This window comes from Pseudomonas sp. (assembly GCF_046581935.1).
Classification (GTDB): Bacteria; Pseudomonadota; Gammaproteobacteria; order Pseudomonadales; family Pseudomonadaceae; genus Aquipseudomonas.
The window spans coordinates 226,651-277,104 of the sequence record NZ_JAYGFK010000016.1 but is presented as its reverse complement, the minus strand read 5'-3'; the positions used below and the strand labels follow the sequence as shown (position 1 = coordinate 277,104).

The following is a 50,454-nucleotide window of genomic DNA, read 5'->3' as shown; positions in this document are numbered from 1 at the left end:
TAGCCGCTGCGAAGCGTTCGCAGCGGCTAAAAACACTGAAATATGCGAGATACTGATCGTTTTTTGGTCAGTTGCCGTTTTAAAAATCAGCAAGGGCTGAAGTCGACCGGAAATACAGGGCTACTTCAGAGCATCCTTAGGCGTTTACCTGATCGCTTTTATAGGCGCGCTGATTTTGGGTGCCATAACTGAGGTGCATGCAGCGGGTAAAGCATTCGGCTATACCTTCGGAGACAATTTACTGCATCATCTTGCGACTTCTATTGTCGCTGTAACCATTGCGCATGTTTTGAGTTTTTGGGTGGTGGGCATTTTTACTCGGGACACTTTAGGTAGCTCAAGTGTAGAAGCTCGCAATCGGCTGTATGTACCTCATGCGTTGGGGATTCTTAATTTAATAGCGCCATTGGGTTGCATTGCTCAACTTATCTATTGGGGAGCCAACCGCAGCAATCAAAGGGCAGCCGATGAGGCCAAGAGGGCTTTGCAGTTCCAGGCTACTTTCGCTGCGTTGTTTATCGCCGGAAACACGTTGACAGATAAGATTGATGGTGTCTTCGAGTTCGCCTTAACTATGCTATTGCTTATTGCATTTTTTGGCTGGTTGATTCAAACACTTATTGCCATATTTAAGGCTAAGCGCAATGGTGAATACAGATATCGATTTAGCCTGAAGTTTTTGATTAAAAATTAATAACGCTGTAACAATAGTGTTCATTTTCAGTGGTGATTATCATGCTCCTGACGCACAGGCGTGCCGAATTGCTCATTCCGCCAGCACGGGACACACACATTCAATACTGGCAGTACGTAGAGCAGTCCACCATCTGGCCATGGTTCTATGTGGAGTTGGTGAGAGCCTGTAAAGAAGACCGCGTGGCTAGCATGCTCATGATCCCGAACGTTCCAGCGCTTGAGCAGGTGCTTGCAGAACTCAATGGCAGCAAATGGTTGAGCCAAGTGCTAGTGGTCACGCCCAGCGATATAAATGGAAGCAGACGCTGGCAGATGGAGCCTCTTATCGAGCTAAGCGTTGCCAGAAACAAAGAGCACAAGCCTCTCGGCTATGTTTTCCAAGTCGAAGGTGGAGGCGTGTACACAACCTGCGCTCAACTGAACAGCTGCGACCTAGCGTCGTCATTACCCATTTTCTCTGCCGCTAAGCACCTTCGGTGATTGGCTCTTAACCGGTTGCATCACTATTCGAGGTAGTCATCCATATGACATTTTCGACACAGCCCCAGCGATCTTGCTCCGCTTCAGGCTCTCCCTTAGAGATCCTGCTCAACGGGCGCGCGACGATTTCTGACAGCCTCTCAATCTACAAGCTTGTAGAGTGCCTGACTTTCAATGACCTGGCCCGTATGGCCAAATCCGCTGACGTGTCCCGCAAGAATCAAATAGTTGCAGCTGTTTTGGGAGAGCCCCCAAACACTGTTAGGCAGAGGTTGAAGCATCCAAACAAATTGCTTAACCCTGATCAAGGTGCCCGTGCACTGCGCTTTGCGCAGATACTGACGCAGGCACAGGATATCTTTAGGGACCGATGTACAGCATCCCGCTGGTTTTTTGAGCCTGCAATCGGTTTAGGTGGGGAAAAACCAGTTCGGGTGCTTTCGAACCCATTCGGATACGAACTAGTAGCTGATCTCATGATGCGCATCGAGCACGGCGTCTACCACTGAGCCTCAATCTGCGAACCAAGCATCGGAGGTGTGATATGCGCAAAAAGAAGACTGTAAAGTATGTGTTGATGGCCCAGTTTGAGAGGGTGGCGTTGCAAGCTTTTGAAAAGCCGAATGATCAGGAGCAGGAGCGAAGCCGCCTGACCAGTGAGGCCCTAGCCGATGTGGTCGCTGGTGACGTTATTGATCATCAAGCAGTTCGAGCATGGGTCTGCCGCCTGACCACCGACGCCCCGCTGCCGATGTCCTGCTGAATGGAAGTGGGACGTCATCGTCGATTTGCTACCAGAACTGCCTGGAAAATTAGGTTTAGGCCTTGGGGGCGTGTTGACCATAGGGAAATATAGGTACGTCTACTGTGCTGGTACCCAACAGGGGCCGGCCCCGGAGCTGTTCTGAGTGTGGCTTCGTACGGCCATTGTCCGGCCAATTCCTGTGGTTATAGCAACTAGCAGCTCCTTAGGAACTCGAATATCATCAAGTCGCTTGCTCCGAGAATTCGTTGGCACCCAGCCTCCCCTTGGAGACATTCGAAAGCCCGCCCACAACAGGCGGGCTTTTCTATTTGGTGCATCAGGCATGGCGGGCGGCGCCGTGAAGGGCACTGCCCGGTTCACTGTGGTGGCCTGGCGAACAGGAAGCGAATGAGGCGGCGTGGCGGGGGTAGGCAAAGTCAGCCGAGACCGTAGAAGGTCGCGAGTAACCACGCCACCAAGGGCCGAACAGGTTATGCCGTCATAGGCAACCGCTTGTTGTGGCCGCCGAATACTCGGCGCCGGAGACTTGAGGGTGCTCGGTTTGAGGAGGTATGGCGCGCTATTGCATCGATCATCGCAGGTGTCTTCGCTGTACCTGTGTTCGATTCAGGGTGGTATTCTTGACAAATGTTTGCGGCGAGAGTGTAAAGCGCTTCTTTACACGGTTTCAGGCAGGTTTACTTTTTCAAGCCTATTCGAATGATATCCCTCTTCTTTCTTTACATTTTTATTGGTGGCCATTGTGACATATCCGCAAAATATTGATTTTGTTGAGAAAAATATTGCCAGGTCGCTCTTAATGGCTTCCTTGTGTGAACTACCGTTCTGATCAGCTGAGTTAGCTTTCTATCATGCGTATGCGGCTGATGCTGCTGGGTGGCGGTAATGCGCTGGGACAGGCGTTAATCCGCCTCGGTGCCGAGGAGGATATTGGTTTCCTCGCGCCGAAACCGCCGGAGTCGGGCTGGGATCCTGCCAGCCTGACCCAGTTGCTCGATGACACCCGTCCTGATGCCTTGGTCAACCTTGCCTACTACTTCGACTGGTTTCAGGCCGAGGTGGTGAGCGAGGCGCACTTTGCTGCCCAGGAGCGTGCTGTCGAACGTCTGGCTGAGCTCTGCCAGTATCACCAGATCCGTTTGTTGCAACCTTCCAGTTATCGCGTTTTCGACGGTGTGCGTGCCACGGCCTACAGCGAGAAAGAAGAGCCGCAGCCGCTCGGTTCACGCGGCCAAGCGCTGTGGCGCTTTGAGCAGCGCGTGCGGGCTATCTGTCCGCGCCACGTGTTGCTGCGCTTTGGTTGGTTGCTGGATGACAGCGCTAATGGCCGCCTTGGGCGTTTTCTAACGCGCGCGGCGCATGATGAGCCGTTGCTGTTGGCTGATGATCGGCGCGGCAGTCCAACACCTGTTGACGATGCCGCGCGGGTAATTCTTGCGGTGCTCAAGCAGCTGGATTGCCAGGCACCGCTGTGGGGGACGTATCACTACGGCGGGCACGAGGCGACCACTTCGCTGGCGTTGGGGCAGGCCGTGCTTAGTGAGGCGCGCAACTTCCGCAGCAATCTGGTCGATGAGGTAACCCCGCAAGCGCACAGCGCGCGGCCAGACGCTGCTGAAGAGCCGCAATATGCGGTGCTGTCATGCAAGAAAATTCTGCATACCTTTGGAATCAAGCCGCGAGCCTGGCGCTCGGGGCTGCCAAGTCTATTGGATCGTTACTACCGCCATGTCTGATTTGCGTCCTGTTCTAGTTACCGGTGGTGCCGGCTTTATCGGCTCGCACTTGGTTGATGCGTTGCTGGCACAGGGATACAGCGTGCGTGTGCTGGATAACCTGTCGATGGGCAAGTTAGCCAATCTGCCGCTGGATAACTCACGGTTGCAGTTTACCCAGGGCGATGTAGCGGATGCGGCCGTGGTGGCACACGCGGTTGCCGGCTGCGCTGCGGTGGCGCACCTGGCCGCGGTGGCTTCGGTGCAGGCCTCGGTGGATGATCCTGCGGGCACGCACCAGAGTAATTTCGTCGGGACCCTGAATGTCTGCGAGGCCATGCGTTTGCATGGTGTCAAACGTGTGCTGTTTGCTTCCAGTGCGGCGGTTTATGGCAACAACGGCGAAGGGCTGGCGATTGATGAGGATACGGCCAAAGCGCCGCTGACGCCCTATGCGGCGGACAAGCTGGCCAGTGAGCATTATCTGGATTTCTATCGTCGCCAGCATGGCCTTGAGCCTGCGATCTTCCGCTTCTTCAATATTTTCGGGCCGCGTCAGGATCCATCATCACCGTACTCTGGGGTGATTAGCATCTTCACGCAGCGCGCTCAGCAAGGTCTGCCTATCACCGTGTTTGGCGATGGCGAGCAGACGCGTGACTTCTTCTATATTGAGGATTTGCTCGCGCTGTTGAGCCAGGCGCTAACGGCTCCGCAGGTGGTGGAGGGGGCGGTGAACATCGGCTGGAATCAGGCGGTTAGTCTGAATCAGCTGTTGGTCGAAATTGGTGGGTTGTGTGGCGGCTTGCCTGTGGTCAGTTACCAGGCTCCGCGTGCGGGCGATATTCGCCATTCGCGGGCCAGCAACCAGCGTCTGCTGGCGAATTACCAACTGCCAAACGCAACGCCGATACGTGAGGGCTTGCGTCGACTATTGGCTCAGTCTTGAGGCACCGCTAAACGAAAAACCGGCCATCAGGCCGGTTTTTTATGAGCTCAGGCTTAGAATTTGTAGCCTATGCCGACCATGTAGACGAGCGGGTCTACGTCTACATCGACCTTGACCTTTTTGCCGCCATAACTGGTGGTGCCGGTGGTGTCGATGTCGATGTAGCGCAGCTGGGCGTTGACCATGATGTTGTCAGTCAACATGTAGTCCATGCCCACTTGCGCTGCCAGGCCCCAAGAGTCCTTCATGTCCAGGCCGCTAAAACCTTTGTCTTCTGCTCCGCTGCTCAACTTGGTGTCGAAGAACCATGTGTAGTTGATACCTGCGCCGACATAGGGCTGGAATGCCGAGCTGCCATCCAGTGGGTAATACACCACGCTCAGGGTCGGTGGCAGGTGTTTGAGCTCGCCCAGTTTGCCATTCAGGCCAGAGAAGCCGCCGGGCATACCTTTTACGCCGACGTTATGGCTGAACGGGGTGGCGGCCAATAGCTCGATGCCGATGTTGCTGGTCAGCATATAAGCGAAGTTCAGGCCCAGCTGGGTATCGCTATCCAGCGTTGCCTTGGTGCCGGCAACGTCTTGGCTAAGCGCGCCTACCCAGATATCGCTGCTGCTTTCATGCGGGTCAACGGTGATTGCACCGGCACGCACGATGATGTCGCCGGCTTGGTGTGCTTGTGCCAGTGGGGCGGCAATAGCCAGGGCCAGCAGTGAGGCAGTAAAAAGAGATGTACGCATGATGTGCTCCCATAAAGCATCGGTTCGTATTGGCTGGGTACGATGTTAGGGCGCGGGAAAAAACGTCTGTTGATCCAGCTCAATAAAGTCGTTAGCTAGCTAAATTCTCTTGCTGGACCGCTTGGCATGGGTGGTGCCTGCCTAGCTGGCGGTTGTTAGTCGATATGGGGTTGCTTGAGATGCATAATGCAGTTGATAATGGTTCTCTTTAGTACATCCTCTTAACAAGGAATGCCCCATGACCCCTCTGCCGAAGCGCCTGCTGGCAGTCGCTCTGGTTCTGGCCAGTGCGCCGCTCGCGGCAACCCCTCTGGATGCTGCACTGGATGAAAGTCAGCAACTGGCTGCCGATGCCAAGGCATCGCAGGTTCGCGTCGAACAACTCGATGATGCCAGCCGGGAAATGCTCACTGAGTACCGTAATGCCCTGCAGCAGGCTGAGGCCTTGCAGGGTTACAACGTCCAGCTGCGTGAGCTGGTGGCTGCGCAGCGCAAGGAGCTGAGCGGTTATCAGCAGCAGCTCGATGGCATTGAGCGCACTCAGGAGGCGGTAACGCCACAGATGCGTCGTATGGTCGAGGTGTTGGGCGAGTTTATCGCGGCCGATCTGCCCTTCCTGCCGGATGAGCGCAGTGATCGCCTGGCTCAATTGCAGGACTTGCTGCCGCGTGCGGATGTCAGCCTGGCCGAGAAATACCGGCGCATTCTTGAGGCCTACCAGGTGGAAAGTGATTACGGTCGCACCCTGGAAGCCTGGCGTGGCGAGTTACCGAATGAAGGTGGTTCGCGGAGTGTTGAGTTCCTGCGCCTGGGGCGTGTGATGCTGTATTACCAAACCCTGGATGGCCATGAAAGTGGCTGGTGGAACCCGCAAACGCGCAGCTGGGATGTCCTCGATGGCAGCGCCAGACGCCCGCTGCACCAAGCTATTGCGATTGCCCGTCAGGAGCAGGCCCCGGCCTTGCTTGACCTGCCTGTGAAGACCCTGGCGCTGGAGGCCAAGCAATGAATCGTCGTGTTCTAGCGTTCACTCTGGCTTTGTTGCCTGCTCTGGCCGGTGCTGCCGAGCCCTTGAGTCCTGATCAACTGTTGCAACGTATCCGCAGCGAGCGTGCTGCTGAAGTCAGCGCCATGCAGAGTCGTGAGCAGGCGTTTGTGGCCGAGCGCGGTGAGCGAGCTCAGCTACTGGCAAGCGCGCGTAGCGCTCTGGCTACGCAGAAGGCCGAGGCCGAGCGCCTGAAGGCTGAATTTGACCGTCAGGAAAGTCTGCTAGCCGAGCAGGAAAAACTCCTTAGCCAGCGTGTCGGCCACCTTGGTGAGTTATTTGGCGTGGTGCGGCAGAGCGCCGGCGATGTTGCAGGGCAGTGGCAGGACAGCCTGCTCAATGCTCAGTATCCCGAGCGTCTGGGGCGACTCAAGGCGCTGGCAGAAAGCCGCACACTGCCTTCTGCTGCTGACCTCGACAGCTACTGGATGCTGTTGCTCGAAGACCTGACCGCCAGCGGTCGCGTCGAACAACTGCAATTGCCAGTGGTCGCTGCCGATGGCACGCGTAACTCGCAAGATGTACTGCGTGTCGGTGCGTTTTCTGCTTACGGCGCAGATGCCTTTCTGCGTTATGACGCCGACGCTGGCGAGCTGCTGGTGCCGCCGCGCCAGCCTTCTGGGGCAGGTCAGGTTGAGGATTACCTGAGCAGTAATACTGCCGTTTCCAATTTGCCGGTTGACCCGAGCCGCGGCACGTTGCTGGCGCAGTTACAGCGTCAGCCTGGCTTGTGGGACCGTGTGCAGCAGGGCGGCCTGGTGGGCGGGGTGATTCTGGTCCTCGGTGCCTTCGGTTTGCTTCTGGCTGTTTGGCGCATGGTTTATCTGACGCGCGTGGGCCGTGGTGTGAATGCGCAGATGCATGATCTGAGCGCCCCGCGTGCGGATAACCCGCTGGGTCGAATCATTGGCGTGCTGGGGCCGAAACCGCAGTTGGCGGATCTGGAAACGCTAGAGCTGAAGATTGATGAGGCGATCCTGCAGGAAACTCCACCGCTGGAAAAAGGCCAGGGTTTGCTCAAGTTGCTCAGCGCTGTGGCTCCGTTGCTCGGTCTGTTGGGTACCGTGACCGGCATGATCGTCACCTTCCAGGCCATTACCCAGGGCGGTGGTGGTGATTCACGGCTGATGGCTGATGGTATCTCGCAGGCGCTGGTCACTACGGTGCTGGGGCTGGTTGTGGCGATTCCTTTGTTGTTCCTGCACACCCTGCTGGCAAGCCGTAGCAAGGGGTTGATTCAATTGCTGGAGCAACAAAGTGCTGGGTTGATTGCCCTGCATCTGTCGGGAACCCCGCGCCGTGACTAATTGGCTGGAGCTGTGGTTGCGCCTTGTCGACAGCAGCTATGCGTTGCTCGACTTTATGAGTGCGGGCGGCGTAGTGATGTGGGCGCTGGCTGGCCTGTGTGTGGTGTTCTGGACTCTGGTATTCGAGCGCTTTTGGTACATGCGCCGGGTGTTTCCGGAGTGGGTCAATGAGCGCCGTCAGGCTTGGCAGCAGGTGCTCAGTGACGACACCGGCAACTGGCAGCGCGCGGTACGCAGCGCTTGGTTGGCACAAGCGCAGCAACACCTGCTCGGGCCGTTGCGCCTGAGCAAGACCCTGGTGGCGATGTACCCGCTGCTGGGCTTGCTTGGCACCGTTAGCGGCATGGTAGCGGTGTTTGACGTGCTTGCCATCAACGGCACCGGTAACCCGCGCGGTATGGCGGCTGGTGTTTGGCAGGCGACCCTGCCGACCATGGCCGGCATGGTGTTGGCCATCACTGGATTGTTCAGCCTGGCGCGTCTTGAACGCGATGCTCGCCGGGCCCTAGAGCGGCTGGCTGACCAGCTGCGTCACGACTGAGACTGCAAAACATGAGAATGCGCCGTCACCACCAGCAAGACGAAGACACTGGCATTGACCTGACACCGATGCTCGACGTGGTTTTCATCATGCTGATCTTCTTTATCGTAACCAGCTCCTTTATCAAAGAGTCCGGCGTCGAAGTGCAGCGGCCCCAAGCGGAAACCGCCAGCCCACAAGACAAGGGCAATATCCTCATCGCCATCACCGCTGATGGGCAGGTGTGGATGGACAAGAAAGTTGTCGATGTGCGTAGCGTGCGTGCCCATGTAGAGCGCATGCGTGTTGATCAGCCGGATGGTGCAGTGGTTGTTCAGGCTGATCAGGATGCGCGTACCGGCCTGGTTGTGCAGGTGATGGACCAGGCGCGTCTGGCCGGTGTGCAGGATGTTGCGTTGGCTGCTACGGCGGGAGCGCACTGATGCGTTTGCCGCTGTCTTTTGTCGCCGCCTGTGCCATGGCGTTGGCGCTGTTTGGCTTGATGCTTTATATGGTCGCGCCGCCGAGCAGCAAGCCGACGGATGAGCCGCTGACGGTGGCTAACTTCGTCCGGCTGGACGGTGATTCTAGCGATACAGCAACGCGTACTCGTCAGCAGGCTCCGCAGCCGCCGCAAGCCGAAACCCAGCAGACGCCAACGCCACCAACGCCCATGGCGGCAACCCCTAGCGCCAATCTGCCAGCGCTGGATCTGCCGGTGCCGAGCCTGAGCACCGGGCTTGCCGTTAACAGCGCGCCGACACCTAGCTTGAGTGGTTTGGCTGCCGGCGCCTCGGCACCGAGCGCGCCGGCTCCTAGTGATGCCGGTGGTCAGCCGGGCGGCCCGGAAAGCGAAGTCATGCCGCTCAATGATGTACGCCCCGAATACCCGCGCTATGCCTTGCAGCGCAGCATTGAAGGCCACGTGAAGCTGGCCTTCACCATCAACCGCGCTGGTGCAGTGGAAAACGTACGCGTCATCGAAGCTAGCCCGCAGAACGTGTTCGAGCGTGAAGCGCGCCGCGCGGCCGTGCGTTGGCGTTTTGCACCGCGTACCGAGGGCGGTTTGGCGGTGGCTCGCGAAGCGGTAAAAACCTTGTACTTCCGCCTTGAGGGAGGTCGCTGATATGTATCGTCTACTGTTGCTGATCGCGCTGTGTGGCGCGGGTGCCGCGCAGGCGGCCGGGCAAAACGTTGATCCTGGTGTGTTTCGCGCCCTGAATACTGCGCAAGACGCGCAGAAAAAGGGCGACTACGCGGCTGCGCGCCGCGCCCTGGATGCCGCCAATGGGCAACCCGGTAGCCTGGAAGAAGCCTTGCTCTGGCGTAGTCGTGGTTACCTGGCGTGGGCCGAAGGGCAGAATGCCAAGGCCATCGAGCTACTGGAAAAGGTGCTCAAGAGCGGCAAGCTGGACGCCGAGCTACAGGCCGCTGAAGCGCTGAATATCGCTCGCCTGAACTTGGTCGAACGCCGCTATGCGCGCGTGATAACCCTGCTCGCACCGGGGCAGGCGAATGCCAATGAAGAGATGCTGCAGATGTTGGTGCAGGCCTATCAGGGGCTGGATCAGCCGGCCAAAGCGTTACCTTTAGCCGAGCGTTATGTACAGGCCAACCCGCAGGCCGGCGATAGCTGGCTGCAGTTTTTAGTCGCCATGAATGCTGACCTGAAGAAATATGCCGCCGCCGAGCGCTGGCAGCGGCAGTTACTCGCACGACAGCCTAATAATGCGCAGGGCTGGCGTCAGCTTGCGGCACTGCAGCAACTGAGCGGCAACAATGACAAGTCGTTGGCCACCTTGCGCGCGGCCTACCAGAAGGGCCTGCGTTTCAATGAAGGCGAACTGGATAACCTCGTGTTGCTAGCTGGGGCTGCAGATCAACCTTGGCAGGGTGCCAAATTGCTCGCTGGCATGCTCGATCAGGGCCTGTTACCGCGTACCAGTGCACGTGAGGAGCGCCTCGGGCTGCTCTGGTGGCAGGCGCGTGAGCGCAGTAAAGCCGCGGTTATTTTCCGTGAGCTGGCCAGCCGCTCGGGCAGTGCCAAACACTGGTTGAATCTTGCGCAGCTGGAGCTGGAGCAGGCTCGCTGGCAGGCCGGTCTGGATGCTTTGAACAAGGCCGAACGTGCCGGTGCGGAACGCAGCAAGGTGCGCGCCTGGCGTAACTGGGCGGAAAGTGAGCTGAGCTTCGCCCGGGAAAAACGCGTAGCCAGCGCTGGCTAGGTTTGTTTCAGTCAATAAAAAGCCAGACTCAAGGTCTGGCTTTTTATTGACTATTCGCCGAGAAACTTAGCTCTCTGGCATCTCATAGGCGTAAATCTTTTCGGCTTCCATCTGGTAGCCAGCCTCGGCCAGCTCGCTGCTGGTTTGCTCGACCTTGAGCGATCCCTCGATCCAGAACGGCTGGTACAAGGCATCCATCAGCACGCCCAGCTCGCTGGTGACGTGGACGATCTGGTTCGACGGCGGTGGCGGTACATGGATGCATGCGCCGAAATATGGCACCAGCAGAAACTCGGTCACCCGCCCTTCATCGGTGACATCCAGAGGCACGATATAGCCCGGTAGCTTCACCCGCTGGCCGTCCAACGCCTGCACCACTGGGGCTGCCGGCGATTGCTGGGCGGTGGCCGGCCCGGACTCTGACAACACGTTGCCCAGTTGCGACAAGTCATGGATCGGTGCCGGCTCAGTAGTTTGCGGCGGCGCATCAGCCGGAACCATTTCAGACCAGGTCAGCTCGCGTATGTCAGCAGCCGCCAACGGCAGTGCCAAGGTTAACAGCAGGGCAGCGAGCAGAGAACGGTGCATGGAAAAGCCTCATAAGCGGATCGATAAGCCATCGGCCAGTGATTGGCGGTAGGCGCGCCAGGCCGGTACACAGCCCATCAGCAGGGCGGCGCTCAGAATAGCGCCGAGTAGCGTCCACTCATAGCGGGTTGGCATGTTCAGTGGCAGGTACAGGCCGTAATTCGCCTGCACGTAGCCCTGCGCTGCGGCGATGCTTATATACAGCAGCAGTAAACCGAGCAGCACTCCCGCTAGAGCCAGGGCAAAGGCTTCTACGATCAGCAAGCTGGCGATATGCCAAGGCCGTGCGCCAACCGAGCGCAGAATCGCCATTTCCCGGCGGCGCTCGTTAAGGCTGGTGAGAATCGCTGTAAGCATGCCAATCAGCCCGGTCAGCACCACAAACAACGACACCACGAACAGGGCTTTCTCGGCCGTACCCATCAGGCTCCACAGCTCCTGCAGGGCCACGCCGGGCAAGATCGCCAGCAGTGGTTCACCGCGAAATTCGTTGATCTCGCGTTGCAGGCTGAAGGTGGCGATCTTGCTTTTCAGTCCGAGCATGACGGCGGTGATTTGCTTGGGCTGCAGGTTCATGGCTCGGGCTTGGTCGGCGCTGACACGATCCGCACCACGCGCCGGCATGCCGTTCTTCCAGTCGACATGCAGGGCTTCCATACCGGCCAGGGAAATATGCAAGGTGCGGTCAACCGGGGTGCCGGTACGTGCCAGGATACCCACGACCTTAAAGGGTTTGTCGTCGTGTTTAACCAGGCTGATGGTGGCCACGCCGTGGGCCAATACCAGTTCGCTGCCGAGCGTGTAATGCAACGCGTCGGCCACCTCGGCACCCAATACCACCTCGAACGGGTCGTCGGTAAATGCCCGGCCGCTGCTGAGCTTCAAGGCTTGATTGCGCGCATAGCGGTAGTGCTCGAAATACGCTGGGCTGGTGCCCATCACTCGGTAGCCGCGGTGTGAGTCGCCGAGGGAAATTGGAATGGCCCATTTCACTTGCGGGTGCTCGGCGAAGTGCTCGAAGCTGTCCCAGCGGATGTTGTTAGTGGCATTGCCGATGCGGAACACCGAGTACAGCAGCAGATTGACGCTGCCCGAACGTGCGCCGACGATCAAATCGGTACCGCTGATGGTGTTGGCAAAGCTGGCGCGGGCTTCGGTGCGCACCCGCTCCACGGCCAGCAGCAAGCATACGGACAGGGCTATGGCGAACACCGTCAGCCAGGCGGTAAAGCGACGGTTGCCCAGGCTGGCCAGGGCGAGACGCAGTAGATACATCGTTAAATCTCCGCCAGACGAGTGGCGCGGTTGAGTTCCGCCAGCGATAGGCTGCGGTCGAACAACCGCGCCAGGCTCTGATCGTGGCTGACAAACAGCAGGCTGGAGCCGGCCTCACGGCATTCGACGAACAGCAGTTCGAGGAATGCTTCGCGGGCGTCGGCATCTAGGGCCGAGGTGGGTTCGTCGGCGATCACCAGTTCGGGCTGGCCGATCAGGGCGCGGGCGGCGGCGACGCGCTGTTGCTGACCAATCGACAGGTCGCCGGCGCGCCGTTCAAGTAATTCCGGGTGGTGTAAACCTAAGTGGGCGAGCAGGGCGCTGGTCGCCTTGGCAACGCTGCCATGGCGCTGCACTGCGCGGCTGGCGCGCAGTTTAGAGAAGTGGCAGGGCAGTTCGACGTTTTCCCGTACCGAGAGAAACGGCAGCAAGTTGAACTGCTGGAAAATATAACCGGTATGGTCGACACGAAAGCGGTCGCGGGTGCCGGCGGACAGCTTGCTTAGGTCTTGCTCAAGGAGCTGAATGCTGCCGCGATTGGGCTTCTGCACGCCGCCGAGCAGGCCTAGCAGGGTGGTCTTGCCGCTCCCGCTAGGGCCTTTGAGGAACAAGCTTTCGCCACGTTGCAGGGTGAATTCGGCGATATCCAGCAGCTCGGGCTGGCCGGGCCAGGCAAAGCCTAGGTTAGACAGTTGGATCAGGGCTGTGCTCATGGGTAACTCGTTTGGCGCGTAGCGTGGATCTGGGCGCGTAGCTGACGTGTTTTCCACCACGCCACACCATTGCGCTGCGCGGTGGAAGAAGCGTCATACACCCTAGATTGTGCTGCAAGGGGCGAACGTTAGAAGCTCAGAGTCGGATGGGCGGGCGTCAGTTCCAAACCCTGTTGGCCATTTGGGCCAATCAGTTGTACCTGAATTTTCTGGGTGCCAGGAAAGCGTTTGAACAGCTCGGTCAGATCAATCTGCTGCAACTCGTCCGGTTGCGCACAGTTGAGGGTGTAGTGCGCGTCGATGTCGCTGTGTTCGTGTTCGTGTTCGTTCTCATGCTCGTCTGCTTCAGCATGGCCGCCGAATAGCGGGCTTTCCAGCTCTGTCTGGCTGACGCTGCACTCGCCAGCGTTCAGGCCAAACAGCACTTGCGGCTGTTCCAGTTGGCTGTGAACGGCTGCAACCTTGGCTTTATCGGCGTCGCTCTTCGCTTCGTGTTCAAAACCCACCAGGTTCATGGCCGGGCTTTCCAGTTGTAACTCCAGCACTTTGCCGTCGAGCACAACGTTGAGTTGAGCTGCACCGTGTTCGTGGGCACCGAGGCTGCCGTGCTCGGCATGCTCATGTTCGTCATCGCTGTGCGCGAAAGCGCCGGTAGCAAGGGGCAGTAGGGCAAACGGCAGGGCAAGTAGCAGGCGGCGCATGGGTATCTCCGGGTTGGTGTAATGAGTTGTTACGTTATAACAACTTGCGTGCGGCGTGGCTAGCCTTCCTTGGCGGTTCTGTGCGGACGTGGGAGCATGGCGGCTGATCAGTTGAGGGCAGGGTGATGGTGCGAATACGTGGGCAAATTGGAGCCTGGCCGGTGGACCTGACGGTTGAACTGGATGCGCAGGATTGGGCGCAGCTGGCCCAGCACATGGCAGTTGAAGCGCCGCCAGTTGCTGCGTCGACGGTGGCGGTTGCTCCGGCGGCCAGCGATACCCTGTGGCAGACCACGCTGGAATTGTTGCGTCGCGCTGGGCAGATCGAAGGCCCGCAATTACTTGCGCAGCTGGTTGCACTGGCGGGAGGCGAGGCGGCAGGCAAGCGCTTGCTGGTGCGTTTGCGGCATTGCGAGCAGGTGCGTATGGAAACCGGCGCGGATGCGCCGATTTATCACTGGGTCGGTTAATGCCTATTGCTGGAGAGGCTTACCCATCCAGCAAGCGCTGCGGTCAGTAAATCGCTTGATACAGCTTGCGCCGATAGGCGGTGACCAGCGTGTGGTCGTTACCCAGCAGGTCGAAGACTTGCAGCAGGGTTTTATGCGGCAGACCGTCGGAGTAGCTGCGGTTGCGGATAAACAGCTTGAGCAGGGCGTCCAGCGCCGCCTCGTAGTGCTGGCGCGCCAATTGCTGGATGGCCAGTTGGTAGCTCGCTTCATCATCTTCGGCGTTTTGCGCCAAGCGGCTTTTCAGGCTGGCGACGTCGGGCAGCTCGTTGGCCTCGCGTAAAAACGTCAGCTGCGCTCGTGCACCGGCTAGCGCTTGCTTGTGTTCATCGCCTTTTACGGCATTGAGTACCGCCTCGGCTTCGGCCAATTCGCCGCGCTCGGCCAGGCAGCGCGCATAGAGAATCAGCCCGGCAGCGTGCTCGTTATTTTCCGCCAACAGCGTTTTCAACTGCTCTTCGGCGTCGGCAAAGCGGCCTTCGTTGAATAACGTTTGGGCGGCCTCCATTGGGTCTGCCGCCAGCGGTGCTGGCTCGGTCACGTGGGGCTTGAGCAGTTCGCGGATCGCCGATTCAGGCTGCGCGCCGGCAAAGCCGTCCACCGGCTGGCCGTCTTTGAACAGCACCACAGTCGGCAGGCTGCGGATACCGAAGCGGGCCACTATGTCCTGCTCAATATCGCAATTGACCTTGGCTAGCAGCAGCTCGCCACGGTATTCCTCGGTGATCTTCGCCAGCAGTGGCATCAGCGCTTTGCACGGCGCGCACCACTCGGCCCAGAAGTCCACCAGTACGGGTTTGTGGAACGAGTTTTCGATTACCAACTGTTCAAAGCTGGCGCTGCCTGCGATATCAAAAATGTAAGGGGAATCGCTCATGGTCGGTCTCGGCTGGGCGCAAGTGGTGATGGTTTGGAATGCGGTGGACTATAAATGTGGGCGCGGGGTGGTGGCTACAAGGGGGCTGATGCGCGAGCGGCATGGTACAGACTGACATGGCGAAATTCGGCCGGCTCGGCCAGGTCTGGCCAGGTGCTGGCCTCAAGTATGCCGAGGCGCTGATACAGCGGGTGCTGGAAGTCGCGTACGCGTGAATCAGCCACCAAGGCTTGGCGACCACGGCTGAGAAACTGATCGAGCAGCGGCAGGTTGGCGCGGTCGTAGAGCACGTCGGCGACGATGATCAGGTCGAAACGATCAGCCTCTTGAAAGAAATCTGTTGAGTAGCTCAGCAGCACATCATTTAGCGCTGCGTTGGCCCGGCAGGCTGCGATGGCCAACGGGTCGAGGTCGCAGGCCACGACTTCCAGCGCGCCGGCCTTAGCGGCGGCGATCGCCGCCACGCCAGAACCTGCACCGAAATCCAGTACGCGCTTGCCGCGCACCCACTCCGGGTGCTCGGCAAGCCAGCGAGCCAGCACTAAACCGCTGGCCCAGCAGAAGCACCAGTAGGGCGGATCTTCGAGGATGCGCCGAGTTTCTTCTGGGCTGAAGGCGCGATCCATATTGCCCGCATCGATCAGCCACAGCTTGATTGCGGTGCCTGGCAGGGTTTCCGCGCTCAGTTGGGCGTCGCCGAGCAATTCACTCAGCGCAGCTTGTAAGGCGGCGGGTGGTTTCATGGCGCCGCTACCAAGCTTAGTTCACCAAGCGACTGGGTTTCGCTGCTGACAATTGGCCGAGCAGGTAAGCGCAGAATTAACTGACCAGCCTGGTTGGCGCGGCCATGTAGTTCTACGTGGGCGTGCTTATTGAAGGTTTCTGGGTTGAACGGCAGGTGAAACGCTAGCGGGCTGCCGGTGCCACGCAGTTTGATGCTGGCGAGCAAGGCGTGCGGCGTGCCGCTCTGGTCTACAGCCAGCAGGGCCAGTTCGACCTCGGCGGCATTCGGTACATTCAACAGGTTGCCACTCAGCTCGCGCTGGTGCGCGGGTAGCGGCGCTGCTTGTACCGGCGCTGGTGGTTGCACGGGCTTCGCAGGGAGCGGGCTATCGTTGGCACAGGCCGTCAGCAGGGCTAGCAGGCTCAGTAGAATCAGCGGTTGCAGCGGCGGGCGGGCTTTCATCTAGGTCATCAACTTCGCGGGTTTGGGTGGGCGCTTGTATACCGCAAAGACCTCGGTTTGTCTTGCTTGTGGGATGCGCTACCATGGCCGCTTTCGTCTAAGGCTGGCTTTATTTATGCACTGTCCCTTCTGCGGTGCCAACGACACCAAGGTGATCGACTCACGGCTGGTTGCTGAGGGCGGGCAGGTACGTCGTCGGCGTGAATGCGTGGCTTGTGAGGAGCGCTTTACTACCTTTGAAACGGCCGAGCTGGTTATGCCACGGCTGATCAAGCAGGACGGTAGCCGTCAGCCGTTCGATGAGGACAAGCTGCGCGCCGGCATGCAGCGCGCGCTGGAGAAACGTCCGGTGAGTATCGAGCGCTTGGAAGCGGCCATTGCCCACATCAAGCACAAGCTGCGGGCGACTGGCGAGCGTGAGATCAAGTCGCTGGTGCTGGGCGAGCTGGTGATGACCGAGTTGCAAAAGCTCGATGAAGTGGCCTATATCCGTTTTGCTTCGGTGTACAAACGCTTTCAAGACCTCAACGAGTTCCGTGAGGAAATCGATCGTCTGTCCCGCGAACCTACCCAAGGTTGATGATGAATTCAGATCACGCCTTTATGGCTCGCGCGCTGGAGTTGGCCCGCAAAGGCTTGTACTCCACTCACCCCAATCCCCGCGTCGGCTGCGTGATCGTTCGTGATGGACGCATCGTCGGTGAGGGCTGGCATGCCCGTGCGGGTGAGCCACATGCTGAAGTGCATGCGCTGCGTCAGGCTGGCGACAAAGCCCGCGGTGCCACGGCCTACGTCACCCTGGAGCCATGTAGCCACCATGGGCGCACGCCGCCTTGTGCTGATGCGCTGGTTAACGCGGGGATTACCCGTGTCGTTGCCGCCATGCAGGACCCTAACCCGCAGGTGGGGGGTGATGGTCTATTGCGTTTGATGCATGCCGGCATCGCGGTGCAGAGTGGCGTGCTCGAGGCAGAGGCGCGGGCGCTGAATGCTGGCTTTATCAAACGTATGGAGAAGGGCCTGCCGTTTGTTCGGGTCAAATTGGCGATGAGCCTGGATGGGCGCACCGCCATGGCCAGTGGGGAAAGCCAGTGGATTACCGGGCCGGCTGCGCGTGCTGCGGTCCAGCGTTTACGCGCTCGTGCCAGTGTAGTGCTGACCGGTGCCGACACCGTGCTGGCGGATGATGCCCGCTTGACGGTACGGGTTGATGAACTGGGCCTGGGGGCCGAGCTGAGCGCCTTGGCGCAAGCGCGTCCGCCGCTGCGGGTGTTGGTAGACGGACGTTTGCGGGTGCCGCTGAGTGTGCCGTTTTTCCAGGTTGGCCCTGCGCTGGTGGCGACCTGTGCTGCGGCCTCGGCGCGTGATCGCTATCTCGATGACGGGCACGAGCTATTGGCCGTGCCGGGCAGCAACGGACATGTTGATCTGCGCAAGTTGCTGCTTGAGTTGGCGGCGCGTGGTGCCAACGAGGTGCTGGTGGAGGCTGGGCCACGTCTGGCAGGGGCGTTTGCCCGCCAAGGTCTGGTTGATGAATATCAATTGTTCGTTGCGCCCAAGCTGCTGGGCTCTAGTGCCAGGCCGTTGCTTGACCTGCCGCTGGCGCGCATGGCCGATGCGCCGGCACTGAAAATTGTCGAGATGCGTGCAGTGGGTGATGACTGGCGAATTATCGCGGTGCCGCAACCGGTCGTTTGATGGTTGGCTATTAGCGCTGGCATTCCATTAGCGATGGCACACCATTCAAACCGTCGTTTGCCGATGCAGGGTGGCGGTAATCTGTGGTAAAACGCGTCTCGGCTACGCAAGTGGCCGCAACGTTCTCAGGGCGGGGTGTAATTCCCCACCGGCGGTAATGGCTGCAAGGCCTAGCCCGCGAGCGCTTGTCAGGTTGGTGTAAACCGCCGGGCAAGGTCAGCAGACCCGGTGTGATTCCGGGGCCGACGGTTAAAGTCCGGATAAAGAGAGAGCGGGATTGCCTCAATGAGGCGTGCTTAGGTGCGCCTAGAGATCCCTATCGATCAAACGCGCCCTGTTTTTTATAAAACAGGAGTTGGTCTAGATGTCTGATTTTTATTTCGAGCCCCGTGCCTCTGGCGTTATCCGCCAGTGCTTTGCCGTGGGCGTTGCGCAGGGGGTGGTATGTTTACCGGCATAATCGAAGCCATTGGCAGTATCCGTGCATTGACCCCAAAAGGCGGCGATGTGCGGGTGTATGTGGAGACCGGCAAGCTCGACCTTGGCGACGTCAAACTCGGCGACAGTATTGCGGTGAATGGCGTATGCCTGACTGCCGTAGAGTTGCCCGGCGATGGTTTCTGGGCCGATGTCAGCCGCGAAACCCTGGCGCATACCGCCTTTATCAGCTTGAAAGCCGGTAGCAAGGTCAATCTGGAGAAGGCGCTGACACCTACCAGTCGCCTCGGTGGTCACTTGGTCAGCGGCCATGTGGATGGCGTCGGTGAAGTCATCGCTCGCGCCGATAACGCCCGCGCTGTGCAGTTCACCATTCGCGCGCCGCGCGAACTGGCCAAATACATCGCCCACAAGGGCTCGATTACCGTGGATGGCACCAGCCTGACCGTCAATTCGGTCAACGGCGCCGAGTTCGAGCTGACCATCGTGCCGCATACCCTGGCCGAAACCATCATGGTCGACTATCGCCCTGGCAGTCAGATCAACCTTGAAGTGGATCTGCTGGCGCGTTACCTGGAGCGTCTGCTGCTCGGTGACAAGGCCGCTGAACCTAAGGCTTCGGGCATGACCGAAGGCTTTCTCGCCGAACACGGCTACCTGAACAAATAAGGAATCGCCAGCATGGCTCTTAACACTATCGAAGAATTGGTCGAAGACATCCGCGCCGGCAAGATGGTCATCCTGATGGATGACGAAGACCGCGAGAACGAAGGTGATCTGATTGTTGCCTCGGAGTGCGTGACCGCCGAGCACATTAACTTTATGGCGCGCTTTGCCCGTGGCCTGATTTGCATGCCGATGACCCGCGAGCGTTGCGAAACCCTCAAGCTGCCACTGATGGCACCACGCAACGGTTCCGGTTTTGGCACCAAGTTCACCGTTTCCATCGAAGCGGCTGTTGGCGTGACTACCGGTATTTCTGCAGCTGACCGCGCCTGTACCGTACAGGCCGCTGCAGCGAAGAATGCCGTCGCTGATGACATTGTCAGTCCTGGCCATATCTTCCCGCTAATGGCCCAGCCCGGCGGCGTGCTGGCCCGTGCCGGGCATACCGAAGCAGCCTGCGACCTGGCCCGCATGGGCGGCTTTGAGCCGAGTGGGGTGATCTGCGAGATCATGAATGACGACGGCACCATGTCGCGTCGCCCTGAGCTGGAAGAGTTCGCCAAGCAACACGGCATCAAAATCGGCACCATCGCTGACCTTATTCATTACCGCTTGATGCACGAACGCACGGTTGAGCGGGTCAGCGAACAGGTGCTCGATACCGAGTTGGGTCAGTTCAATTTGGTGACCTATCGCGATGGTGTCGAGGATACGGCGCACATGGCCCTGACCTTAGGTGCGGTGTGCGCTGAAGAGCCGACCCTGGTGCGGGTGCACAACATGGACCCGCTGCGCGATTTGTTTCTGGTCAATCAGCCAGGTCGTTGGAGCATGCGTGCGGCCATGGCTGAAGTTGCTAAGGCCGGTAGTGGCGTAGTGCTGCTGTTGGGCAATCCGCTGACCGGGCCTGAACTGCTGGCGCTGTTGGACCGTCAGCAACCCGCCAGTCCGACGACCTACAGCACGGTGGGTGCTGGCTCGCAGATTCTGCGTGACCTCGGCGTGCGCAAGATGCGCCTGATGAGTTCGCCAATGAAGTTCAATGCAATATCCGGTTTCGACCTGGAAGTTGTAGAATACCTGCCCGCTGAATAACCACCGCCGCGCTACTGCGCTGGACGTGCTGCGTTGCAAACAGGCTCGGCTTGCTCATTTACCTTAGTAAACCCTGCAGCCTCGCCTGTTTCCGCTTTGTCTGTGCAGCGTTCGCTACGCGCTGTTCTGTTGGGCTATAACCTTTTTGCCCCCTGGCTCTTTAACGCTATATGAGAATTTTTTTATGACCCTGAAGACCATCGAAGGTACTTTCATCGCCCCCAAAGGCAACTTTGCACTGGTCGTCGGCCGCTTTAACAGCTTCGTTGTTGAAAGCCTGGTAAGCGGCGCAGTTGACGCTCTGGTTCGCCACGGCGTGAGCGAAAGCGACATCACCATCATTCGCGCGCCGGGTGCGTTCGAGATCCCGTTGGTGGCGCAGAAGGTTGCCCAGCGTGGCGACTTCGACGCGATCATCGCCCTTGGTGCGGTGATTCGTGGCGGTACTCCGCACTTCGAATATGTGGCGGGTGAATGCACCAAGGGCCTGGCCCAGGTCTCTATGGAGTTCGGCGTGCCGGTGGCGTTCGGCGTGCTGACAGTCGATTCCATTGAGCAAGCAATTGAACGCTCTGGGACCAAGGCTGGTAACAAAGGTGCGGAAGCCGCACTGTCCGCCCTGGAAATGGTCAGCCTGCTGGCGCAGTTGGAGGCCAAGTGAGCCAGAACGATAGCAACGGGCAGCAGCCGCAAGCGCCAAAAAAAGGCCCTAGCACCAAGACCCTCGCGCGCCGTCAGGCGCGCTCCCTGGCTATGCAGGCGCTGTACTCCTGGCATATGGCTGGCCAGTCGCTGAACGAAATCGAAGCGCAGTTCCGTGTCGATAACGACTTCACTGCGGTTGACGGTGCCTACTTCCACGAAATTCTGCATGGTGTGCCACGGCAGAAAACCGAGATCGATGGCGCGTTCGAGTCCCTGTTGGATCGTCCGCTGGCTGAGATCGACCCGGTAGAACTGTCGATTTTGCGCTTGTCGACCTTCGAACTGAAAAACCGCATCGATATTCCCTATCGCGTGGTGATCAACGAAGGTATCGAACTGGCCAAGGTGTTTGGTGCTACCGACGGGCACAAGTTCGTCAACGGTGTGCTGGACAAGCTGGCTCCACGCTTGCGAGCTGATGAAGTTCGCGCCAACAAGCGTTAAGCCTGTTTTGGGTGAGTTCGAGCTGATCAGTCACTACTTCGCTGCTGCGTCTTGTGCGCAGGCTGGCGAAGGCGTGGCCTTGGGCATCGGTGACGACTGCGCCCTGTTGGAATTGCCGGTTGCTGAGCAACTGGCAATCTCCACTGACACCCTGGTTGCTGGGGTGCATTTTCCCCACTCTCCTGATCCTTTTCTGCTCGGCCAGCGTGCGCTGGGCGTTTCGGTCAGCGATCTGGCTGCCATGGGCGCGACGCCTGTCGGCTTTACCCTCGCATTGACGCTGCCAAGCGCTGAGCCCGATTGGCTGCAGGCTTTTGCTCGCGGTCTGGACGACATGGCGCAACGCTGCGCGATTCGTTTGATTGGCGGCGACACCACGCGCGGTCCTCTGAGCCTCACGCTTACTGTCTTCGGCCGCGTGCCGGCTGGCATGGCGCTGACCCGCAAGGGCGCGCAGGTCGGTGATCTGCTCTGCGTCGGCGGTGAGTTGGGCGATGCTGCGGGTGCTTTGCCGCTGGTGCTGGGGCAACAGCCTGCCGAGTCGGCGGCGGCCGAGGTACTGCTGGCGCGTTACTGGTCGCCCGTGCCACAGCTTGAATTGGGCCAGGCGCTACGTGGCAAAGCCACGGCGGCACTGGATATCTCAGATGGTTTGCTGGCTGACTGTGGGCATATCGCGGCGGCGTCTGGCGTTGGCTTAGTCATTGAGCAGGCACAAGTGCCGCTTTCCGCTGCGTTGCTGGCAATTGCCGGTGAGCCGCTGGCGCTCCAGTGTGCATTAAGTGGTGGCGATGATTACCGGCTAGCGTTTACCTTGCCCGCGCAGTATCTGGCTGAGCTGCAACAGGCGAGTTTGCCGGTGCGGGTGATTGGCCGGGTTGTCGCGGGCCAGGGTGTTAGTCTGCTGGACGTGCAAGGCCGTCCCGTTCAACCGCCCTGTAGCGGCTATCAACATTTTGGAAGTGCCCGTGACTGATCATCCCAAGCAAGTTCCCGCCGAGTTTGTACCGCCATCGGTATGGCGTAATCCATGGCATTTTCTAGCGTTCGGGTTCGGCTCCGGCACCTTGCCGAAAGCACCTGGCACCTGGGGTTCGCTGGTGGCACTGCCGTTTATCCCGCTCTGGCAGTTGTTGCCTGACTGGGGGTACTGGCTGATGCTCGGCATTACCATGCTGTTCGGCTTCTGGCTGTGCGGCAAGGTGGCTGACGACCTGCGCGTGCATGATCATGAGGGCATCGTCTGGGACGAAATGGTCGGCATGTGGATCACTCTCTGGCTGGTGCCTGACGGTTGGGGCTGGCTACTGCTAGGCTTCTTATTGTTTCGCCTGTTCGACATCCTCAAGCCGTGGCCGATTCGTTGGATTGATCGGCATGTGCATGGCGGGGTCGGCATCATGCTTGATGACGTGCTGGCCGGGGTGTTTGCTTGGCTTGCCTTGCAGGTGGTGGTGTGGGGCTGGGCGAATGGATTGGCTGCTGCGCTGGGCTGGTAGTAAGGGAGGTGTCGGCGATGAGGTGTTACCGTTGCTGGGTTATATGGGCGGTAATGAGTATTGCCTGTGCACTGGTTCATGCGGATGAACCGACACAGGTGCGAATCGCTGCCGAGGTTTGGCCCGGGTTTACCAATGCCGATGGCAGCGGTGTGTCCTGGGACATCTTTCGCATGGTGTATGAGCCAGTAGGGGTAAAGCTGCAGGCGCTTAGTGAGCCTTATACCCGCTCGATTGGCTTAGTACAGCGCGGTGAAGCCGATGCCTGGGTCGGTTCTTATCGCAATGAAGTCAAGCTGGGTGCGGTCTACCCACGCTGGCACTATGACTTTGATCAGATCGTGGCGCTGGGCTTGAGTCGTACGCCGGTGCCGACGCTGGAAAACCTAGGCTCGTTTCGCCTGGCCTGGGTGCGTGGTTATGAGTACCAGCAATATCTACCAAACTTGCGTCAGTACCGCGAAGTAATTCGTCGCAGCGGTATCCTCGGTATGCTGGACCAAGGGCGTGCAGACTTTTATCTCGATGCAGTGGACGAGGTGGCGGATATTCTCGATACCGCCAGCGACCCGACGCAATATCGTGTGACGCCAGTGACTAAGCTAAACCTCTATCTTGGCTTTACCGATAGTGAGCGTGGTCGCGCCTTGGCTGAGCTGTTTGATCAGCGCATGGACGAACTGGTGGCGGATGGCAGTCTGCGGCCGATATTTCAACGCTGGCAGCAGCCATATCCCTTTGACTGATGACGGTGAGGTTTTGCATGCGCGTGTTTAGCTGGATGCTATTGAGTTCGCTGCTGTGCGGCAGTTATGCGCTGGCGGCACCGCAAGTGCGAGTGGTCGGGTTGTTCCCTGGTGCAGCGGTGGTCAATGTCGACGGCCAGCGCAAGCTGGTCAAGGTCGGTCAGGTCGGTCCTGCGGGTGTGGTGGTGGTCAGCGCTGATAGCCGTGGTGCGGTGTTGCGCGTCGACGGCGTGGAGCGCAACTACAGCCTTAGCCGTGAATACAGCAACGGTTTTGCCGAGGCGCAGAAGAAGCAGCTCAGCATCGCCAAAGGGCTGGGTGGGCACTATTGGGTCACCGGCTCGGTCAATGGCCAGCCGATCCCGTTTCTGGTGGATACCGGTGCCACCTCCGTGGCCTTGAATGATGAGCAGGCGCGCCGGTTGGGTATTGATTACCGGGTCAGTGGTTCTCCCCTGCAAGTCAGTACCGCCAGTGGCAACGTGCGTGGCTGGCGGGTGACGCTGGATCGAGTCAAGCTCGGTGAGCTGGAAGTGTTGGGGGTCGAGGCCGTGGTGCTTGAGGGCGGTTCGCCTGCCGAGGCCCTGCTGGGTATGAGCTTTCTTAGCCGCGTTGGCTGGAAGGTGGAGCAGGGCTTGCTGGTGCTGGAATCCAAGTACTAGGCGCCTGCTGACAATCCGCAGCGTTAAAAATAGGCCCTAGCTAACGCGAATGCCTAGGTAATCACTTATCCGTGCGTAAGCAGAGTCTTGGCCACTCGATCCTTATCATCGGTAATTCAGGCTGACCGGGCGCTAAGGCCTGCTGTTACAATGCCGGCCTTATTCTTCCTGCCATTTACCTTTAGGAGCATCCGGTGTCCGTCGTGTTTGTCGCCGCCTCCCAGTTGCCGACGCCTTTTGGCGTGTTCACCATGCATGGTTTCCTCGAAGAGGCCACAGGCAAGGAGCATGTTGCTCTAACCTTCGGTGATGTGGCCGATGGTGCTCCCGTATTAGGCCGTTTGCATTCCGAATGCCTTACCGGTGATGCGTTGTTCAGTCTGCGCTGTGATTGTGGTTTTCAGCTTGAAGCGGCGTTACGGGCAATTGCCAGCGAAGGCCGTGGCGTCCTGCTCTACCTGCGACAGGAAGGCCGTGGCATTGGTTTGCTGAACAAGATCCGCGCCTATGAGCTGCAAGATGGCGGCGCGGATACGGTGGAAGCCAATGAGCGCTTGGGCTTCGGCGCTGACCAGCGTGATTATGCGATTTGCCTGCCGATGCTTGATCACCTGGGCATCAGCCAGCTTAAGCTGATGACCAACAACCCGCGCAAGGTCAAGGCGCTGGGCGATATGGGCATCAATGTGGCGACCCGTGTGCCGTTGCAGATCGCGCACAACCCGCACAACCAAAAGTACCTCGCGACCAAGGCCGGCAAGCTCGGGCACATGCTCGGCAGCTTGCACCAAGGAGAGGTTGAGGAGAGCCTGTGACGCGCAGTGAGGTGCGCCGCAGATTGGCGCTTGAGTGGTGGCGGCAATTGGCCGTGAGCCTGGTTCCACTGTTTTTGCTCAACCTGCTGTTTGGCGCAGAGCAACAGACTGGCCTGCTGACGATGCCGCTGTTTATTGCCGGGCTGGCGTCGATGTTTGTCAGCTTGCCATTGTTCAGCGCGTACAAGCTCGCTCTGGTGGCCACTGAAAAAGCCCTCGATACCTCGGACGAGCACGATGCCTGGATTGAGCTAGCGCGAGTGCGTCGCCTGGCATTTCTCGGCGCGGCGCTGCCCGCCTGGGTTGCTGCCATTGCAGTCTTCGCCGGCCTGGAAGCGATTCCGCTGATTCTTCTGGCGATTTCCAGCACTGTGCTGATGTACCTCTACCGTATTCCTCGCCAACTCGGCTGATGCGCCGCCTCATACTCTGCTTGCTGCTAGCGCTGGCTTGGCCGGTGGCAGCGGTTGAGCGGGTGGTGACGTTGGCCCCTTCCCTAACCGAAATCATGCTGGAGCTGGACGCCGGCGATCTGTTGGTTGGCGTGCTCGATGGTGGCGAGCGTCCGGCAGCAGTGGCTCAACTGCCGTCGGTTGGTCGCTATGGCCAGCTTGAGTTGGAAAGCCTCATCGCGTTGCAGCCCGATCTGGTGCTGCTCTGGCCGGACAGCATCAGCCGTGCGCAGCGTCAGCAGTTGCAGCGCCTGAACATTGCGCTACTGATCGCCGAGCCGCGCAAATTGGCTGACCTGGCCGAACAGTTTGTCGAAATCGGCTCCCGTGTCGGGCGTGTTGAACAGGGCCGGCGTTTGCAGCAGCAGTTCAATCAGGGCCTGCAGCGCCTCAGCCAGCGCTACCGCCGTGAACAACCATTGCGTCTGTTCTATCAGGTCTGGGATGTGCCGCTGTATACCCTTGGCGGCCAGCAGATCATCAGCGATGCGTTGGCAGTGTGCGGAGCCAGCAATATCTTTGCCGACCTGAGCTTGCCCGCGCCGCAGGTCAGCGTGGAGGCGGTGTTGCAGCGCAACCCCGAGGTGATTCTGGCCGGTACGCAAGGGCAGCTGGACGCCTGGCGTATTTGGCCGGGGTTGGCGGCGGTTGAGCGTAAACAACTGTGGCTGGTGCCGGATAACGGCCTGGAGCGCCCGAGCTTTCAGATGCTGACTGCCACTGAGCGGTTATGTAAGTTACTTGCCAAGGCCCGCTGAAGAAACCCAGCAACGTAGGGCTTACAGTTTTGCTAGTGGGCTAGAAACGGTAGCCGATGCTCAATCGCACATCCTCTTCCGGTGCTGGGTACAAGCCTTTGTTGCCGGTCTGCCAACTGACGTAGGTGGCGAAACTGTCGTAGCGCTTACCGGTCAGGTTATTGATCCGTAGCTTGGCATCGAACTGGCGATATTGGTATTTCAGGGCGGCGTTGAACAATGTGTAGCCGCCTGTTCGCGGCAGGGCATGACCGTCATCGCTGGAGAGATAGCGCGCACCGGTATACACCGCTTCCACATAGGCATTCAGCCCAGTCATCAAGAGGTAGTTGAGGTGGCTGCTGGCGCTGTGACGGGAGACCCAGGGCACTTCGTTGCCCTGGTTGAGGCCGGCACGGTATTCGGCGTCAGTAAAGCTGTATTGCCCGCCGAGGCTTAGGCGTGGTGTCAGGTTGCGTTCGGCTTCAAGCAGTAGGCCTTCGCGGCGAGTCTTGTCCAGGTTGATGTTGGCACCTGCACCCGCGCCAAATAGCGAGTTATCGGCGAACGGGTCGTACATCAGTTCGTTGTCCAGATCGAGGCGGTACAGGCTTGCCTGGTAGCGCTGAGTAGCGTCGCGCCATTCGATACCACTCTCCCAAGACTCGCCCGTTTGCGGTTTGAGAAAGGTGACGCCTGGCTCGACCGAAGCGTTCTCGTTGACATTGGCCCAGCGCAGCACGTCTTCACGCTTGATAAACAGGTTTAGGTGTTGGCTAGCCTGCCACTGCAAGGCAATGCTGGTGCTGCCTTCGCGGTCGGTATGGCGTTGGGCTGTACGTTGGTTACGGTCCTCGGCTTCGCTGGCGCGGTAGCCGAGCGTCAGGCTGACGTCATGTCCTAAGGGTTGGCTGAGTTGGCTGTACCAGCCGCGCTGGGTTTGTCGAGACAGGCTGTTAAGCGAGGCAAAGGTGGCGTAGCTCGCCTGGTAATCACTGGTGATATGGTCGTGGCCGAGCAGCCACTCACTTCGCCCCAGCGCTGTCTCCCAATGTGCCGTCAGGCGTGGGCTGAAGGTTTCTACACGGGTTCCGTCGTTAAAGGGGCTGCCGGAAATCAGCCCGACGCCATCGATATCGCGCCAGCTGTAGTCCAGGTTGCCGCTCCAGTGCTCATTAATGGTCTGCTCCAGGGCGAAGCGGTGCACTTGAGTTTTGTTGTCGTTCCACTCGTCGGAGGTACTGGCTTTACGCTTGGTTCGGCGCTCGGCGATGGTCAGCGCGCCTGGATAGCGCAGTTCATCGTCGACGCTTTGGTACTCATAGAGTGCCCAGCCGGAGTCGTGGTCATAGCGCAGACGGCCGAAGGCATTGCTGTAGTTGGCGTTGTTGTGGTCGCGGTAGTTATCAGTGTTGCGGGTTTCACCGCTGGCAAAGGCGGAAAAGCCCTTGCCGATTTGCTGGAATATGTGGCCGCGATAAGCCTCCAGGTCATGGCTGCCACGGGTTGTTTCGAGATAGACCTCGTTGCTTTGTGGCGTGCGAGTGATGATGTTGATCACCCCGCCGACCGCTTGATCGCCATACAGCACCGTGCCGGCGCCCCGTAGGATTTCGATGCGTTCAATGTTTGCCAGCGGCACACTGTTGAGGTCGGGGGCATTCAAGCTCGGGTTATTGAGGCGGCGACCGTCGACCAGTACCAAGGTGTTATTCACCGCATTATCGGCAAAACCGCGCATGCTGATAGAGGCCCGGTTGCCATCACCCAGGGTGTCGCGGACTTGCAAACCGGCTTGTCCGCCCAGAACCTCGATCACGGAGCTGGCTGCGCTCTGTTCGATCTCGGCGCGGCTGATCACTCGCACGCTGGCCGGTGCTGGCGTTTGCAGTGGGGTGGCACGGGTGATCACCAGTGGTGGTAGTTCATAGCTGCTGTCCGCAGTCGCGGCGCAGGCAAGGCCCGGTGTAAGGGCCGCTGCTAGGGTAATTCTGGACAGCTTCACTTAGATAATCCTCAAAGTTGTAACACTTACGAGGAGGGCACGGGCAAGAGCGGGCTCGCAAGCGCAGCCTGAGCTTGAAGGGGGTGCCCTCCGCAACACCGGTCACATCCAGCAAGGCCGGTCCCCGGGCTCTCGACTTGCGCACCTCGCCTTCCCTGGATGAACCGGTGGCGTTGAGGTGGCGTGCAGAATGGTTCTGCGGTCGATTACCGTTGCGGAGGCAGCGCCGGGTTGGCTTGTGATAAGCGAACTGGCTGCCGTTTAGCACCGCTTCACTGTGGAAGGGCGCACCTTGGCAGAAGTAAAACGCCACGCACCTTAAGGTGCGTATAAACGAGTTACAAGTGGCGCTACTTCAGGTCTGGATGAGTGGTTCTCATACAGGCTGCGAGAGCAGGCGCTGGCGTATCGCTGCGTCGATGCCGGCGGCATCCAGGCCGCATTCGGCGAGCATTTGTGCCGGCTTGGCATGTTCCACGTAGTAGTCAGGCAGGCCCAGATGCAGCATGGGTTTGAGGATGTTCTCGCGGGCGAGGAACTCGCTGACGGCGCTACCGGCACCGCCCATGATGCTGTTTTCCTCAATGGTCACCAGCAGCTCATGACTGGCAGCCAGTTGGCGGATCAGGCTTTCATCCAGCGGTTTGACGAAGCGCATGTCAACGACAGTGGCATCCAGCGTGTCGGCGACTTTTAGCGCCTCACTCAGCTGTACGCCGAACACCAGCAAGGCGACGCCCTGGCCTTGCCGGCGGATCAGCCCTTTGCCGATTTCCAGTGGCACAAGTTCACTGTCGATTGGCGCATTCGGCCCGCTGCCGCGCGGGTAGCGCACCGCCGCCGGGCCGTCGAACAAGTGGCCAGTGGTGAGCATGCGGCGCAGCTCGTTTTCATCGCTGGGCGTCATCACCAGCATGCCGGGGATGCAGCGTAGATAAGACAGGTCGAAGCTACCGGCGTGGGTTGGGCCGTCTTCGCCGACCAAACCGGCGCGGTCGATGGCGAACAACACGTCGAGATGCTGCACGGCCACGTCATGAATCAGTTGGTCATAGGCGCGCTGGAGGAAGGTCGAGTAAATCGCCACCACCGGTTTTGCCCCGTCGCAGGCCATGCCGGCAGCCAGAGTTACGGCGTGCTGTTCAGCGATGGCTACATCGAGATAGCGCTCGGGATAACGCTCGCTGAACGCCACTAGATCGGAGCCTTCCTTCATGGCCGGGGTAATCCCGACCAGGCGTGGATCTGCTGCGGCCATGTCACACAGCCACTGGCCAAACACGCTGGAGTATTTCGGCCCGCTGGGTTGTTTCGGCGCGGCGCTGGCGAGTGGCTTGATGGGTTCCAGCTTGGTGATCGCGTGGTAGCCAATCGGGTCGGCTTCGGCCGGGGCGAAGCCCTTGCCTTTCTTAGTGACCACATGGAGGAACTGCGGGCCTTCCAGGTCGCGCATATTGCGCAGCGTGGCGAGCAGGGTTGGTAGGTCGTGACCGTCGATTGGGCCGACGTAGTTCCAGCCCAGTTCCTCGAACAATGTGCCGGGGACCAGCATTCCCTTGGCGTGTTCCTCGACCTTACGCGCGATCTCCCAGGCACCTGGCAGGCTCGAGAGGATTTTCTTGCTGCCCTCACGCATGCTGGTGTAGGTGCGGCTGGAGATAATCTTGGCCAGGTAGTTGGACAGGCCGCCAACGTTCTTGGAGATCGACATGTCATTGTCGTTGAGGATCACCAACATGTTGGCATTGACGTCGCTGGCGTGATTCAGCGCCTCGAAGGCCATGCCGGCGGTCAGTGCGCCGTCGCCGATGACTGCCACGGCCTTGCGCTTGCTGCCCTGGATGCGCGCGGCAATGGCCATGCCCAGCGCCGCGCTGATGCTGGTGCTGGAGTGGCCAACGCCAAAGGTGTCGTATTCACTTTCACTGCGGCGTGGGAAGGCGGCAATGCCGTCTTTCTGCCGTAGGCTGCCCATCATTTCGCGGCGGCCGGTGAGAATCTTGTGCGGATAGGCCTGGTGGCCAACATCCCACACCAGGCGGTCATCCGGGGTGTCGAACACGTAATGCAGGGCGATGGTCAACTCGATCACGCCGAGGCCTGCGCCAAAATGCCCGCCAGTTTGCCCAACTGTATACAGCAGGTACTGGCGCAACTCGTCGGCCAGGGTTTCCAGTTCGGCTTCGCCCAGGCGACGCAGTTCGTCCGGCGTGTTAGCACGGTCTAGGAGGGGCGTCAGCGGGCGCTCACGGGGAATCTCGTGGAAGGTCGTCGGCATCAGGCAGATCGTTATAGGTATAAAAGATGCGGCAGTTTAACCGAAGCGCCGGAAACTGCCCAAACATGGTTCTGCTCCGTGTTGTCGCAGCAATCCGGACCGTGTTGTTCGGCCCCCCGGATTGCATCCGGGCTACTTCGAGCCTGTTACCAGGTATCCACCGTGCGCTTCTTGCCTTCGCGAGGCCCTGGACGGGGTGCGGCATTGAGCCCACGCAGCAGCCAGGCGCGGGTCTCCACGGGGTCTATCACCGCATCAATCTCCAGGAAGCTGGCCATATTGATGCCTTTGCCGTTTTGATAGGCCTTGGCCACCAGCTTGTCGAACAATTGCTGACGCTCAGCGAGGTCGGCGATGGCCGCTAGCTCTTTGGCGAAGCCCAGGCGCACTGCACCCTCCAGGCCCATCGCACCAAACTCGGCACTGGGCCAGGCGATGGTAAACAGCGGCGAATGGAAGCTGCCGGCGGCCATGGCTTGCGCGCCGAGGCCGTAACCCTTGCGCAGCACCACGGTGAAAAACGGCACTGTCAGGCTGGCGGCGGCAACGAACATGCGCGACACATGGCGCACCGTGGCCTGTTTTTCTGCCTCGGGACCGACCATAAAACCGGGGGTATCGCACAGCGACAGCAGCGGGATATGGAAGGCATCGCACAGCTGCATAAAGCGTGCGGCTTTGTCGCCAGCCACTGCGTCGATGGCGCCGCCCAAGTGCGCGGGGTTGTTGGCCAGCAGGCCGAACGGTTTACCTTCAATGCGGATAAACGCAGTGATCAGCCCCGGGGCAAACTGGCGGCGCAGTTCCAGTACCGAGTCGTGGTCGGCCAGGGTGGCGATGACCTGGCGGATGTCATACACGCGCAGGCGGTTTTCCGGGATGACGTGCCGCAGCTCACGCTGATCAGCGCATTGCCAGTCGCTTAACGCGCCCTGAAAGTAGCTCAGGTATTGCTTGGCGACCTTTACGGCCTCGGTTTCATCAGCCACCAAAACATCGATGACGCCATTTGGCCCCTGCACGCTGACGGGGCCGACTTGCTCCGGTTTGAAGCTGCCCAGGCCGCCGCCTTCGATCATCGCCGGGCCGGCCATGCCAATGGTTGCGTTGTCGGTGGCGATAATCACATCGCAGCAACCGAGCAGGGCGGCGTTGCCGGCAAAGCAGCGCCCAGAAACCACGCCCACCAGCGGCACCAGGCCGGAGAGTTTGGCCATGCCGACAAAGGTGTGGCAGTCCAGCCCGGCCACGCCAACAAAGTCGGTGTCGCCCGGGCGGCCGCCACCACCTTCGGCAAACAGTACCAGCGGCAAGCGCCACTGCGCGGCGAGGCCGAGCATGCGGTCGGTCTTCTTGTGGTTCATCACGCCTTGGGTGCCAGCGAATACCGTGTAGTCGTAGGCGATGGCCATGCAGCGCGCGGCTTCGCTGCCGAAGGTGGCGGCATTGACCGTGCCGATACCGGCGACCAAGCCATCGGCCGGGCTCTGTTCAATCAACTCCTCCAGCGAGCGTCGGCGGCGTTGCGCGGCAATCGCCAGTGCGCCGTATTCGCTGAAGCTGCCGTCATCCAGAAGCTCGGCGAGGTTCTCGCGCACCGTGCGCTGGCCGGTTTTGCGCCGCTTGGCTACGGCCAGCGGGCGGCGTTCGTCGCCGGTTACTGCGTGGCGTTCAAGCACTTCGGCCAGGTCCGCACGAATATGCTCCAGATCCAGGCTTTGCTCGTTTTGAAGGGTGGCTGCATCGACCTCGGCGGGTTCAATAAACAACAGCGCTTGGCTTTCATTCAACGCGCTGCCGACCTGCACCGCCAGTTGGCGGACGATGCCGCTGTGGCTGGCGCTGACCACGAATTCCATCTTCATCGCTTCTAACACCGCGATGCTCTGGCCGACCGCGACGGCATCGCCTTCGGCCACCTCCAGGCTCACCACCACGCCGGTGCTGTGGGTTTGCAGCGCCATGCAGCCTGGCGGGGCATCCTGTGCTTGATGGGTGGTTTGGCTTGCGGCCTGAGTATCGGCAAAGAAGTGATGCGGGTGGGCCTGGGGTTGTGCCGCCAGCAGCTCGCTCAGGTGGCTTTCGACAAAGCGCGTGGTCAGTTGATAGCTCGCCACTTGCGGTAACCGCAGCAGGTTTTGCAGCAGATGCAGGTTGCTCGCCACGCCTTCCAGGCGGAACTCGCATAGCGCGCGATAGGCGCGGCGCAGGGTGCTGGGGTAATCCGCCGCATGGGCGATCAGCTTGGCCAGCAGCGAATCGTAGCTGGGGCTGACCGGATAGCCGGCGTAGCCGTAACCATCCACGCGCAGGCCCGGGCCACTGGGCGGCTGGTAGGCGCTCAGGGTGCCGGCGGCGGGGCGCGTGCTGCCATCGGCGTTCATGCTTTCCAGGTTGATGCGTAGTTGCACGGCGCAGCCATTGACGGGCGGCGGCTGCAGCAGGCCGAGGTCGGCGAGTGACTGGCCGGCGGCGAGTTTGAGCTGGGTGTGCAGCAGGTCGACGCCGGTGACCTGCTCGGTGACGGTGTGTTCGACCTGGATGCGCGGGTTGGCCTCCATAAAGTAGAAGCGCTCGGGCTGCTCGGCATCCAGCAAAAATTCGAAGGTGCCCAGGCCTTGGTATTTTGCTGCGCCGGCCAGCTTTAGCGCGCAGGCGATCATGCGCTCGCGGGTGGCGGCTGGCAGGTCCGGGCTGGGGGCGATCTCCACCAGCTTCTGCTGGCGCCGTTGCAGGCTGCAGTCGCGCTCCCACAAGTGGCTGACCGCGCCGCTGGCATCGCCCAGTACCTGGATTTCGATATGCCGGGCCTGGCTGACCAATTGCTCGATATACAGCGCGTCATTACCGAATGCGGCGCGGGCTTCCGACTGGCAGCGGGCAAAGGCCTCGTCCAGTTCGCTGGCGGCGAATACCGGGCGCATACCGCGGCCACCGCCGCCGGCCAGGGCTTTGAGCATTACCGCGCCATGTTTGGCGAAGAACCCGTGGGCATCGGCAAGGCTGATCGGTCGATTAATCCCCGCCACCAGTGGCACTGCGCAGCGTTCGGCTAATTCCCGCGCCGCTGCCTTGTCGCCAAACAGCTGCAGCACCTCGCTGCTGGGGCCAACAAAACACAAACCGGCGGCCTGGCAGCGGCGGGCGAACTCGGCGTTTTCCGCGAGAAAGCCGTAACCCGGGTGCACGGCATCGCAGCCTTGGGCTTGGGCGATGGCAATCAGCTGATCCATGTCCAGATAGGCCGCTACGCCACGTCTGCTGAGCGCGACGGCGCTGTCGGCCTGGCGCACATGCAAGGAGGCGGCGTCATCTTCGGCATACACCGCGACAGAGCGGATACCGAGTTCGCTGGCTGCGCGGGCGATACGGATGGCGATTTCGCCACGGTTGGCGATTAGCAAAGCGGCGAAGGGCGCGCTGGTAAAGGGCATGGTGGCTCCAGATTTTTATTCTGCGAGCCATCTTAGGCGCTCTGCGCGCGAGGTAAACCAAGCCTTAGCGGCTGAGGGTTGGGCTATTGATGCGGGTGATAAGAGTGGGATTGCGGCTGTCTGGCTTATGCACAAACTCTGGGAGGGGCCGGGCGGCGTTCCGCTTTAGCCGCGATTGTTTGTGATGGCTGCCACGCTCCAGCGTGGTAGCCCAGGCCAGGGCGCTCTGCGCCCGTTTGCGCTAGGTGGTGTGCAACAGCGGACGCAGAGCGTCCAAGGTTGCATTCCCACGCGGAGCGTGGGAACGATCTGTTTGCTGTTAACCGACCCTTAGAAGAACCGCACCACCTGCGCCCATACACGCGGCGAGCGCTCTACGTCGCTTTGTGCGTCGGCGTTGCCCAGCTTCCAGGCGGCTACGGTGTTGATCTGCCAGCCGTGTGCTGCCCAGCGTGCGCCAACGCCGGCTGCCGAGAGGCTGCGGTGGTTTTCGCCGTTGCTCCAGGTGTCCTTGTTCAGGCGCACTTCGCCATGGTCGGCGAAGGTGCTGAGCTGCCAGGTATCGGTCAGTGCGTAGCGCAGTTCGAGGTTGGCCAGCCAGCCCTGATCACCGGACGCTTCACCTTGCGGATAAGCACGCACGCCATAGGCACCACCGAGGCTGATCTTCTCCGAGCTGTCCAGGTTGCCGTCGGCCCATTGGCCTTGCAGTTGGCCGTACAGGCTAAAACGCTCAGTCAGGCGTTGCAGGCGCACCAAGCTCGGGTTGATCTTGTGGAACTGGCCACGCGTGCCAGCAGTGAGGTCGTCGCTACGTTTGGCTGCGGCGCCATCGATAGTCAGGCTGCCTTGGCTCCAGGCCAGGGCGAAGCTGTTAACGCCGCCGCCGAGCAAAGTGTCGCGGCTGTTGCCGTTAAGGCTGGTGGTGAGCATGCGCGAGCGCTTGTCGCTCTTGCTGTCGAACTGGTCGATGTCATCCTTGAGGCGCTTATCGTCGAATTGCACTTGCGCATACAGCGAGAAATCGCGGCTGCGCACCAGCGGCTGGATCGCATAAACACTGGTGATGCGCGCATTGCCATGGGCGTCGAGATCCTCGAAATCCTTGGCCAGCTGGTAGTCCATGTCCGAATAGGCCACGCCCACCTGAGTGGCCCAAGGGCCAATCGGCAACTGATAGGCGATGCGCCCGTATTGCTGGTCTTCATCTGAACCCATGGCGCGCAGCGACAAGCGATCGCCCAAGCCCAGGGGGCTGTTGACGTTGAGCGTGCCGCCCAGGCGGTACTCGCCAGTAAAACGGTTGCCGTAGTTGTCGGCATCCACCGAGCCGGACAGCAACGGGCCGGGTTGTACGTCTACCAGCAGGTCGGTAGCGCCGACCGACGCGCCCGGTTTAAGGGTGGATTTCACCTCCACCCCTGGCGTGTCGGAGAGCAGCAGCAGGCTGCGTTCCAGTGCAGCGCCGCGCACGGCATCACCGCTCTTGAGGTCTGAGAGGGGCGCGAGTGCCGCGCCGGTAACCCGCGACGTGTTGTTAAGCGCGACCTCGCCATAACGGCCTTCCATCACCGCGATTTGCACCACGCCGCCGTCGATCTCCTGCGCCGGCACATAAGCCCGCGCCAGCGGATAACCGCGCTCGCGGTACGCCAGGGTGATGCGGTTGGCAGCGGCCTGTAACTCACCGAGCGAAACTGTGCGGCCTTGCAGATCACTGAGCTGCGGCAACAGCTCCGCGCTGGCGATGGCGCTGTTGCCTTGCAGGGTAAAACCGCTGACTTGCAGGCTCGGCCCGCTGGCGGTCGCCTCGGTCGACGGCGCGTCAGGCAGGTTCAGTTCTAGGCGTTGCTTGCCGGGCAATTGCAGCGGGCGCTGATCGATGTTTTGTTGCGATTGGCCAGCGTCCGGCAGGGTGGCCGCCGCCACCGACAGCGACAACAGGGAAACGGCAGCACCGGCCAGTGAATAAACGAAACGCATAAATCAAATTCCTTCTGGCAGGCGGATGCCCTGGTTGATGACTTGCAGATTCATGATGTCCGCGAGCGGGTTAGTCATCAGCATTTGCGGGTTCAGAACTTCAGGTTCACTGACCGTCTCCTGCCTGGTCTGTTGTGGCGCTTGGGTTGAAAGGCTTTGGCCGTTCGAGGCGAGTACGCCGATATAGGGCGGGGTACTGGCTGTTGGCTGTTGGCTGCTGGGCGTAGTCGGAGTGATTGGCGCTGGGCTGACCAGCAAAGAGCCGTCCTGGTAGCTGATGGCGTAGTTGCTCAAGGCTGCACCGATAGCGTCGCTAGCGACGATGGCGTAGTTACCGGCCGCAGCGGTGGTGGGCTGGCCCAAGCTGCTGAGGCTGACGGCGCTGATGCTGTCGTCACCCACCAAGCCGCTGGCGCTGTAACCGCTTAACGCGATGCTCTGCCCGGCGGTCTTGCTGGCGTTGTTGGCGGTGATGGTCAGAGCGGCTTTGTTGATGGTTAGCGCACCGTCGATAAAGCTCAAGTCGTAGTTGCCATCCATGCCAGTGGCACTGTGGGTGTAGCTGCCTGCGTTGCTGCCGCTGCCACCGCTGGTGCTGACACCGCTGAGCACGCTTGCGGTTTCTCCATTGACCAGGCCGCTGGCGGTAAAGCCGGTAATGTTTTGCTGTTGGCCGTTGTAGGTCATCTGGCCGCTGTTGGCGGTGACGGTGGCTTGGGCTTTATCGATGGTCAGGCTGCCATCGGCAAAGGTCAGCTCGTAGTTGCCATCCGTACCACTGGCGCTGTGGGTGTAGTTGCCCGCGTTGGTGCCGCTGCCGCCGGTGGTGCTGACTCCGCTGAGTACGCTGGTGGTTTCCCCATTGACCAAGCCGCTGGCGGTAAAGCCGGCAATGCTTTGCTGCTGGCCGTTGTATGTCAGCTGGCCGCTGTTGGCGGTGATGGTGGCGTGAGCCTTGTCGATGGTCAGGCTGCCATCAACAAAGGTCAGGGCGTAGTTGTCGTCGCTGCCATTGGCGCTGAGGGTGTAGCTGCCTGCGTTGGTGCCGCTACCACCGTTGGTGCTGACGCCGCTGAGTACGCTAGTCGTTTCACCGTTGACCAAGCCGCTGGCGGTAAAGCCGGCAATGTTTTGCTGTTGGCCGTTGTAGATCACCTGGCTGCTGTTGGCGGTGACGGTGGCTTGGGCTTTATCGATGGTCAGGTTGCCATCGACAAAGGTCAGCAGGTAGTTGCCATCCGTGCCACTGGCGCTGAGGGTGTAGCTGCCCGCGTTGGTGCCGCTACCACCGGTGGTGCTGACGCCGCTAAGCACGCTAGTCGTTTCACCGTTGACCAGGCCGCTGGCGATAAAACCGGCAATGCTTTGCTGCTGGCCGTTGTAGGTCACCTGGCCGCTGTTGGCAGTGACGGTGGCTTGGGCCTTGGCGATGGTCAGGTTGCCATCAACAAAGGTCAGGTCGTAGTTGCCATCCGTGCCTGCGGCGCTGTGGGTGTAGCTGCCCGCGTTGGTACCGCTGCCGCCGCTGGTGCTGACGCCGCTGAGTACGCTAGTCGTTTCACCATTGACCAAGCCGCTGGCAGTAAAGCCGGCAATGCTTTGCTGTTGACCGTTATAGGTCACTTGGCCGCTGTTGGCGGTGACGGTGGCTTGGGCTTTATCGATGGTCAGGCTGCCGTCGACAAAGGTCAGGTCGTAGTTGCCATCTGTGCCACTGGCACTAAGTGTGTAGTTGCCAACGTTGGTGCCGCCTCCGCTTGTGCTGACTCCGCTGAGTACGCTAGTCGTTTCACCGTTAACCAGGCCACTGGCGGTAAAGCCGGCAATGCTTTGCTGTTGACCGTTATAGGTCACTTGGCCGCTGTTGGCGGTGACGGTGGCTTGGGCTTTATCGATGGTCAGGTTGCCATCAACAAAGGTCAGGGCGTAGTTGCCGTCCGTGCCACTGGCGCTGAGGATATAGCTGCCCGCGTTGGTGCCGTTGCCACCGCTAGTGCTCACGCCGCTAAGCACGCTAGTGGTTTCCCCATTGACCAAGCCGCTGGCAGTAAAGCCGGCAATGCTCTGCTGTTGGCCGTTGTAGACCACCTGGCCGCTGTTGGCGGTGACGGTGGCTTGGGCTTTATCGATGGTCAGGCTGCCGGCGTTGTAGCTGATAGCGTAGTTGCTGGCGGTCAGGCCGCTGAGGTTCAGACCATAACTGCCGGCATTGATGGCGCCTTGAGCGCTGCCGCTGTAAGTGAGGGTGCCACCAAGCACGTTGGCGTCCTCACCATTGACGAAGCCGTTGTAACTGACGCCATTACCGCCACTGATGAAAGCCAGGCCGTCGTAGTTCTTGCTGGCATTAAGGGCGGTAACGCTCAAGTCGGCCTTGGCGATGGTGTAGCTGCCTGCAGCAACGCTGATGTCATAACCCTGCTGGTTGGAGTACAAGCCGGTGAGACCCAGGGCGTAGGTACCCGCATTGCGCGTCGCGACGCTTGTGTAACTGGCGTTACCCAGCAGGGGGGCGCTGTTGTCCGAAAGGCTGTAGCTCGCGCCCGCTACCAAGCTGTTAGTGCCGTCGTAGACCTTGCCGGTACTGTCGACCGTGACGGTCACGGATTTAAGGAAGCTGCGCAGCAGCGGGCCGCTATAGCCGTCATAGATGCGCCAGATTGCATTCGAGCCGCTCGTGGTGGCGATATCCCAGCCTGTGAAGGTAGACGCCTGGGTCAGCTCGGCCCAGGTTTTTGCGGTGCCATTAGCGTTCCCGCTGAACGGAGCTGTAGTGGCACCACTGTTATTAATGGCGTTGCCAGCGGCATTGGTGGTGGCGTAGAAGCTGCTGTTGATGGTTCCAAGGTGTTTGTATCCGAGCAGCCCGCCGACGGAATCCGTACCCGATACGCTGCCGGTGGCATAGGTGTTAGTGATGGTGCCCCATTGGCTGTATCCGACCAGTCCGCCGACGTAGTTAGTGCCCGATACGCTGCCTGTGGCGTAGGTGTTGCTGATGGTTGCACTACTGTTATATCCGATCAGCCCACCGACATAGTTAGCGCCCGATACGCTGCCGGTGGCATAGGCGTTGCTGATGGTGCCAGATTCGTTGTCCCCGAGCAGTCCGCCGACTTGGCTCGTGCCCGATACGCTGCCGGTGTTGTAGGCGTTGCTGATGGTTCCCTCGTTGCCTCCGACCAGCCCGCCGACTTTGTAACTGCCCAATACGCTGCCGCCCACCAGCCCAATATCGCGAATGACGCTGCCGCTGCCGGTAGCGCCGAATAAGCCGACAGAGTCCGTATCGCTGCGGTTGATGACCAAGCCACTGAGGGTATGGCCTAGGCCGTCGAACGTGCCGGTAAAGCGATTGGCAAAATTACCCAGCGGGTTCCAGCCCGCACCGGCATTGGCGGTGGCGCTGGCCAGGGTGGCATAGCCTGAGCTGTTCTGGTCGAGGTTGTTGCTCAGGCTGAAGGTGTAACCACCGCTTAGCACTTGGTTGATATTGGCCAGTTGCTGCCACGAGGTGATGGTGTAAGCATCGTTTTGTGTGCCAAAGCCCCCAGCGAACAGGGTGCTTCTGACGATATCCACCTGGCGTGTGACGCCTGTGAGGTAAGGCCGGCCGCTGACGCCATAGCCTGACACGCTGCTGTCGATACCGGGGAATGACCAGATGTTTGTATCCCAGCTCGCGAAGGTAGCCGGGTCATTCAACTCGGCCCACGTCTTGCCAGTGCCAATAGCATTCCCGGTAAACGCACCTGTCGTGGCACCACTGTCATTAATGGCGCTGCCATCAGCATTGGTGGTGGCGTAGAAGCTGCTGTTGATGGTTTCTTGATAGTTGGATCCGACCAGCCCGCCGACGGAGCTAGTGCCCGATACGCTGCCGGTGGCATAGGCGTTGCTAATGGTTGCGTAGGAGTTGTATCCGACCAGCCCGCCGACGTAGTTATTGCCCGATACGCTGCCGGTGGCATAGGCGTTGCTAATGGTGCTCGAGTTGTTGTACCCGACCAGCCCTGCGACGTAGTTATTGCCCGATACGCTGCCGGTGGCATAGGCGTTGTTGATAGTGCCAGATTCGTTGAGTGCGACCAGCCCGCCGACGTAGTTAATGCCCGATACTCTGCCGGTGGCATAGGCATTGTTGATGGTTCCTTGGTAGTTCTCTCCGACCAGCCCGCCGGCGTCGTGACCACCCGATACGCTGCCGGTGGCATAGGCGGTGCTGATGGTTCCGAAGAAGTTCTGTCCGACCAGCCCGCCGACGTAGTAAGTACCCGATACGCTGCCGGTGGCATAGGCGTTGCTGATGTTTCCTGAGCTCCGTCCGACCAGCCCGCCGACGACGTTATTGCCCGATACGCTGCCGCCCACCAGACCGATATCGCGAATGACGCTGCCGCTGCCGGCATAGCCGAATAAGCCGACGTAGTTCGTACCGCTGCGGTTGATGGTGAGGTTGCTGAGGGTATGGCCAAGGCCGTCGAGTCGCCCGGTAAAACGGATAGAGCTAGTACCCACCGGCACCCAGTTGCTGATGCTGCTCAGGTCAATATTGCTGCCCACTGCATAGTTGTCGGCCAGGTTGTTATTCATGGCTTGCAGCGCAGCGGCATCGTTGACCACGGTGTAGCTGATTTCCGTGCCGTTCGAGCCCTTCTGGGTGCTGAAATTCTGCCCACTTTGCAGGTTGATCGGGGCCTTGATGTTGTAGTCTGCCGTGCCGCCATCGCTACTGGCCTGGCCGTACTTCAGGGCAACTTTGCCGTCAGCGTGCTGGGCGGTGATGGCGGCGTTGATGTTGATGTTGTTATGGGCGTTCAGCGTCAGGGTTGTGGCGGCATTCCAGGTTACTGCGGCATTGACGTTGATATCGCCGGCTTCGCTGCCGGTGGCCACGGTTTGCAAGGTAACGCTGTTGCTTGCTAGGTTGCTGGACAGGGTGTTAGCGCCGATGCCGCTGCTGCTTTGGTCGTCATTGCCAGCGCTGACGGTAAAGTCAGTCGGATCAATCAGCCAGGTGCCGGTCTTGCCGTTAGTTGCCTTGGTGGTAACTTTCGCACCATTCGCCACTTTGACGTGGGCACCGGAGGTTTCGATAAAGCCACCATTGCCGCCTTTGGGCGCGCTGGCATCCAGGGTGCCGGCCACTTGCACGGTGCCACCGTCGAAGCTGCCGAGCAGAACGATCTTGCCGTCCTTCTCGCCGAGGGTTTGCGCCTCAATCACGCCGGTGTTGTTGACCACGGTCTTGAGCAGGGCGTCGCCGGCGTTGGCGGTGAGCAACACCTGGCCGCCATCGGCTTTGATCAGTTGATGGTTTTCCACCAGGGCATCGACCACGGCCTCATCGACCTGGACGTTAAGCAGGCCATCACCGGCAAAATCCAGGGTGACCGCATTGCCAGCAGCCAGGGCGACGGTGCCCTGGTTGGCAACGATGACGCCGTTGTTGCTCACCGTGCCGCCGAGCAGGGCGATGCTGCCGCCGTCTGCTGCGTTGAGGGTGCCGTTGTTGATCACGCGGGCATTGCTGCCATCGCCCTTGAAGCTGTAGTTGCCAGCCTCGAAGTCGCTGTTGCTGATATTCAGCGTGGAGGCCACCAGGCCGCCGACATTGACCTGCGCACCCGCGCCGAACAGCACGCCGTTGGGGTTGATGAGGAATACCCGGCCATTGGCATCAAGCTGGCCCATGATCTTCGAGCCATCGGCACCCAGCACCCGGTTCAGGGCAATGGCATCACTGCCAGGCTGGTTGAAGGTCACCTTTTTGCCAGCGGCGATATCAAAGCTTTGCCAGTCGATGGCCAGCTTGTTGCTGGCCTGATCGATCACCATCTGCTGGGCGTTGGGCTGGTTGATCGCACCACTGCCCGACACCACGTTGCCACCCGTTGGCAGGTCGGCAGCGCTTGCCATGAGCGGCAGCAATAGGGCAGCAGCGAGTACCGCACCTGCGCCCTTGCCGCGCCGGCGGGCGCGTTCATCGGTAACGGTCCAGGCACCAAGGCTTGGATTCCAGACAAGGGCGTAGGTGCGGTTCATGGGTTAATCCCTTTAGTGATCAAAACCGAGCGATTGGCCCAGGTGCGTAGCACACGAGGTGACCGGCAATAAGGCGCGCAGGCGTAGGCTGACCTGGAGGCCTGACAACAAAGCGGTATTGGACGTGAGGTGTTGGCGACTGCGCATACCCTAAACAAGGTATTTTTGCTGTTTTTTTAGTAACGCGAGCCCGGGTTGTGGCTTGCAGATGTAGGGTGGGCAACGCTCTTTTTGCCCACCATGGCGACCGTGCAGCGGTGGACGGGTAAAGCGTCGCCCACCCTATGCTAGGCCGTGCTAAAGCCGGGCTGGTTCGCGGCAGGTGACGCATTGATGCGTCTCCCACTCAGGTGCTTAGCTGCGCCGCTCGACGATATAACGGGCCAGGTCGCGCAGTGGCTCGGCGGCTTGGTCGAACGGGCGCAGGGCATGCAGGGCTTGGTCGCGTAGCTCCAGGGCGTAAGCCTTGGCGGCGTCGAGGCCGAGCAGCGCCGGGTAGGTGGGTTTGTCGTGAGCCTGGTCCTTGCCCTGAGTCTTGCCTAGGGTGGCGGTGTCACTTTCTACATCTAGGATGTCGTCCTGCACCTGAAACGCCAGGCCGATGGCGCGGGCATAAGCGTGCAGGGATTTCAGCGCGTGCTCGTCGGCATGTCCGCTGGCCAGTGCGCCGAGTTGTACGCTGGCTTCGATCAGTGCACCGGTCTTGTGTCGGTGCATGGTTTCGAGGGCATCTTGATCGAGTTTTTGCCCCACCGAGCCGAGGTCGATGGCCTGGCCGCCGACCATGCCGGCCGGCCCGGCGGCGCGAGTCAGGGCATTGAGCATGGTCAAGCGCAGTTCGGCGTCGTGGGGATTGTGCGTGGCGTCGGCAAGCACTTCGAAGGCGAGGCTTTGCAATCCGTCACCGGCGAGAATCGCGCAGGCTTCGTCGAAGGCTTTGTGGGTGGTTGGTTGGCCACGGCGCAGGTCGTCATCGTCCATCGCCGGCAGGTCATCGTGAACCAGAGAGTAAGCGTGAATCAGCTCCACAGCGCAGGCGGCGGCATTGGCTCGCTCAGGTGCGCCGCCAAGGGCTTCGCAAGCGGCATAGGCGAGCAATGGACGTACCCGTTTGCCTCCATTGAACAGGCTGTAACGCATGGCGGCGTAGAGCCGCTCCAACTCCGGGCGCGGGCTCTGCAACAAGGCTTCCAGTGCGCTATCAACCCGGCGTTGGCAAGCACTCTGGTAGGCCGCGATCATGCCTGCTGATCCGCGTCGAAGGGGGCTTCCTCCAGGGTGCCGTCGCGCTCCATGAGGATTTGCACTTTCTGCTCGGCCTGGGCCAGGGCTGCTTGGCAATCGCGGGTCAGGCGCACGCCTTGTTCAAAGGCGGTCAGCGAGTCTTCCAGCGACAGCTCGCCGTTTTCCAAGCGCTCGACCAGGCTCTGCAGATCGGTCAGGGATTGCTCGAAGTCGAGCGCGGCTTTTTTACGGGCGGCCATGGCAAATTCTCGGGGTAGATCGGGTTATTGGAACCGGCGCGACACTAGCAGAGCAGCGCCGCGCGGGCAAATTAGCGCGCTATTGCGCAGGCTTGTGGGGCAGCGTAATCAGGCTACAAGCACGCGGTTAGTCTGTGCGCGATGTTGACGATCCGTCATTGCCGAGTCATTCGCTTGTCATCTGCAGATGGAAAAATCGCCAGCCTAACGAGCCCCGTAGTTGGGCTATTGGCGGTTTAGTCTGGAGGGAAACAAGTGACTAGCTCCTCAACATCTGGCGGCGTCTTGGCTGCTTCAGCAGGTGGCATTTCGAAAATTAGCGTGGTTTTTGCCGCCACATTGGTCGCGGCCACGCTGTATTTCATGGTCTGGGGGATGGAGTACACCCACAGTAACTATGCGTTCTTGTTCATCCTGGCGACGTTGTTCGGCATTTTTATGGCCTTCAATATCGGTGGTAACGACGTTGCCAACTCGTTTGGTACGAGCGTGGGTGCCGGCACCCTGAGCATTCGCCAGGCGCTGCTGGTGGCGGCGGTATTTGAGGTCAGTGGGGCTGTCATCGCGGGGGGGGAAGTGACCTCGACCATTCGCGGCGGCATCGTGGACTTGGGGGCGATGGCGGTATCGCCGCTGGATTTCGTTTACATCATGATGTCGGCGCTGATCGCGGCGGGTATTTGGCTGCTGTACGCGACCAAGAAGGGCTACCCGGTTTCCACCACCCATTCGATCATCGGCGCGATTGTCGGCAGCTCAATCGCACTGGGCATTTTGATGAACGGCACCGAGTCGGCGCTGGCGCTGGTGCAGTGGGACAAGATTGGCCAAATCGCCATCTCGTGGGTGCTCTCGCCGTTGTTGGGTGGTGTGGTGGCGTATCTGCTGTATTCGCAGATTAAAAAATACATCCTCACCTACAACGATGAGGCCGAAGCCCAGGTCGAGCGTATTCGTGAAGAAAAACGCGACCACAAGCGCCTGCATAAAGAAGCCTTTGAGCGCTTGTCGGAGATTCAGAAAATCTCCTACACGCACGCCATGACGCGTGACATGCAAGTGGTTAACGATCGCGACTTTCAGCCAGAGGACCTGGAATCGGATTACTACCGTGACCTGCACGAAATCGACAAAAAGCGTGGCCAGCTGCGTACCCACGGCGCGTTGGAAACCTGGGTGCCGATGATTGCGGCGCTGGGCGCGGTGGTGATGTCTTCGATGCTGCTGTTCAAGGGCTTGAAGAACATGCACTTGGGCCTCAGCACGCTGAACAGTTACCTGATCATGGCGATGATTGGCGCTGTGGTGTGGTTGGCGACCTTTATGTTCGCCAAATCACTTAAAAGTGAGTCACTGAGCCGCGCGACGTTCGTCATGTTCAGTTGGATGCAGGTGTTTACCGCCTGTGGCTTCGCCTTTAGCCACGGTTCCAACGACATCGCCAATGCGATTGGCCCGTTTGTCGCGATCCTTGAGGTGCTGCGCACCGGGGTGATCGGTTCTGAGGCGGCTATTCCTCCGGCGGCGATGATTACCTTTGGCATCGCGCTGATCGCGGGGCTGTGGTTTATCGGCAAGGAAGTGATTCAAACCGTTGGCCACAACCTCACCGCGTTACACCCGGCCTCGGGTTTCTCCGCCGAGCTGGCCGCCGCAGCCGTAGTGATGCTGGCGTCGGTGATGGGCTTGCCGGTATCGAGCACGCACATTCTGATCGGTGCAGTGCTGGGGATTGGCCTGGTTAACCGTCAAACCAACTGGGGCTTAATGAAGCCGATTGCGCTGGCGTGGGTCATCACCTTGCCTGCTGCTGCGGTGCTGGCGGCAATTGCCTTCCTGGCCCTAAGAAGCATTTTCTGACGCTGAGCAAACCTGAGGTTCTGTCATGACCGATAACGCCAATCTGGATTTTGCTGAGCACGCTTCGCGCTTGCACGCCGACATCCTGGACAGCTTCGATGAAGAGCTCGAAATGGAGTTTGACGATGTTCGTCTTGAGCCATTGCTTAAAGAGCTGGGCCAGCAGACGCCAGCGGATATGGACCGGCGCGTATACCTGCGTGAGTTGCTGAGGTTGCAGTCCGAGCTGGTCAAGCTGCAGGAGTGGGTGGTTGAGCAAAAGCTCAAGGTTGTGGTGCTGTTTGAGGGCCGTGATGCGGCCGGTAAAGGCGGTGCAATCAAGCGTATTACCCAGCGGCTAAATCCGCGGGTGTGCCGTGTAGCGGCCTTGCCAGCACCGAGTGAGCGCGAGCGCAGCCAATGGTATTTTCAGCGCTACACGGCACATTTGCCGGCGGCCGGTGAAATGGTCCTGTTCGACCGCAGTTGGTACAACCGCGCTGGCGTTGAACGGGTCATGGGCTTTTGCAATGACGCGGAGTACGAGGAGTTTTATCGCAGCGTGCCGGAGTTCGAGCGCATGTTGATTCGCTCGGGAATCATCTTGGTTAAATACTGGTTCTCGATCACCGACGACGAGCAATATCGGCGCTTCCTGATGCGTATCCATGACCCGCTGAAGCAGTGGAAGCTGTCGCCAATGGATCTGGAGTCGCGCCGGCGTTGGGAAGACTACACCCGCGCCAAGGAAGAAATGCTCAGCCGTACCCATACCGAGCAAGCGCCGTGGTGGATCGTTGAGGCGGATGATAAAAAGCGTGCGCGGCTCAATTGCATCCAGCATTTACTGACGCAAATTCCCTACGGGCAAACCGAGCATCCTTCGATTGTCTTGCCGGCCCGCGTGTATAACGCCGATTACCTGCGTTCACCGGTGCCGCAAGAGATGCTGGTGCCGCAAGTCTATTGAGGCCTTAGGCGTCAAGTACCTGAAAAGCCACTGCATGCAGTGGCTTTTTCTTTTTATTTGTTTAGCCCATCAGGCCATAACCACGGGCCATCAGCACCGCCAGTAAGGGAATAACCAACAGCAGCAACAGCTCCAGGCGAATCACCCCGATAACCCAGCGGGCCTGGCGTGCGCTGACCTGTGGCACTTCGCCGGCCTTGAGGCTATTGCGCCAGTTGAGAAAGACAAAGGTGGGCACCACGGAGATCAGCCCGATCAGGATAAATAGGCCGAATTTGGCGTGAAACAGGCTGTTGCCCAGGTAGTAATCCAAGCCTTTGCCATACCAGATTGCTCGCGCCAGGCCGCTAAACAGCACCACCCCGGCGCAGATGCCGTAGGCGATGTCAGTGATGATCAGGCTGCGTGCGCGGCGCAGGTCCAGTGGCAGCTTGAATTGCACGTGCTCGATACTGAGTAGGGCGAACAGTACAAAAATAGCCAGGTAATGCACGTAGGCAGCAATTGCTTGGCCCATGCGGGTGTCCTTTCTGATTGTGGCTCAGTCGTTGAATTCGACGCGGTTACGGCCGTTGCCTTTGGCCTGGTAGAGCGCCTGGTCGGCCCGTTTGAGGGTGCTGTTCGGGTCTTCCTGAGGGGCGCGCAGGGCGGCACCGATGCTGATGGTGAGGTTGAGTGGCTGATTATCGATATCCATCGGCTCTTTACTCATGGCGCTACGAATGCGCTCGGCAATCTGCAGTAACTCATGTCGCTCACGGACCAGCAGTAACACCACGAACTCTTCGCCGCCGCTGCGTGTGACCACATCCTGCGGGCGTACGGCGCTGCTGATCCGTCGCGCGGTTTCCCACAGCACCTGATCGCCGGCGGCATGGCCGTGGCTGTCGTTGACCCGCTTGAAGTAGTCGAGGTCGCAGAACAGTACGCCAAGATGCAGGCCCAGTTCATCGGCCTGCAACTGCTGGCGCGGCAGGAAGTGGTTGAGGCCCGCACGGTTCCACAATTGAGTCAACGGATCGAGCATGGCCTTGCGTTGTTCACGGCTTAAGGCCGCGCGCAGTTGTGTGGTCTGCTCACTGATATGGCGCAGCTTGAGGTAGCCCTCCACCAGCACGGCCATGTCGATAAACAGGTGCAGTTGTTGATCGGTTAATTGTCGCGGCACGCTGTCCTTCATGCACAGGGTGCCTAGTGCCTGACCTTCTTCAGAGAACAGCGGCTGTCCGGCATAGAAGCGAACATGCGGCGTATTGATGACCATCGGGTTGTCGTGAAAACGCAGGTCTTTCTGTGTGTCTTCGACCACAAAGGGGGTGGTGCCAAGAATCGTGTGAGAGCAGAAGGAGATACTGCGGCGGGTTTCCGTGATATCCAGGCCAATGCGTGACTTGAACCACTGGCGGTCATGGTCGATCAGGCTGATCAGTACGGTCTTCACCGCAAAAACCTCCCGGATCACTCGCACCAGGGTGTCCAGGTACGGGTCGGCGGGCGTATCGAGCAACTCCTGATCATCGAGAATCTGCTGGCGCAGCACTTCATCGCAGGGCATTTCAGGGATGAGCATGGGGTTCTCCTGATGAGCGCGGGGCGAACCACTGATTGGTGCGAGTTAGGCGGTAAGCATAGCCACCCAGGCACAAACTGCGCAGGCCCATAAACGCCAGGAAGGCCAGCCACAAGCCCTGGTTGCCCAGCGGTTGCAGAGCCCAGGCCAGTGGCAGGGCGAGCAGCAGGGCCAGGAGCATGGCATCGCGCATTTCACGGGCGCGCGTGGCACCGATAAACAGGCCGTCGAGCAGGTAGCTCCATACCGCAATCAACGGCAGCAGGGCGAGGTATGGCAGGTAGGTGAATGCGGTCTCGCGCACCACCTTAATGCTGGTTTGCAGCTCGATAAACCAGTGCCCACCGAGCATAAAGAACAGGACAAACGCCAGGCTGGCGAGCAGCGACCAGCCCCCCGCGACGATCAAGGTGCGGCGCAGCGCCCGGCGGTCACCGGCACCGAGGGCATGGCCGCACAGCGCTTCCAGCGCATGGGCCAAACCATCAAGGGCGTGAGCGGTTAATAACAGGCCGTTGAGTAGCAGCGCATTGGCTGCCACGGTGGCATCGCCGAGGCGTGCGCCCTGCATGGTGATCAGAAAAAACACGGCTTGCAGGGCCAGGGTGCGGATGAAAATGTCGCGGTTAACGGCCAGCAGCGGTCGCCAGCTCAGCCAGCTGCGCAGGGCTGCCCAGTCCAGCGTGCCGGCATAGGCGCGCAGGGCGCGGCGGGCCAGGTATAGGCCGAGCAGCGCGCCGCTCCATTCGGCAATCACCGAGGCCCAGGCCGCGCCGGCCACGCCCCATTGCAGGCCGAGGACAAACCATAGATCAAGCGTGACATTCAGCAGGTTGGTGGTCAGCAGGATGGCCAGTGGGCCTCGGGCGTTTTGCGTGCCGAGTAGCCAGCCGACCAAGGCGTAGGTGGTCAGCGCGGCGGGTAGACCAAGTAGACGGATATGCAGATAGCTACGCGCCAGCCCGTCGAGTTGTGCGGAAGGATTCATCAAACTGAGTGCGACGTCGCTCAGCGGAATCGCCAGGCTGATCAGCAGCACCGCGAGCAGCACACCGAGTAGCAGGCCTTGCAGCAACACCTGGCGCAGTGCGCCGCCATCACCGCGTCCGACCGCTTGGGCGCTGAAGCCGGTAGTGCCCATCCGCAGGAAGCCCACCGTCCAGGCCAGCAGGGTGTAGAGGCTACTACCAACGGCTACGGCCGCCAGTTGATGGGCATGCGGCAAATGGCCGATCACTGCGCTGTCGACCAGTGCGACCAGCGGCACTGAGATATTGCTAAGGATCATCGGCGCAGCCAGCGCCCACACCCGTTTATGGGTGGGGGCATGCTGCCAGGCGTCACGTATGGTGTTTATCAACTGCGCACTCAAACTTGATTGGAGATAGCTGCAACGAAATGCGCGGGCGCGTGTCACAGGCGGGTTATTAAACACTGATCGGCTGGCGTGCGCTGCCCAGCAATTTTGCGTGCGCATGCTTAGTGGTCGGTTAGCGCCTCGACTATAGTGTCAGGCCTCTGCACCTACCCTTGTTGGAGCCCGCAATGCCGAAGAATGGACTGCTTCTGGCACTTGTCCTGAGCCTGCTCAGCGCCTGTGATTCATCCACCCCCGAGCCCGCCAGTGTGACGGCGACGCAAACCACCTCCGTCAGTAGCGAAGCGGCCAAACCTGAGGTCGATCGCCAGGCGCTGGCGGAGCGTTATGCCGGTCGTGAACTGAGTGTGGTGGATGTCTCGGAAGTGCAGCTGGAGGGTGCTAGCACGCTGTCTGTCAGCTTCTCAGTGCCACTCGATCCGGAGCAAAAACTCGCCGAGCGCCTGCATTTAGTCGACAGCAAAAGCGGCAAGGTTGACGGTGCCTGGGAGCTGACCGACAACCTGATGGAGGTGCGCCTGCGCCATCTGGAGCCGCAGCGAAAACTGGTGCTGACAGTGGATGCCGGGCTGCTTGGGCTGAACGGCAAGCGCCTCGCCACTGAGCAGGTCAGCCGCCTGGAAACCCGTGACTTGCAGGCCAGCGTTGGATTTGCCAGCCGTGGTTCTTTGCTGCCCACACGCCTCGCCGAGGGCTTGCCGGTGATCGCCCTGAACGTCGACAAGGTGAATGTCGAGTTCTTCCGCATCAAGCCCGAATCACTGCCGGCCTTCCTCAATCGCTGGGGCAGTTCAAGCAACCTGGATAACTGGGAAGCGCGCGGCCTGCTGCCGATGGCTGACCTTGTCTACGGCGGGCGCTTCGACCTGAACCCCGCGCGCAACACCCGCGAAACTCTGTTACTGCCAATTGCCGGCCTGGAGCCATTCAAGCAGCCCGGCGTGTACCTTGCGGTGATGCGTGAGGCCGGCAGTTACAACTACTCGCAGCCGGCCACGCTGTTCACCTTGAGTGATATTGGCCTGTCTGCCCGGCGCTATCAGAACCGTATGGATGTGTTCACCCAGGCGCTGGCTGGTGGCGATGCCCTTGGTGATGTGCGCCTGGAAATCCTCAATGGCGAAGGCCAGGTGCTGGCCGAAGGCAAAACTGACGGCGCAGGCCATGCGCAATTGCCGCTGCCAGCCAAGGCCGAGGTGTTGCTGGCCCATCAGGGTGA

At 60.0% G+C, this 50,454-nt stretch carries 47 protein-coding genes and 2 riboswitches (1 of these 49 only partly in view); of the genes, 29 read left to right on the top strand and 18 right to left on the bottom strand.

The annotated features are described in order from the left end of the window. Positions 1 to 175 precede the first annotated feature (175 nt). From VCA57_RS15235 to VCA57_RS15210, 6 genes are all read left to right on the top strand, one after another. Positions 176 to 694, top strand: coding sequence for a DUF4870 domain-containing protein (locus tag VCA57_RS15235; RefSeq protein ID WP_411185907.1), 519 nt, complete (start codon positions 176 to 178; stop codon positions 692 to 694). 41 nt (positions 695 to 735) lie between these two features. Beyond that, positions 736 to 1,176, top strand: coding sequence for a hypothetical protein (locus tag VCA57_RS15230; protein WP_411185906.1), 441 nt, complete (start codon positions 736 to 738; stop codon positions 1,174 to 1,176). A gap of 44 nt (positions 1,177 to 1,220) precedes the next feature. Next, entirely contained in the window at positions 1,221 to 1,685 is a 465-nt protein-coding gene (locus tag VCA57_RS15225; protein ID WP_411185905.1) for an antitoxin Xre/MbcA/ParS toxin-binding domain-containing protein, read from the top strand. A gap of 68 nt (positions 1,686 to 1,753) precedes the next feature. Then, positions 1,754 to 1,939, top strand: coding sequence for a CopG family transcriptional regulator (locus VCA57_RS15220; protein WP_411185920.1), 186 nt, complete (start codon positions 1,754 to 1,756; stop codon positions 1,937 to 1,939). Between the two features lie 854 nt (positions 1,940 to 2,793). Then, complete coding sequence (locus VCA57_RS15215) at positions 2,794 to 3,678, top strand: sugar nucleotide-binding protein (protein ID WP_411185904.1); 885 nt, start codon at positions 2,794 to 2,796, stop codon at positions 3,676 to 3,678. Next, a complete protein-coding gene (locus VCA57_RS15210) occupies positions 3,671 to 4,606 on the top strand; it encodes an NAD-dependent epimerase/dehydratase family protein (protein ID WP_411185902.1) in 936 nt (311 codons plus the stop codon). The genes VCA57_RS15215 and VCA57_RS15210 overlap by 8 nt, the downstream gene beginning before the upstream one ends. A 53-nt stretch (positions 4,607 to 4,659) precedes the next feature. Here the strand turns inward: VCA57_RS15210 and VCA57_RS15205 are convergent, their stop codons facing one another. Next, the gene (locus VCA57_RS15205; protein ID WP_411185901.1) at positions 4,660 to 5,346 is read right to left on the bottom strand and encodes an OmpW/AlkL family protein; all 687 of its coding nucleotides are present in this window, start codon (positions 5,344 to 5,346) and stop codon (positions 4,660 to 4,662) included. Positions 5,347 to 5,584: 238 nt separating this feature from the next. Between VCA57_RS15205 and VCA57_RS15200 the strand changes: the two genes are divergently transcribed. The 6 genes from VCA57_RS15200 to VCA57_RS15175 are packed head-to-tail and all read left to right on the top strand — an operon-like array spanning position 5,585 to position 10,443. After that, on the top strand, positions 5,585 to 6,355 hold the full coding sequence (locus VCA57_RS15200) for a DUF3450 domain-containing protein (RefSeq protein ID WP_411185900.1): 771 nt from the start codon (positions 5,585 to 5,587) through the stop codon (positions 6,353 to 6,355). Next, positions 6,352 to 7,698 carry a MotA/TolQ/ExbB proton channel family protein gene (locus tag VCA57_RS15195; protein ID WP_411185899.1) on the top strand — a complete coding sequence of 449 codons (1,347 nt, stop codon included), beginning with the start codon at positions 6,352 to 6,354 and terminating at the stop codon, positions 7,696 to 7,698. Before VCA57_RS15200 ends, VCA57_RS15195 begins: the two co-directional genes overlap by 4 nt. Positions 7,699 to 7,753: 55 nt before the next feature. Then, positions 7,754 to 8,239 carry a MotA/TolQ/ExbB proton channel family protein gene (locus tag VCA57_RS15190; protein WP_411185919.1) on the top strand — a complete coding sequence of 162 codons (486 nt, stop codon included), beginning with the start codon at positions 7,754 to 7,756 and terminating at the stop codon, positions 8,237 to 8,239. An 11-nt stretch (positions 8,240 to 8,250) separates the two neighbouring features. Then, on the top strand, positions 8,251 to 8,661 hold the full coding sequence (locus tag VCA57_RS15185) for an ExbD/TolR family protein (RefSeq protein ID WP_411185897.1): 411 nt from the start codon (positions 8,251 to 8,253) through the stop codon (positions 8,659 to 8,661). After that, the gene (locus tag VCA57_RS15180; RefSeq protein WP_411185896.1) at positions 8,661 to 9,344 is read left to right on the top strand and encodes an energy transducer TonB; all 684 of its coding nucleotides are present in this window, start codon (positions 8,661 to 8,663) and stop codon (positions 9,342 to 9,344) included. Before VCA57_RS15185 ends, VCA57_RS15180 begins: the two co-directional genes overlap by 1 nt. 1 nt (position 9,345) lies before the next feature. Continuing rightward, the gene (locus VCA57_RS15175; protein WP_411185895.1) at positions 9,346 to 10,443 is read left to right on the top strand and encodes a hypothetical protein; all 1,098 of its coding nucleotides are present in this window, start codon (positions 9,346 to 9,348) and stop codon (positions 10,441 to 10,443) included. A 66-nt stretch (positions 10,444 to 10,509) separates the two neighbouring features. Here the strand turns inward: VCA57_RS15175 and VCA57_RS15170 are convergent, their stop codons facing one another. The 4 genes from VCA57_RS15170 to VCA57_RS15155 all read right to left on the bottom strand — a co-directional run bounded on the left by VCA57_RS15170 (position 10,510) and on the right by VCA57_RS15155 (position 13,720). Continuing rightward, the gene (locus tag VCA57_RS15170; RefSeq protein WP_411185894.1) at positions 10,510 to 11,031 is read right to left on the bottom strand and encodes a DUF3299 domain-containing protein; all 522 of its coding nucleotides are present in this window, start codon (positions 11,029 to 11,031) and stop codon (positions 10,510 to 10,512) included. Positions 11,032 to 11,040: 9 nt separating this feature from the next. Continuing rightward, a complete protein-coding gene (locus tag VCA57_RS15165; protein WP_411185893.1) occupies positions 11,041 to 12,306 on the bottom strand; it encodes an ABC transporter permease in 1,266 nt (421 codons plus the stop codon). A gap of 2 nt (positions 12,307 to 12,308) precedes the next feature. Beyond that, positions 12,309 to 13,019: an ABC transporter ATP-binding protein gene (locus VCA57_RS15160; protein ID WP_411185892.1), complete on the bottom strand. Its 711-nt coding sequence runs from the start codon at positions 13,017 to 13,019 to the stop codon at positions 12,309 to 12,311. 128 nt (positions 13,020 to 13,147) lie between these two features. Continuing rightward, positions 13,148 to 13,720, bottom strand: a complete 573-nt coding sequence (locus tag VCA57_RS15155) for a DUF2796 domain-containing protein (RefSeq protein ID WP_411185891.1) — start codon at positions 13,718 to 13,720, stop codon at positions 13,148 to 13,150. A gap of 125 nt (positions 13,721 to 13,845) precedes the next feature. On the opposite strand from VCA57_RS15155, the gene VCA57_RS15150 reads away from it, so the two are divergent. Further along, on the top strand, positions 13,846 to 14,190 hold the full coding sequence (locus tag VCA57_RS15150; protein ID WP_411185890.1) for a hypothetical protein: 345 nt from the start codon (positions 13,846 to 13,848) through the stop codon (positions 14,188 to 14,190). 43 nt (positions 14,191 to 14,233) lie between these two features. Here VCA57_RS15150 and trxA read toward each other — a convergent pair whose 3' ends face one another. From trxA to VCA57_RS15135, 3 genes are all read right to left on the bottom strand, one after another. Further along, positions 14,234 to 15,106, bottom strand: a complete 873-nt coding sequence (gene trxA / locus VCA57_RS15145; protein WP_411185889.1) for a thioredoxin — start codon at positions 15,104 to 15,106, stop codon at positions 14,234 to 14,236. A gap of 74 nt (positions 15,107 to 15,180) precedes the next feature. Beyond that, on the bottom strand, positions 15,181 to 15,849 hold the full coding sequence (locus tag VCA57_RS15140; RefSeq protein WP_411185888.1) for a class I SAM-dependent methyltransferase: 669 nt from the start codon (positions 15,847 to 15,849) through the stop codon (positions 15,181 to 15,183). Then, positions 15,846 to 16,292, bottom strand: a complete 447-nt coding sequence (locus tag VCA57_RS15135) for a YbaY family lipoprotein (protein ID WP_411185887.1) — start codon at positions 16,290 to 16,292, stop codon at positions 15,846 to 15,848. Before VCA57_RS15135 ends, VCA57_RS15140 begins: the two co-directional genes overlap by 4 nt. 115 nt (positions 16,293 to 16,407) lie before the next feature. Between VCA57_RS15135 and nrdR the strand changes: the two genes are divergently transcribed. The 13 genes from nrdR to VCA57_RS15070 all read left to right on the top strand — a co-directional run bounded on the left by nrdR (position 16,408) and on the right by VCA57_RS15070 (position 26,270). After that, positions 16,408 to 16,872, top strand: coding sequence for a transcriptional regulator NrdR (gene nrdR, locus VCA57_RS15130; protein WP_411185886.1), 465 nt, complete (start codon positions 16,408 to 16,410; stop codon positions 16,870 to 16,872). Beyond that, positions 16,872 to 17,990 (top strand): bifunctional diaminohydroxyphosphoribosylaminopyrimidine deaminase/5-amino-6-(5-phosphoribosylamino)uracil reductase RibD, encoded by a 1,119-nt coding sequence (gene ribD / locus VCA57_RS15125; RefSeq protein WP_411185885.1) that lies wholly within the window; start codon positions 16,872 to 16,874, stop codon positions 17,988 to 17,990. Before nrdR ends, ribD begins: the two co-directional genes overlap by 1 nt. A gap of 117 nt (positions 17,991 to 18,107) precedes the next feature. Next, positions 18,108 to 18,267, top strand: a riboswitch (FMN riboswitch). Positions 18,268 to 18,434: 167 nt separating this feature from the next. After that, positions 18,435 to 19,097 carry a riboflavin synthase gene (locus tag VCA57_RS15120; protein WP_411185884.1) on the top strand — a complete coding sequence of 221 codons (663 nt, stop codon included), beginning with the start codon at positions 18,435 to 18,437 and terminating at the stop codon, positions 19,095 to 19,097. A 12-nt stretch (positions 19,098 to 19,109) separates the two neighbouring features. Next, entirely contained in the window at positions 19,110 to 20,189 is a 1,080-nt protein-coding gene (ribBA, locus tag VCA57_RS15115) for a bifunctional 3,4-dihydroxy-2-butanone-4-phosphate synthase/GTP cyclohydrolase II (RefSeq protein WP_411185883.1), read from the top strand. A 184-nt stretch (positions 20,190 to 20,373) separates the two neighbouring features. Next, positions 20,374 to 20,850 carry a 6,7-dimethyl-8-ribityllumazine synthase gene (gene ribE, locus VCA57_RS15110; protein ID WP_411185882.1) on the top strand — a complete coding sequence of 159 codons (477 nt, stop codon included), beginning with the start codon at positions 20,374 to 20,376 and terminating at the stop codon, positions 20,848 to 20,850. After that, positions 20,847 to 21,338, top strand: a complete 492-nt coding sequence (gene nusB / locus VCA57_RS15105; protein WP_411185880.1) for a transcription antitermination factor NusB — start codon at positions 20,847 to 20,849, stop codon at positions 21,336 to 21,338. Before ribE ends, nusB begins: the two co-directional genes overlap by 4 nt. 7 nt (positions 21,339 to 21,345) lie before the next feature. Continuing rightward, on the top strand, positions 21,346 to 22,314 hold the full coding sequence (gene thiL / locus VCA57_RS15100; protein WP_411185918.1) for a thiamine-phosphate kinase: 969 nt from the start codon (positions 21,346 to 21,348) through the stop codon (positions 22,312 to 22,314). Continuing rightward, positions 22,307 to 22,837, top strand: a complete 531-nt coding sequence (locus VCA57_RS15095) for a phosphatidylglycerophosphatase A (RefSeq protein WP_411185879.1) — start codon at positions 22,307 to 22,309, stop codon at positions 22,835 to 22,837. Before thiL ends, VCA57_RS15095 begins: the two co-directional genes overlap by 8 nt. A gap of 53 nt (positions 22,838 to 22,890) precedes the next feature. After that, positions 22,891 to 23,583: a substrate-binding periplasmic protein gene (locus VCA57_RS15090; RefSeq protein WP_411185878.1), complete on the top strand. Its 693-nt coding sequence runs from the start codon at positions 22,891 to 22,893 to the stop codon at positions 23,581 to 23,583. Between the two features lie 17 nt (positions 23,584 to 23,600). Next, positions 23,601 to 24,245 (top strand): TIGR02281 family clan AA aspartic protease, encoded by a 645-nt coding sequence (locus VCA57_RS15085; protein ID WP_411185877.1) that lies wholly within the window; start codon positions 23,601 to 23,603, stop codon positions 24,243 to 24,245. Between the two features lie 194 nt (positions 24,246 to 24,439). Then, a complete protein-coding gene (ribA, locus tag VCA57_RS15080; RefSeq protein WP_411185876.1) occupies positions 24,440 to 25,060 on the top strand; it encodes a GTP cyclohydrolase II in 621 nt (206 codons plus the stop codon). Beyond that, positions 25,057 to 25,473, top strand: a complete 417-nt coding sequence (locus VCA57_RS15075) for an MFS transporter (protein ID WP_411185875.1) — start codon at positions 25,057 to 25,059, stop codon at positions 25,471 to 25,473. The genes ribA and VCA57_RS15075 overlap by 4 nt, the downstream gene beginning before the upstream one ends. Further along, positions 25,473 to 26,270, top strand: coding sequence for a cobalamin-binding protein (locus tag VCA57_RS15070; protein ID WP_411185874.1), 798 nt, complete (start codon positions 25,473 to 25,475; stop codon positions 26,268 to 26,270). Before VCA57_RS15075 ends, VCA57_RS15070 begins: the two co-directional genes overlap by 1 nt. A 40-nt stretch (positions 26,271 to 26,310) precedes the next feature. Here the strand turns inward: VCA57_RS15070 and VCA57_RS15065 are convergent, their stop codons facing one another. The 7 genes from VCA57_RS15065 to VCA57_RS15035 all read right to left on the bottom strand — a co-directional run bounded on the left by VCA57_RS15065 (position 26,311) and on the right by VCA57_RS15035 (position 43,478). Further along, the gene (locus tag VCA57_RS15065; protein WP_411185873.1) at positions 26,311 to 28,254 is read right to left on the bottom strand and encodes a TonB-dependent receptor; all 1,944 of its coding nucleotides are present in this window, start codon (positions 28,252 to 28,254) and stop codon (positions 26,311 to 26,313) included. Positions 28,255 to 28,351: 97 nt separating this feature from the next. Beyond that, positions 28,352 to 28,564: riboswitch (cobalamin riboswitch) on the bottom strand. A gap of 66 nt (positions 28,565 to 28,630) precedes the next feature. Continuing rightward, positions 28,631 to 30,532 (bottom strand): 1-deoxy-D-xylulose-5-phosphate synthase, encoded by a 1,902-nt coding sequence (dxs, locus tag VCA57_RS15060; RefSeq protein WP_411185872.1) that lies wholly within the window; start codon positions 30,530 to 30,532, stop codon positions 28,631 to 28,633. Positions 30,533 to 30,678: 146 nt separating this feature from the next. Continuing rightward, on the bottom strand, positions 30,679 to 33,966 hold the full coding sequence (locus VCA57_RS15055) for a carboxyl transferase domain-containing protein (protein ID WP_411185871.1): 3,288 nt from the start codon (positions 33,964 to 33,966) through the stop codon (positions 30,679 to 30,681). A 330-nt stretch (positions 33,967 to 34,296) separates the two neighbouring features. Continuing rightward, on the bottom strand, positions 34,297 to 35,949 hold the full coding sequence (locus tag VCA57_RS15050) for a ShlB/FhaC/HecB family hemolysin secretion/activation protein (protein WP_411185870.1): 1,653 nt from the start codon (positions 35,947 to 35,949) through the stop codon (positions 34,297 to 34,299). 3 nt (positions 35,950 to 35,952) lie between these two features. After that, positions 35,953 to 41,994 carry an MBG domain-containing protein gene (locus VCA57_RS15045; RefSeq protein WP_411185869.1) on the bottom strand — a complete coding sequence of 2,014 codons (6,042 nt, stop codon included), beginning with the start codon at positions 41,992 to 41,994 and terminating at the stop codon, positions 35,953 to 35,955. 354 nt (positions 41,995 to 42,348) lie between these two features. After that, positions 42,349 to 43,236, bottom strand: a complete 888-nt coding sequence (ispA, locus tag VCA57_RS15040) for a (2E,6E)-farnesyl diphosphate synthase (protein WP_411185868.1) — start codon at positions 43,234 to 43,236, stop codon at positions 42,349 to 42,351. After that, on the bottom strand, positions 43,233 to 43,478 hold the full coding sequence (locus tag VCA57_RS15035) for an exodeoxyribonuclease VII small subunit (RefSeq protein ID WP_411185867.1): 246 nt from the start codon (positions 43,476 to 43,478) through the stop codon (positions 43,233 to 43,235). Before VCA57_RS15035 ends, ispA begins: the two co-directional genes overlap by 4 nt. A gap of 255 nt (positions 43,479 to 43,733) precedes the next feature. Between VCA57_RS15035 and VCA57_RS15030 the strand changes: the two genes are divergently transcribed. Next, a complete protein-coding gene (locus VCA57_RS15030) occupies positions 43,734 to 45,338 on the top strand; it encodes an inorganic phosphate transporter (protein ID WP_411185865.1) in 1,605 nt (534 codons plus the stop codon). A 25-nt stretch (positions 45,339 to 45,363) separates the two neighbouring features. Beyond that, positions 45,364 to 46,287 carry a polyphosphate kinase 2 gene (ppk2, locus tag VCA57_RS15025; protein ID WP_411185864.1) on the top strand — a complete coding sequence of 308 codons (924 nt, stop codon included), beginning with the start codon at positions 45,364 to 45,366 and terminating at the stop codon, positions 46,285 to 46,287. A gap of 61 nt (positions 46,288 to 46,348) precedes the next feature. Here ppk2 and VCA57_RS15020 read toward each other — a convergent pair whose 3' ends face one another. From VCA57_RS15020 to VCA57_RS15010, 3 genes are read right to left on the bottom strand one after another with little or no spacing between them, the layout of a single operon-like run. Next, positions 46,349 to 46,804, bottom strand: a complete 456-nt coding sequence (locus tag VCA57_RS15020; protein WP_411185863.1) for a DUF2214 family protein — start codon at positions 46,802 to 46,804, stop codon at positions 46,349 to 46,351. Between the two features lie 24 nt (positions 46,805 to 46,828). After that, positions 46,829 to 47,857: a diguanylate cyclase gene (locus tag VCA57_RS15015; protein ID WP_411185861.1), complete on the bottom strand. Its 1,029-nt coding sequence runs from the start codon at positions 47,855 to 47,857 to the stop codon at positions 46,829 to 46,831. Beyond that, the gene (locus VCA57_RS15010; protein ID WP_411185860.1) at positions 47,844 to 49,217 is read right to left on the bottom strand and encodes an MATE family efflux transporter; all 1,374 of its coding nucleotides are present in this window, start codon (positions 49,215 to 49,217) and stop codon (positions 47,844 to 47,846) included. The genes VCA57_RS15015 and VCA57_RS15010 overlap by 14 nt, the downstream gene beginning before the upstream one ends. A 185-nt stretch (positions 49,218 to 49,402) precedes the next feature. On the opposite strand from VCA57_RS15010, the gene VCA57_RS15005 reads away from it, so the two are divergent. Beyond that, a protein-coding gene (locus tag VCA57_RS15005) for an alpha-2-macroglobulin family protein (protein ID WP_411185859.1) crosses the window boundary here: on the top strand, positions 49,403 to 50,454 show its 5' end (the start). 3,868 nt of this gene lie beyond the right edge of the window; only the first 1,052 of its 4,920 coding nucleotides appear in the window; it begins with the start codon at positions 49,403 to 49,405; its stop codon lies off the right edge, out of view.

What these genes read in the sequence shown, in the direction of transcription:
- VCA57_RS15230 (WP_411185906.1), top strand. Translation starts at nt 736, where the DNA reads ATGCTCCTGACGCACAGGCGTGCCGAATTGCTCATTCCGCCAGCACGG.
- VCA57_RS15225 (WP_411185905.1), top strand. Translation starts at nt 1,221, where the DNA reads ATGACATTTTCGACACAGCCCCAGCGATCTTGCTCCGCTTCAGGCTCT.
- VCA57_RS15220 (WP_411185920.1), top strand. Translation starts at nt 1,754, where the DNA reads ATGGCCCAGTTTGAGAGGGTGGCGTTGCAAGCTTTTGAAAAGCCGAAT.
- VCA57_RS15215 (WP_411185904.1), top strand. Translation starts at nt 2,794, where the DNA reads ATGCGTATGCGGCTGATGCTGCTGGGTGGCGGTAATGCGCTGGGACAG.
- VCA57_RS15210 (WP_411185902.1), top strand. Translation starts at nt 3,671, where the DNA reads ATGTCTGATTTGCGTCCTGTTCTAGTTACCGGTGGTGCCGGCTTTATC.
- VCA57_RS15205 (WP_411185901.1), bottom strand. Translation starts at nt 5,346, where the DNA reads ATGCGTACATCTCTTTTTACTGCCTCACTGCTGGCCCTGGCTATTGCC.
- VCA57_RS15200 (WP_411185900.1), top strand. Translation starts at nt 5,585, where the DNA reads ATGACCCCTCTGCCGAAGCGCCTGCTGGCAGTCGCTCTGGTTCTGGCC.
- VCA57_RS15195 (WP_411185899.1), top strand. Translation starts at nt 6,352, where the DNA reads ATGAATCGTCGTGTTCTAGCGTTCACTCTGGCTTTGTTGCCTGCTCTG.
- VCA57_RS15190 (WP_411185919.1), top strand. Translation starts at nt 7,754, where the DNA reads ATGAGTGCGGGCGGCGTAGTGATGTGGGCGCTGGCTGGCCTGTGTGTG.
- VCA57_RS15185 (WP_411185897.1), top strand. Translation starts at nt 8,251, where the DNA reads ATGAGAATGCGCCGTCACCACCAGCAAGACGAAGACACTGGCATTGAC.
- VCA57_RS15180 (WP_411185896.1), top strand. Translation starts at nt 8,661, where the DNA reads ATGCGTTTGCCGCTGTCTTTTGTCGCCGCCTGTGCCATGGCGTTGGCG.
- VCA57_RS15175 (WP_411185895.1), top strand. Translation starts at nt 9,346, where the DNA reads ATGTATCGTCTACTGTTGCTGATCGCGCTGTGTGGCGCGGGTGCCGCG.
- VCA57_RS15170 (WP_411185894.1), bottom strand. Translation starts at nt 11,031, where the DNA reads ATGCACCGTTCTCTGCTCGCTGCCCTGCTGTTAACCTTGGCACTGCCG.
- VCA57_RS15165 (WP_411185893.1), bottom strand. Translation starts at nt 12,306, where the DNA reads ATGTATCTACTGCGTCTCGCCCTGGCCAGCCTGGGCAACCGTCGCTTT.
- VCA57_RS15160 (WP_411185892.1), bottom strand. Translation starts at nt 13,019, where the DNA reads ATGAGCACAGCCCTGATCCAACTGTCTAACCTAGGCTTTGCCTGGCCC.
- VCA57_RS15155 (WP_411185891.1), bottom strand. Translation starts at nt 13,720, where the DNA reads ATGCGCCGCCTGCTACTTGCCCTGCCGTTTGCCCTACTGCCCCTTGCT.
- VCA57_RS15150 (WP_411185890.1), top strand. Translation starts at nt 13,846, where the DNA reads ATGGTGCGAATACGTGGGCAAATTGGAGCCTGGCCGGTGGACCTGACG.
- trxA (WP_411185889.1), bottom strand. Translation starts at nt 15,106, where the DNA reads ATGAGCGATTCCCCTTACATTTTTGATATCGCAGGCAGCGCCAGCTTT.
- VCA57_RS15140 (WP_411185888.1), bottom strand. Translation starts at nt 15,849, where the DNA reads ATGAAACCACCCGCCGCCTTACAAGCTGCGCTGAGTGAATTGCTCGGC.
- VCA57_RS15135 (WP_411185887.1), bottom strand. Translation starts at nt 16,292, where the DNA reads ATGAAAGCCCGCCCGCCGCTGCAACCGCTGATTCTACTGAGCCTGCTA.
- nrdR (WP_411185886.1), top strand. Translation starts at nt 16,408, where the DNA reads ATGCACTGTCCCTTCTGCGGTGCCAACGACACCAAGGTGATCGACTCA.
- ribD (WP_411185885.1), top strand. Translation starts at nt 16,872, where the DNA reads ATGATGAATTCAGATCACGCCTTTATGGCTCGCGCGCTGGAGTTGGCC.
- VCA57_RS15120 (WP_411185884.1), top strand. Translation starts at nt 18,435, where the DNA reads ATGTTTACCGGCATAATCGAAGCCATTGGCAGTATCCGTGCATTGACC.
- ribBA (WP_411185883.1), top strand. Translation starts at nt 19,110, where the DNA reads ATGGCTCTTAACACTATCGAAGAATTGGTCGAAGACATCCGCGCCGGC.
- ribE (WP_411185882.1), top strand. Translation starts at nt 20,374, where the DNA reads ATGACCCTGAAGACCATCGAAGGTACTTTCATCGCCCCCAAAGGCAAC.
- VCA57_RS15090 (WP_411185878.1), top strand. Translation starts at nt 22,891, where the DNA reads ATGAGTATTGCCTGTGCACTGGTTCATGCGGATGAACCGACACAGGTG.
- VCA57_RS15085 (WP_411185877.1), top strand. Translation starts at nt 23,601, where the DNA reads ATGCGCGTGTTTAGCTGGATGCTATTGAGTTCGCTGCTGTGCGGCAGT.
- VCA57_RS15070 (WP_411185874.1), top strand. Translation starts at nt 25,473, where the DNA reads ATGCGCCGCCTCATACTCTGCTTGCTGCTAGCGCTGGCTTGGCCGGTG.
- dxs (WP_411185872.1), bottom strand. Translation starts at nt 30,532, where the DNA reads ATGCCGACGACCTTCCACGAGATTCCCCGTGAGCGCCCGCTGACGCCC.
- VCA57_RS15055 (WP_411185871.1), bottom strand. Translation starts at nt 33,966, where the DNA reads ATGCCCTTTACCAGCGCGCCCTTCGCCGCTTTGCTAATCGCCAACCGT.
- VCA57_RS15050 (WP_411185870.1), bottom strand. Translation starts at nt 35,949, where the DNA reads ATGCGTTTCGTTTATTCACTGGCCGGTGCTGCCGTTTCCCTGTTGTCG.
- VCA57_RS15045 (WP_411185869.1), bottom strand. Translation starts at nt 41,994, where the DNA reads ATGAACCGCACCTACGCCCTTGTCTGGAATCCAAGCCTTGGTGCCTGG.
- ispA (WP_411185868.1), bottom strand. Translation starts at nt 43,236, where the DNA reads ATGATCGCGGCCTACCAGAGTGCTTGCCAACGCCGGGTTGATAGCGCA.
- VCA57_RS15035 (WP_411185867.1), bottom strand. Translation starts at nt 43,478, where the DNA reads ATGGCCGCCCGTAAAAAAGCCGCGCTCGACTTCGAGCAATCCCTGACC.
- ppk2 (WP_411185864.1), top strand. Translation starts at nt 45,364, where the DNA reads ATGACCGATAACGCCAATCTGGATTTTGCTGAGCACGCTTCGCGCTTG.
- VCA57_RS15020 (WP_411185863.1), bottom strand. Translation starts at nt 46,804, where the DNA reads ATGGGCCAAGCAATTGCTGCCTACGTGCATTACCTGGCTATTTTTGTA.
- VCA57_RS15015 (WP_411185861.1), bottom strand. Translation starts at nt 47,857, where the DNA reads ATGCTCATCCCTGAAATGCCCTGCGATGAAGTGCTGCGCCAGCAGATT.